The 46,378-nt window shown below is 73.2% G+C and carries 40 protein-coding genes; 17 read left to right on the forward strand and 23 right to left on the reverse strand.

Annotated elements, in window-relative coordinates:
* Nucleotides 1–124: 124 nt before the first annotated feature.
* Nucleotides 125–580, forward strand: a complete 456-nt coding sequence (locus MKK64_RS24755; RefSeq protein ID WP_243933690.1) for an RNA polymerase subunit sigma-70 — start codon at nt 125–127, stop codon at nt 578–580.
* A gap of 60 nt (nt 581–640) precedes the next feature.
* Here MKK64_RS24755 and MKK64_RS24760 read toward each other — a convergent pair whose 3' ends face one another.
* The 12 genes from MKK64_RS24760 to MKK64_RS24815 all read right to left on the reverse strand — a co-directional run bounded on the left by MKK64_RS24760 (nt 641) and on the right by MKK64_RS24815 (nt 18,144).
* Nucleotides 641–1,162, reverse strand: coding sequence for a SixA phosphatase family protein (locus tag MKK64_RS24760; protein ID WP_147843514.1), 522 nt, complete (start codon nt 1,160–1,162; stop codon nt 641–643).
* Nucleotides 1,162–2,142 carry an aldo/keto reductase gene (locus MKK64_RS24765; RefSeq protein ID WP_243938216.1) on the reverse strand — a complete coding sequence of 327 codons (981 nt, stop codon included), beginning with the start codon at nt 2,140–2,142 and terminating at the stop codon, nt 1,162–1,164. The genes MKK64_RS24760 and MKK64_RS24765 overlap by 1 nt, the downstream gene beginning before the upstream one ends.
* A 220-nt stretch (nt 2,143–2,362) precedes the next feature.
* Nucleotides 2,363–3,214: an AAA family ATPase gene (locus MKK64_RS24770; protein WP_147843516.1), complete on the reverse strand. Its 852-nt coding sequence runs from the start codon at nt 3,212–3,214 to the stop codon at nt 2,363–2,365.
* Between the two features lie 207 nt (nt 3,215–3,421).
* Entirely contained in the window at nt 3,422–3,931 is a 510-nt protein-coding gene (locus MKK64_RS24775; protein ID WP_147860068.1) for a ferritin-like domain-containing protein, read from the reverse strand.
* A gap of 259 nt (nt 3,932–4,190) precedes the next feature.
* A complete protein-coding gene (gene chpT, locus MKK64_RS24780) occupies nt 4,191–4,925 on the reverse strand; it encodes a histidine phosphotransferase ChpT (protein WP_147728838.1) in 735 nt (244 codons plus the stop codon).
* 248 nt (nt 4,926–5,173) lie between these two features.
* Nucleotides 5,174–5,734: a type II toxin-antitoxin system VapC family toxin gene (locus MKK64_RS24785; protein WP_243938218.1), complete on the reverse strand. Its 561-nt coding sequence runs from the start codon at nt 5,732–5,734 to the stop codon at nt 5,174–5,176.
* Between the two features lie 3 nt (nt 5,735–5,737).
* Nucleotides 5,738–6,010, reverse strand: coding sequence for a hypothetical protein (locus tag MKK64_RS24790; RefSeq protein ID WP_243933694.1), 273 nt, complete (start codon nt 6,008–6,010; stop codon nt 5,738–5,740).
* A gap of 179 nt (nt 6,011–6,189) precedes the next feature.
* A complete protein-coding gene (gene pbpC / locus MKK64_RS24795; RefSeq protein WP_243938220.1) occupies nt 6,190–8,421 on the reverse strand; it encodes a penicillin-binding protein 1C in 2,232 nt (743 codons plus the stop codon).
* Between the two features lie 2 nt (nt 8,422–8,423).
* Entirely contained in the window at nt 8,424–13,748 is a 5,325-nt protein-coding gene (locus tag MKK64_RS24800; RefSeq protein WP_243938222.1) for an alpha-2-macroglobulin family protein, read from the reverse strand.
* Nucleotides 13,749–13,852: 104 nt separating this feature from the next.
* Nucleotides 13,853–15,412 carry an alpha/beta hydrolase domain-containing protein gene (locus tag MKK64_RS24805; RefSeq protein WP_243938223.1) on the reverse strand — a complete coding sequence of 520 codons (1,560 nt, stop codon included), beginning with the start codon at nt 15,410–15,412 and terminating at the stop codon, nt 13,853–13,855.
* A gap of 125 nt (nt 15,413–15,537) precedes the next feature.
* Nucleotides 15,538–17,484: a YgiQ family radical SAM protein gene (locus MKK64_RS24810; protein WP_409568008.1), complete on the reverse strand. Its 1,947-nt coding sequence runs from the start codon at nt 17,482–17,484 to the stop codon at nt 15,538–15,540.
* A 165-nt stretch (nt 17,485–17,649) separates the two neighbouring features.
* Nucleotides 17,650–18,144, reverse strand: coding sequence for a YcgN family cysteine cluster protein (locus MKK64_RS24815; RefSeq protein WP_147728252.1), 495 nt, complete (start codon nt 18,142–18,144; stop codon nt 17,650–17,652).
* 250 nt (nt 18,145–18,394) lie between these two features.
* On the opposite strand from MKK64_RS24815, the gene MKK64_RS24820 reads away from it, so the two are divergent.
* From MKK64_RS24820 to MKK64_RS24830, 3 genes are read left to right on the forward strand one after another with little or no spacing between them, the layout of a single operon-like run.
* Nucleotides 18,395–20,662: a transglycosylase domain-containing protein gene (locus MKK64_RS24820; RefSeq protein WP_243938228.1), complete on the forward strand. Its 2,268-nt coding sequence runs from the start codon at nt 18,395–18,397 to the stop codon at nt 20,660–20,662.
* Between the two features lie 5 nt (nt 20,663–20,667).
* A complete protein-coding gene (locus tag MKK64_RS24825) occupies nt 20,668–21,402 on the forward strand; it encodes a DUF1214 domain-containing protein (RefSeq protein ID WP_243938230.1) in 735 nt (244 codons plus the stop codon).
* The gene (locus MKK64_RS24830) at nt 21,390–22,079 is read left to right on the forward strand and encodes a hypothetical protein (protein ID WP_243938232.1); all 690 of its coding nucleotides are present in this window, start codon (nt 21,390–21,392) and stop codon (nt 22,077–22,079) included. Before MKK64_RS24825 ends, MKK64_RS24830 begins: the two co-directional genes overlap by 13 nt.
* Before the next feature lie 21 nt (nt 22,080–22,100).
* Here MKK64_RS24830 and MKK64_RS24835 read toward each other — a convergent pair whose 3' ends face one another.
* Nucleotides 22,101–23,885: a chloride channel protein gene (locus tag MKK64_RS24835; RefSeq protein WP_243938233.1), complete on the reverse strand. Its 1,785-nt coding sequence runs from the start codon at nt 23,883–23,885 to the stop codon at nt 22,101–22,103.
* An 82-nt stretch (nt 23,886–23,967) separates the two neighbouring features.
* Here MKK64_RS24835 and MKK64_RS24840 point away from each other — a divergent pair, with 82 nt between their 5' ends.
* The 3 genes from MKK64_RS24840 to MKK64_RS24850 all read left to right on the forward strand — a co-directional run bounded on the left by MKK64_RS24840 (nt 23,968) and on the right by MKK64_RS24850 (nt 25,469).
* Nucleotides 23,968–24,417 (forward strand): MarR family winged helix-turn-helix transcriptional regulator, encoded by a 450-nt coding sequence (locus MKK64_RS24840; protein WP_147729017.1) that lies wholly within the window; start codon nt 23,968–23,970, stop codon nt 24,415–24,417.
* 292 nt (nt 24,418–24,709) lie between these two features.
* Nucleotides 24,710–25,105, forward strand: coding sequence for an alpha/beta hydrolase family protein (locus MKK64_RS24845; RefSeq protein WP_243938235.1), 396 nt, complete (start codon nt 24,710–24,712; stop codon nt 25,103–25,105).
* Nucleotides 25,106–25,226: 121 nt separating this feature from the next.
* Nucleotides 25,227–25,469 (forward strand): hypothetical protein, encoded by a 243-nt coding sequence (locus tag MKK64_RS24850; RefSeq protein ID WP_243938237.1) that lies wholly within the window; start codon nt 25,227–25,229, stop codon nt 25,467–25,469.
* A 29-nt stretch (nt 25,470–25,498) separates the two neighbouring features.
* On the opposite strand, the gene metB is transcribed toward MKK64_RS24850, so the two are convergent.
* From metB to MKK64_RS24865, 3 genes are all read right to left on the reverse strand, one after another.
* Nucleotides 25,499–26,662, reverse strand: a complete 1,164-nt coding sequence (metB, locus tag MKK64_RS24855; protein ID WP_243938239.1) for a cystathionine gamma-synthase — start codon at nt 26,660–26,662, stop codon at nt 25,499–25,501.
* A gap of 114 nt (nt 26,663–26,776) precedes the next feature.
* Nucleotides 26,777–27,607: a hypothetical protein gene (locus tag MKK64_RS24860; protein WP_243938241.1), complete on the reverse strand. Its 831-nt coding sequence runs from the start codon at nt 27,605–27,607 to the stop codon at nt 26,777–26,779.
* Between the two features lie 127 nt (nt 27,608–27,734).
* Nucleotides 27,735–27,926: a hypothetical protein gene (locus MKK64_RS24865; RefSeq protein WP_243933708.1), complete on the reverse strand. Its 192-nt coding sequence runs from the start codon at nt 27,924–27,926 to the stop codon at nt 27,735–27,737.
* A gap of 541 nt (nt 27,927–28,467) precedes the next feature.
* Here MKK64_RS24865 and MKK64_RS24870 point away from each other — a divergent pair.
* Both MKK64_RS24870 and gshB read left to right on the forward strand, forming a co-directional pair.
* Nucleotides 28,468–28,731, forward strand: a complete 264-nt coding sequence (locus MKK64_RS24870; RefSeq protein WP_147729324.1) for a hypothetical protein — start codon at nt 28,468–28,470, stop codon at nt 28,729–28,731.
* A gap of 123 nt (nt 28,732–28,854) precedes the next feature.
* A complete protein-coding gene (gene gshB / locus MKK64_RS24875; RefSeq protein WP_243938243.1) occupies nt 28,855–29,805 on the forward strand; it encodes a glutathione synthase in 951 nt (316 codons plus the stop codon).
* Between the two features lie 125 nt (nt 29,806–29,930).
* Here the strand turns inward: gshB and MKK64_RS24880 are convergent, their stop codons facing one another.
* The 5 genes from MKK64_RS24880 to MKK64_RS24900 form a co-directional block, all read right to left on the reverse strand.
* Nucleotides 29,931–30,335: a BrnA antitoxin family protein gene (locus tag MKK64_RS24880; protein ID WP_243938245.1), complete on the reverse strand. Its 405-nt coding sequence runs from the start codon at nt 30,333–30,335 to the stop codon at nt 29,931–29,933.
* On the reverse strand, nt 30,322–30,597 hold the full coding sequence (locus tag MKK64_RS24885; RefSeq protein WP_147842842.1) for a BrnT family toxin: 276 nt from the start codon (nt 30,595–30,597) through the stop codon (nt 30,322–30,324). The genes MKK64_RS24880 and MKK64_RS24885 overlap by 14 nt, the downstream gene beginning before the upstream one ends.
* Before the next feature lie 96 nt (nt 30,598–30,693).
* Nucleotides 30,694–32,226 carry a cation:proton antiporter gene (locus MKK64_RS24890; protein ID WP_147860059.1) on the reverse strand — a complete coding sequence of 511 codons (1,533 nt, stop codon included), beginning with the start codon at nt 32,224–32,226 and terminating at the stop codon, nt 30,694–30,696.
* 58 nt (nt 32,227–32,284) lie between these two features.
* Entirely contained in the window at nt 32,285–32,527 is a 243-nt protein-coding gene (locus MKK64_RS24895) for a hypothetical protein (protein WP_147728911.1), read from the reverse strand.
* Nucleotides 32,524–33,783: a helix-turn-helix domain-containing protein gene (locus MKK64_RS24900; protein WP_243938247.1), complete on the reverse strand. Its 1,260-nt coding sequence runs from the start codon at nt 33,781–33,783 to the stop codon at nt 32,524–32,526. The genes MKK64_RS24895 and MKK64_RS24900 overlap by 4 nt, the downstream gene beginning before the upstream one ends.
* Nucleotides 33,784–34,060: 277 nt before the next feature.
* Between MKK64_RS24900 and MKK64_RS24905 the strand changes: the two genes are divergently transcribed.
* Together MKK64_RS24905 and MKK64_RS24910 are read left to right on the forward strand one after the other, a co-directional pair.
* Nucleotides 34,061–34,771, forward strand: coding sequence for a Crp/Fnr family transcriptional regulator (locus tag MKK64_RS24905; RefSeq protein WP_243938249.1), 711 nt, complete (start codon nt 34,061–34,063; stop codon nt 34,769–34,771).
* The gene (locus tag MKK64_RS24910; RefSeq protein ID WP_147728908.1) at nt 34,771–35,031 is read left to right on the forward strand and encodes a DUF6894 family protein; all 261 of its coding nucleotides are present in this window, start codon (nt 34,771–34,773) and stop codon (nt 35,029–35,031) included. Before MKK64_RS24905 ends, MKK64_RS24910 begins: the two co-directional genes overlap by 1 nt.
* Nucleotides 35,032–35,072: 41 nt before the next feature.
* Here the strand turns inward: MKK64_RS24910 and MKK64_RS24915 are convergent, their stop codons facing one another.
* Entirely contained in the window at nt 35,073–36,506 is a 1,434-nt protein-coding gene (locus MKK64_RS24915; protein WP_243938260.1) for a carbohydrate porin, read from the reverse strand.
* Nucleotides 36,507–36,969: 463 nt separating this feature from the next.
* Between MKK64_RS24915 and MKK64_RS24920 the strand changes: the two genes are divergently transcribed.
* The gene (locus tag MKK64_RS24920) at nt 36,970–38,568 is read left to right on the forward strand and encodes a gamma-glutamyltransferase family protein (RefSeq protein ID WP_147860061.1); all 1,599 of its coding nucleotides are present in this window, start codon (nt 36,970–36,972) and stop codon (nt 38,566–38,568) included.
* Nucleotides 38,569–38,722: 154 nt separating this feature from the next.
* On the opposite strand, the gene MKK64_RS24925 is transcribed toward MKK64_RS24920, so the two are convergent.
* Complete coding sequence (locus tag MKK64_RS24925; protein ID WP_243938251.1) at nt 38,723–39,211, reverse strand: DUF302 domain-containing protein; 489 nt, start codon at nt 39,209–39,211, stop codon at nt 38,723–38,725.
* Between the two features lie 255 nt (nt 39,212–39,466).
* On the opposite strand from MKK64_RS24925, the gene MKK64_RS24930 reads away from it, so the two are divergent.
* The 5 genes from MKK64_RS24930 to cueR all read left to right on the forward strand — a co-directional run bounded on the left by MKK64_RS24930 (nt 39,467) and on the right by cueR (nt 46,188).
* Entirely contained in the window at nt 39,467–39,886 is a 420-nt protein-coding gene (locus tag MKK64_RS24930) for a hypothetical protein (protein ID WP_243933726.1), read from the forward strand.
* Nucleotides 39,887–40,088: 202 nt separating this feature from the next.
* Nucleotides 40,089–40,832: a dienelactone hydrolase family protein gene (locus MKK64_RS24935; RefSeq protein ID WP_243938253.1), complete on the forward strand. Its 744-nt coding sequence runs from the start codon at nt 40,089–40,091 to the stop codon at nt 40,830–40,832.
* Between the two features lie 560 nt (nt 40,833–41,392).
* Nucleotides 41,393–42,370, forward strand: a complete 978-nt coding sequence (locus MKK64_RS24940; protein WP_147842835.1) for a transporter — start codon at nt 41,393–41,395, stop codon at nt 42,368–42,370.
* An 858-nt stretch (nt 42,371–43,228) separates the two neighbouring features.
* Complete coding sequence (locus tag MKK64_RS24945) at nt 43,229–45,721, forward strand: heavy metal translocating P-type ATPase (RefSeq protein WP_279593360.1); 2,493 nt, start codon at nt 43,229–43,231, stop codon at nt 45,719–45,721.
* On the forward strand, nt 45,721–46,188 hold the full coding sequence (cueR, locus tag MKK64_RS24950; RefSeq protein WP_147844750.1) for a Cu(I)-responsive transcriptional regulator: 468 nt from the start codon (nt 45,721–45,723) through the stop codon (nt 46,186–46,188). Before MKK64_RS24945 ends, cueR begins: the two co-directional genes overlap by 1 nt.
* Nucleotides 46,189–46,378 lie beyond the last annotated feature (190 nt).

Here is a 46,378-nt window from a genome sequence, read left to right on the forward strand (position 1 = left end):
ATGACGGCGCCGGCATCCTGTCATCCCGGGATGCCGCAGTCGCGACGCCTTGCGCAACCGATGCGAAGGCGGCACGTTCTCCCCCTGTTCCGGGCGGTCTCGCCCGCACAAGGATCATTCGCCGATGGCGACGTTGAAGGAATTCGAGGAGTCGCTGCGCGAGCACGGCATGAACATGGCGCTCGCCCTGCTGGAGCGCCTGCGCGAGCGCGACCGTGCGATCCGCACCGTGAAGCCCGCTCGGCGCCTGACCGGCCAGAAGATGACGCCGGAGCTGGCCCACGCCATCCTCGACCTGCACGCCTCCACCGGCATGACGCAGCAGGAGATCGCCTTCAAGGTCGGCGTGAACCAGGGCCGGGTCAACGAGGTGATCAAGCGCGGCAAGTGGCTCGACGGCGATCCGCACGCCCCCGAGGCCGTGGCCCGCGACAAGGCCCTGGCCCGCCTGCGCGGCGAGCCGACGGCGCGCAAGGCCCCCGCGGCGAAGCGCGCCGCGGGAAAGAGCACCCCGGCCAAGGCGAAGACCGTCCCGGCGCCCCGGCGCAACCAGGGGCAATTGGCCTTCGGCGATCTCTGAGGCGCCGGGCGCAGGCATCGGCTTCGTCCGAGAGCCTGCAACCGGCTTCGGGACGATGACTTAATCCGTCAGGTCCGGGCTGAGGTCCTTCGGCCGCACGAACCGCTCCAGGCGGCCGTCGCCGTCGATCGCGCCCCAGCTTTCCGCATCGAATTCGATCACCGCCAGCGCCGCCGTGGGAAAGCCCTGCGCGAGGCGGCTTCGCGCCGCGCGCGGGCCGGCGCCGACCAGCCGGTCGGCCAGCGCCTCCATGCCGGGATTGTGGCCGATCAGGATCAGCGTCTCGGCGGAATCGGGGGCGGCGCGGACCGCCTCGAGCAGCGATGCCGGGGGCGCCTCGTAGATCGTCTCGACGATCTGCGCGGGAACCGCGCCGAGCGAGGCGGCCACCGCCTCCCAGGTTTCCCGCGTGCGCTTTGCGGGCGAGACCAGGGCGAGGTCGGGATGCAGGCCCTCGCTCGCGAGGTAGGCGCCCATCCGCGGCGCGGCCTCGCGCCCGCGGGCGTCGAGGGGCCGGTCGATGTCGGGGACGCCCGCCGGCCGGTCCGACTTGGCGTGGCGCAGGAGCAGCAGGCGGCGCATCAGGCGAACCCGACGATCGGATGCGGGGTGTAGAGCGACTCCAGCGCCGCGATCTCGTCGTCCGTGAGCACGAGGTCGAGGGCCGCGACCGCATCGGTCAGGTGGCCGGGCTTCGCGGCGCCGATGATCGGCGCGGCGACCTCGGGCTTGGCCGCGATCCAGGCCAGGGCCACCTGCGCGCGCGGCACGCCGCGGGCCTCGGCGATCTCGGCGACCTTGGCGATGATCGCCCGGTCGGCGTCGGCCGCCGCGTCGTAGAGGCCCTTGCCGACGGCGTCGCTGTCCTGGCGCGCGCTGGTGGCGTCGGCGTCGCGGGTCAGCCGCCCGCGGGCGAGCGGGCTCCACGGCAGCACGGCGATCCCCTGGTCGCGGCAGAGCGGCAGCATCTCGCGCTCCTCCTCGCGATGCAGCAGGTTGACGTGGTTCTGCATGGTCGCGAACCGGGTCCAGCCGTGGAGATCGGCGGTGTAGAGCGCCTTCGAGAACTGCCACGCATACATCGACGAGGCGCCGAGATACCGCGCCTTGCCGGCCTTCACCACGTCGTGCAGCGCCTCCAGCGTCACCTCGATCGGGGTCCCGTAGTCCCAGCGGTGGATCTGGAACAGGTCGACGTGGTCCATGCCGAGCCGCTTCAGGCTGGCGTCGATCGCCGCGAAGATCGCCTTTCGCGACAGCCCGCCGGCATTGGGCCGGTCCGTCAGCGGGTAGTAGCACTTGGTCGCGACGACGAGGCTGTCGCGGTCGCCGTAATCGCGCAGCGCGCGGCCGACGATCTCCTCGCTGGTGCCGTCGGAATAGTAGTTGGCCGTGTCGAAGAAGTTGATGCCGAGGTCGAGCGCCTGGTGGATCAGCGGGCGGCTCTCGTCCTCCGGCAGCGTCCAGGGATGGGGGCCGCGCTCGGGGATGCCGTAGGTCATGCAGCCGAGGCAGAGGGCGGACACGTCGAGGCCGGTGCGGCCGAGTTTCTTCATCTTCATGCGGCGGCTCTTGGTTCTCTCGATCTGACGGCCGCGTTTTGGCCAAGGTGGCAGGCGGCGTTCCGCTGCCCCCAATTCATCGCCTCATCCTGAGGTGCCCGCGCGAGCGGGCCTCGAAGGAGCCCTCCGGAGGTCGCGCGGTCCCTGGAACCCTCCTTCGAGGCCTCCGCTTCGCTGCCGGCCCCCCAGGATGAGGGGGTGGAGGGGAAGAGCGGAAGGCTCAGCCCCCCCGCCCCTCGCGCCGCATCATGAAGGCCAGCTTCTCGAACAGGCTGACGTCCTGCTCGTTCTTGAGCAGCGCGCCGTGCAGCGGCGGGATCAGCTTGCGGGCGTTGGTCTCGCGCAGGGTCTCGGGGTCGACGTCCTCCGAGACCAGGAGCTTGAGCCAGTCGAGCAGCTCGGAGGTCGAGGGCTTCTTCTTCAGGCCCGGCACCTCGCGGGTCTCGAGGAACACCCGCAGCGCCTCCTCGACGAGGCGATGCTTGATGCCGGGATAGTGCACCTCGACGATTCGCCCCAGCGTCTGCGCGTCCGGGAACTTGATGTAGTGGAAGAAGCACCGGCGCAGGAACGCGTCCGGCAGCTCCTTCTCGTTGTTCGAGGTGATGATCACCACCGGGCGGCGGGCCGCCTTCACCGTCTCGCCGGTCTCGTAGACGAAGAACTCCATGCGATCGAGCTCGGTCAGCAGGTCGTTCGGGAACTCGATGTCGGCCTTGTCGATCTCGTCGATCAGCAGCACCGGGCGCGCGTCGGCCGTGAAGGCCTCCCACAGCTTGCCGCGGCGGATGTAGTGGGAAATCTCCGAGACGCGGGGATCGCCGAGCTGCGAGTCGCGCAGCCGCGAGACGGCGTCGTACTCGTACAGGCCCTGCTGCGCCTTGGTGGTCGACTTGACGTTCCAGGTGAGCAGGTCGGCGCCGAGCCCCTTGGCGATCTCCTCGGCCAGCACCGTCTTGCCGGTGCCGGGCTCGCCCTTCACCAGCAGCGGCCGCTCCAGCACGATGGCGGCGTTGACGGCCGCCGTGAGGTCGGGCGTCGCGACGTAGGACTCGGTTCCGGTGAAGCGCATCGGGCTGTTTCGTCCTGGCGGGCCGGCACGGCCGACCCGTCCGACATAGGGCGCAAAGCCGGTCGCGGGCAACGCCCCAGGGACGCGGCCCGCTCATCCCGAGTCTCGTGGGTCGGGACCCATGAGGTCCGGCGGGCCGCCGCCCCGCCGTCGCGGGGAGCCGGACCGCGACGCGTCGAACGCGTCGCGGTCCGGTCTTCGCCCGGCCTAGCGGTCGGCCTTGGCGCCGGCGGTGGTCAGCTCGATGTAGCGCAGGGTCGTCGGGCGCACGAGCTCGCGCACCTTGGCGGCCATGCCCTCCTCCTCCTTTAGCGATTGCTGGAAGGCCGCGGCATGGCCCTGCTGGCCCGCCGCCTCGCCGATCGCCAGCAGCGAGGTGTAGGCGGCGATCTCGAAGTTCTCGAAGGCGTGGTTGGCGTAGGCGTTCTTCAGGATCTCGTCCTGGGCCGGGGCGTGCCCGAGCGCCATCATGTTGCCGACGAAGCCGAGAAAGCCCTCCTTGAGCGCCGAGGGGCTCTCGGAGAGGCCGTGCAGCGCCTCCTCCAGGCGGGTGCGCTGGCCGTGGGTCTCGTCGATGTGGCGGCGGAGCGCCGCCTCCATCTCGGGATAGTTCTGCAGCCGTTCGACCTGACGCTCCATGATCTGGAGCGCCTGCATCTCCAGGGCATGCGTGTTCTTCAGCGCCGTGACGTAGATGTCGCGCGTGTCGAGGGCCATGTTCGGATCTCCTGATCGGCGGCCGGAGCCCGGCCGCGCCTATGGGAGAGACCCGGCGCCCGCCGGCCAAGTTTCCCGGGAGTCGCGCACGCGCTCAATGTGACGCAGCGCGGCAGATCTCCCGCGTGCGTCTCGCACGTGTGTGGCGCACGCCTTCCCTCCCCCGCACCCAAGCTGGGCTCCCCCCACCTCGGGCACACGGGGTGCGGATCTCGGGCGGGCCCGAGATCCGTCGGGGGGAGGGAAACGGCGGCGCTTCTCAGGCGAGCAGGGTGTCGGACGGCTCGCTGTCGGAGGGGCGGTCGTCCTCGGAGCTTTCCGGGGCGGTCTCGATCACCGGCTCGACCGCGGCGGCGACCGGCTCCGAGCGGATCGTCACGGTGTCGCCCTCGATGGAGAAGCGCACGTTCATGGCGGCGGCGCGGGCGACGAGGCCGGCATAGTAGGGCAGGATGCCGTGGGCATCGACGACGCCGTTCTCGGGCGTGCCGGCGATCAGCGCCTCGACATGGGGCGGGATGCGGGCATGCGAGCCCTTGGCGACCAGCACCAGGGTCGGCGCCTCGCCGTCGCCGGTCACCGTCACGTCGAGCAGGCCGCCGCGCGGGATCGCGCCGGTGGCGATCATCACGAGGTTGAGGAGCAGCTTGACCTTGTTCTTCGGGTAGAGCGCCACCGGCGCGCTCCAGCTGAGCTGGGTCTTCTCGTCGGAGAACATGCCGCGCGAGACCTTCTCCGCGTCGGCGAGGTCGATCGAGGCGCCGGCCGAGCCCGCCGCGCCGAAGGCGATCCGGGCGAATTGCAGGCGGGCGGAGGCGTGGCGCGCGCTCTTGCGGATCAGGTCGAGGGCGAACTCGCGCATCGACTCGTCCTGGTCGTCCTCCAGCACCTCGAGCCCGTTCACGATCGCGCCCACGGGGCTGATCACGTCGTGGCAGACGCGGGAGCACAGCAGCGCGGAGAGGTCGAGGGCGTCGAGGGTCACGGCATTCATGGCACGCTCCGGGCGTTTTCTTCGGACTTGGTCTTCGGACTTGGTCGTCCGGCTTGGCGACGCGGAACTCGGCCGCGGGCTTGGCGACGCGGAACTCGGCCGCGGGGCGGCCCTGCCCGCACGGATAGACGCCACATCCGCCTTTGCAAAGGGTTACGGGGGAGGCGCGACGCGGCAAGCCGATCGCCGGCCGGCCCTCGGACCGGAGCGGCAGGCGCCCGGCTCGGTCCGCCGCCCCGCGCGCGCCCTCAGGTCCGGTAGAACAGCACCCGCCCGTCCGCCCGCATCTGAAGCAGGGCGTCGAACTCGCGCACGTTGCGGGTCAGCACGGCGAACCCGTGCTTCATCGCCTGCACGAACAGCACGCAGTCGTGGAGGGCCTTCATCCGCTCGTCGCGGCCGTAGCCCTGAACCCGCGCGAGGATGCCCGCATACACGGCGGCCTGGGCGAGGATGTCGGCATCCGGCCCGAACAGGCGATGCGCCGGCATGGCATCGATCGCCGCTTCGATCGCCGCGACGGCGCCCTCGGTCCGGGCGTCGCCCGGATCCAGCACGCCGACCGCATGCATCAGCTCCTGGACGGCGACAGTGCGGTGGTTCACCAGCCGGATCGCGAGCAGGTCCGCGACGATCGCGGGCGCCCTGCCCTGCATCTGGTCGATGTAGACGCAGGTATCGAGGAGAAGGGCGTTCCCGGCCGATGCCTCGGTCCCGAGAAACGGAAGACGGTCGTCGGGTCGGCGTCCCAGGGTCCTGACCGGAGCCTGCCTCCGAACCCGCTCGGCGGACCGGAAGTCGAACGCCACGCGCTAGAATCCGAGGTCCAGCCCGGGATCGACCGTGCCTCTCAACGCTCGAAACACGTCGGCGAAATCGTCTTCGATCGCCAGGTTGGCCAGGGCGAACTCCACCAGCTCGGTGTCCGACCGGATGCCGGTGCGGGCTTTCGCGCGCTCGATCAGTTCCGGCGACACGCGCCCGGAAATCCGCCCGCCTTTTTTCGCGATCAGGCCGCTCTCCTGCGCCCGCGCCAGCACGGCCTGAACCTTCGCCTTGGACGAGGCCGCCGCCACGATCGCCATAGGATCGGGCGACACGCGGTGCAATCGGGCGCCCGATCCGCTCGGTCCTCCGCGTGGAGGCTCGTCGCGAAGGCGGTCTGCGCCCGTCCCATGCGCCCGGCTCGGCGAGCGCGCCCGCAGGCCCGGCAAACCTCTGGAGGCGTGCGACGCGCACGACCGGCACCGGGATGCCGGCGCGCCTATTCCAGCCGCACCACGACGCTGTCGCTCGCGCCGGTCGCGTCGAGGACCGAGATGCGGGCGAAGCCGGCGCCGTCGGGGACCCATTCGGACTGTCGGCGGGGGGAATCGGCCACCGGGCGGCCGCCGACCATCCAGGTCAGCGGCGGTACGCCGCCCAGCGCCTTCAGGGCGAGGCGCTCCTGCTGCGCCGCCTCGCCCGGGTGATCCTGAAGCCCGAGATCGATCCGGGCGCCGTCGGGCGGGTAGGCGATCTTCAGGGGCGCGGTATCGGCGGCGGCCAGGGTCTTGGGGGCGTCGCGGCGGATGTGGCGGAGCGGCGGCGGCAGGCAGGCCGACGTGGTGACCAGCGCGTCGCGCGGCTGCGCCACCGGCTCCGGCTCGCCGCCGAAGCGCGCGAACGCGTCGAACAGGATAGGCGCGGCGACCGCGCGCCCGACGAGGCCCGGCACCGCGGCGCCGTCCGGCCGCCCGACCCAGACCGCGATCGTCACCCGCCGGTCGAACCCGGCCGCCCAGGCGTCGCGATAGCCGAACGAGGTGCCGGTCTTGTAGGCGATGCGGCCGGGCAGCGCGTTCTCGGGGGGCGGTGCGCCGCGCAGGATGTCGGCGACGTACCAGGCCGCCACCGGCTCGGCGACGCGGCGCGCGGAGTCGGGCGGCGCCGGCCGGTCGGCGCGGCGGATCAGGTCGGGCATCGCGCCGCCGCGGGCGAGGCCGGCATAGAGCCGGGCGAGGTCGGTCAGCGTGATCCCGAGGCCGCCCAGCGCCACGGGTAGGCCCGGCGCGGCGTCGCGCGGCAGCAGGATCGCGGCGCCGGCGGCCCTGAGGCGGGCGATGAAGCGGGCCGGGCCGACCGCCTCCATCAACGCGACGGCGGGCACGTTGAGCGAGAGCTGCAGGGCGCGGCGGGCGGTGACGGTGCCTTGATACGTGAGGTCGAAGTTCTCGGGCGCGTAGGCGGCCGCGTACCGGGCCGGGCGGTCGTCGAGCAGCGTCTCGGGATGGGCGAGCCCGCTCTCGAAGGCCTGCGCGTAGATGAAGGGCTTGAGCGCCGAGCCCGGCGAGCGCACCGCCAGCGTCATGTCGATGGCGCCGCGGCGCGCGGCGTCGCGGTAGCCGGCGCTGCCGACCTGGGCGAGCACCGCGCCGGTGCGGTTGTCGATCGCCAGGATCGCCGCCGACAGGCCAGGCCCCGCGGCCTGCGCGCGCTCCGTCGCCAGCTGCTCGAGGCTCGCCTGGAGCCGGCCGTCGAGGGTCAGGCGCAGCACGCTCGCCGACGGGTCGGCGGCGACCGCCGCCTCCGCCGCGTGCGCCGCCGCCATCGGGAACGGGCGTCGCAGGTCCGGCACCGGCTCGGCCTTGGCGGCGGCGGCCTCGCTGCGCGTGATCGCGCCGCGGGCGGCGACGATGTCGAGCACCCGGTCCCGCGCCCGGCGGGCGTTGGCGGGAAAGCGGTCCGGCCGGCGGGTCTCGGGCGCCTGCGGCAGGGCGACGAGGAGGGCGGCTTCGGCGAACGAGAGCCGGGCCGGCTCGCGGCCGAAATAGGCGAGCGCCGCCGCCCGCACGCCCTCGACCGGGCCGCCATAGGGCGCGAGCGCGAGGTAGAGGTCGAGCACGCCGGCCTTGCCGAAGCGCCGCTCGAGCGCGACCGCGCGGACCATCTGCCGGAGCTTTGCGGCGAGCGAGCGTTCGGCGCGCGGCTCGACCAGGCGGGCGACCTGCATCGACAGGGTCGAGCCGCCGGAGACGATCCGTCCGTGCGCCAGCCATTGCCACGCGGCGCGCAGCGTCGCCGCCGGGTCGATGCCGGGATGGTCGGCGAAGCGCCGGTCCTCGTAGGCCGTGAGCATCGCGAGATAGCGCGGGTCGACGGACGCCGCCGTCACCGGCAGCCGCCAGCGCCCGTCCGGCGTCGCGAACGGGCGCAGCAGGGTCCCGCGGGCGTCGACCACGATGGTGGAGCGCAGGTCCGCCTGCGCCAGGTCGAGGGGCGGCAGCGCGGCGGCGAAGCGCCAGAGGGCGAGAAGGGGGATGGCGACGAGAATCGCGATGATGATGACAAACCCCCGCCACGTCCCTCCCCCCTCGGCGGGGGAGGGTGGCCCCTGCGTGAGCAGGGGTCGGGAGAGGGGAGCGACCTTTCCGGATACGGCGCTCCCCTGTCCCCCCCTGCCACGCAGGGTCCCCTCCCCCGCAGAGGGGGGAGGGACGCGCGGGCAGCCGCCCATCCCTACTTCGAAGCCCCGATCTCGACCGAGCCGAACGCGGTGCGGCCGAAGCGTTCGGGGCGGTACATGTCCTCGATGGTCGCGCCGGGATGGACGTAGGTGCCGGGCGAGACCGCGCGGACGGTGTAGGCGGCGGTGAAGAAGGCCGACTGCTCGGGCGAGCGGTCGTAGGCGGCCACGAAGCGGTCGTCGCGGAACTCGGTGTGGACCGGCTGCACGTCGGACTTCGCGAAGGCGAGGCCGGTGAGCGCGTCGGCGTCGAGGAGCTTCGGGTTGTCGATCTCGAGGCCCGCAGGCAGGCGGTCGACCAGCAGCAGGCGGCCGGCGCTGGCCTTGGCCTCCGTCACCTTCAGCACCACCACGAGGCGGTCGTTCTGGCGGATGCCGCGGGCGGGGTCGACGACGCTGCCGTCGAGGCGGTGATAGCTCCGCTCGATGGCGTAGCCGCGCGCGTCGGCCGGCTCGGGCGACACGGGATTGCCCGAGACGCCGACCACCACCTGCACCGGCGCCCGGCCGGTGTTGGCGATCGCCACCGGCCGCTCCAGCGCCGCCGCCCGGTAGCTCCGCGCCAGCGGGCCGGCCTGGGGCGCGCCGTCGACGGTGAAGGACAGCGCGTCGGCTTCCTGCGTCAGGCCCTGGGCCGCCAGCACCATCCAGGTGTTCTCCTGCGTGCTGGTGACCCGCCCGGAGGCGCGCTCCTCGACAAGCACCGCGGAGACCGGGGTCAGCGCGGCCTGCGAGAAACCGGTCTCGGCGGCGAGCGCCAGCAGGCCGGCGCCGTCGCGCAGGCGCGAGCCGTAATCGGCGCGGTAGCTCTGCCTGTCGCGCTCGGACCGGAGCGCCGTCAGCGCGGACTCCATCGCCTTGGCGGCGCGGCCGCGGTCGCCGAGGAGCGCCAGGGCCGCCGCGATCTGCGCCCGCCCGAGGGGGGTGGCGAAGTCGGCGAGCTTGGTGTCGGCGAGGTAGCGCAGGTCCCCCATCACCGGGCGGCCGTTCCGGGCCAGCACGTAGGCCGCGTAGGCGAGGTCGGTGCCGCCGTCGCGCACCTCCGTGGCGTTGGCGACCGCGTTGCGCAGGCGGTCGAGGGCTTGGCCGAACGCCACCTGCGGCACGGCGAAGCCGCGCTCGCGGGCCCGCGTCAGGAAGTCGGTGACGTAGGCCGACAGCCAGAGGTCGTTCGACCCCTGCGCCGACCACAGCCCGAAATCGCCGCTCGCATCCTGGCGCGACAGCACCCGCTCGATCGCCTCGCGGATGCGGGCGTCGACGGTGTCGTCGATGGCCAGCCTGTCCTTGGCCGCGAGCGCGTTGACGTAGAGCAGCGGCATCGCCCGGCTCACCACCTGCTCGGAGCAGCCGTAGGGGTAGCGGTCCAGCGCCAGCAGCAGCGCCGGCACGTCGATGCCCGGCAGCGCGCCGGCCGCCACCGAGACGGTGCCGGTGCCGGGCAGGATGTCGGCGAGCAGGTCCCCGGAGAGCTGCAGGCTCGCGCCGGGCGCCAGCGTGCGCATCTCGCGCCGCACCAGCGCGCCGGTGCCGGGCGAGACGGGAAGCGTGAAGCGCTGGCCGACGCCCGCGGCGAGGCCCGGGCCGGAGAGCGTCAGGTCGAGGCTCGCGGTGCCGGGCCCGGCCGCGGTGATCGGCACCACGAGCTGCCCCTTGGCGCCCGCCTCCAGCCGCATCGTCGTGCGCACCGCCTGCGCCCCGACCAGCACCGGCCCCGACAGGTCGAGGTCGAGGGTGTAGTCGCCGCCCTGCCCCTCGACGTTGTCGAGCGCGAGGAAGACGCGGGAGCGGTCGCCGGCATTGAGGAAGCGCGGCAGCGTGCCGGTGACGACCACGGGATCGCGCACGATCACGTCGGCCGAGGCCTGGCCGACGCGGCTGCCGCTCCAGGCGGTGACCATCACCCGCGCGGTGCCGTTGAAGGCCGGCACCGGGAAGGTGACGCTGGCGCTGCCGTCGGGGGCCACCGTCACCACCCCGGAATAGAGCGCGAGCGGCGCCTGGGTCGGCGGCGCGTCGGCCAGCTCCCCGCCGGCGCCGTCGCCGCCGGAGCGGATCGCGCCCAGCGTCCCCTGCATCCCGTCGATCAGGTACCCGTAGAGGTCGCGGATCTCGGGTCCGAGCGCCTTCTGGCCGAGGAAGTAGGCGACCGGGTTCGGCGCCTCGTAGCGGGTGAGGTTGAGGATGCCGACGTCGACCATCGCCACGGTGACGCGGGCCGCCTCGCCGGCCTTGAGCCCCGCGAGCCGGATCGGCAGGGTCAGGTCCTGGCGCGGGCGCGTCTTCTCCGGGGCCTCGACCGAGACCGTCAGCGCCCGCTCGGCCCGGTCGACCGAGAACCACGCCAGCCCCAGCGCCCGGCCCGGCAGGCGCTTGGCGGCCTGGTCGAGCGGCCGGTAGGCGGTAGCGACGAGGTAGGCGCCGGCGCCCCATTCGGCCTTGACCGGGATCGACACCGTGGCGCCGCCCTCCGGCACGTCCACGTCGAGCACCGCCTGCAGCCGGTCGCCGACCACCGTGACGGTGGCGCGGCCCTTGAAGCGCGGGTTCAGCCGCGCCTGCAGGGTGTCGCCGGCGGTGTAGGCCGCCTTGTCGAGGGTGAGGTCGAGGAGGTCGGGCACCTCGGCCGTCTCCGAGCCGCCCCAGCCGACGCTGAAGCTGACGGAGGCCGCAGCCCCCGGCCGGCCCGGCGCGCTGACCTCGAGGCGGTACTTCCCGAAGCCGAGCGCCTGGGCCACCTTGGCCGGCGCGTCGGCCTTCAGGTCGAGGGTGCCGTCGGCGACCCGGCGCACGGACTTCACCGGCTCGAACGACCAGCGGCCGTCGGCGCGGTACCATTGGTAGGTCTGCTCCAGCCGCGACAGCGTCCAGGTCGCGCCGGCCTGCGCCAGGCGCGTGCCGTCGGGCGCGGCCATCACCACGTCGAAGCCGGCGGTGCCGCCGACGGGCAGGTCGTCGCCAAAGCCCTTGCGGATCGCCAGCACCGGGCCCTCGGGCAGGATCGGCAGGGTGAGGCTGCGCGACAGCGCCCGCCCGCCGGGCTCGCCGACCGCGAGCGTGATCTTGGCCTCGACCGGGCGCGGCGCGGCCAGCGCCTGCACCGGCACCGCGACCACGGCCTCGCCCTTGGCGTCGGTGGCGGCGCGCGCCTCGATCTCCTGGGTCGAGGCCTCGATCGCCTCGTCGTCGAGGCCGACCGAGAAGCCGTCCAGGCCCTTGATGCCGCTCGCGGCCGCCGCCTGCACGGTGACGCTGCCCGAGACGTCGAGGCCCGAGCCCGGCGCGCCGTAGAGGTAGCGCGCCGCCACAGCGACCCGGGCGGCCTCGCCCCGGCGCAGGCTCGGCTGCTCGGGCTTCAGCGTCACCTCGAGCCGCTCGGGGACGTAGTCCTCGAGCAGGAACGAGGCCTCGCCGACGGCGGGCGCCTTCGGATCGGTGAAGGCCTGGATCCGCCAGGTGCCGTGCATCGCGCCCGAGAGCAGCGGCAGCGGCAGCGCCCGCCCGCCGAGGCCCTGGTCGGCCACCGAGACGCGGCGGTACTCGACGCCGTCGGGGCGCTTGACCACCAGGGTCAGCGGCAGGCTCGGCACCGCCTTGCCCTGCCCGTCGCGGAGGAGCGCGGTGATCTGCACGGTCTCGCCGGAGCGGTAGACCCCGCGCTCGGGGAAGACGTAGGCCTCGATCGAGCCGGCGTCGGCCCGGCCCTTCACGCCGCGGTCGGTGAGGTCGAAGGCGGCGAGGTCGAGGTCGAGGAAGCCGTAATCGTCGCCGACCTGCGCCACCACCAGGCTCGGGGCGACGCCGCCCTCGCCGTGGGCGAGCCCCGGATCGAAGGCGGCGTGGCCGCTCGCGTCGGTCCGGCGCGCGGCCAGCACCTCGTTGTTGCGGGCGATCAGGCGGATCTCGGCGTTCGCGACCACCGTCGCGCTGGCGAGCGAGCGCGCGAAGACGTGGACGCCGTCGCGGCCCTTGAAGGCGGTGAGCCCGAGATCGGAGACCACGAACCACTGCGTCGCCTTGGCCTCGTAGCCGCCATCCTCGCCCGCCGCGGTCGCGGCGGTGCCCGAGGCCTGCGCCAGCATCACGTAGAGGCCGGGCTCGAGCCGGCCCACCGCCTGGAGCACCGGGAAGGCGGTGACCGATTCCTGGTTGACCTCGGCCTTGGCCGTGTCGAGCGTGCCCTTCCAGACCTGGACGCCCTTCTGCGCGGCGATGGTCCGGGCGGTGGCGCCGTTGAGCTGGCCGAGGAACTCCTCCGACCGCAGCGACGGCAGCAGGCCGCGGTCGCCGATGCGCAGCACCTCGACGTCGACCTTCGGCGCGTTGACCGAGACCAGCGGCACCCCCGCCTGCCCGGTGCGGGGCAGGACGTAGTTGCGGCCGGTGAAGCGCACCTGGGGGGCGCGGTCGCGGACGTAGACCTCGTAGTCGGCCGACTTCAGCAGGCTCTCGCCCACCGCGGAGGGCAGGCCCTGGCGCACGACGAAGGCGTAGGAGCCGCCGTGCTTCAGCCCGTCGACGCAGACCTGGGAGCCTTCGGCCGTGACCGCGGCGTTGGTCGCGCCCGACACCGCGACGAAGGGGGCGAAGTCGGCCTTGGCCGCCAGCGGCTCGGAGAAGGTGAAGCACACCCGCGGGGCGGCGGCGTCGGCGTCGACCTTGTAGTCGAGGATGCGGAAGCCGTGCTCGGCGCGCATCGTCTCGTAGGCCTCGCGCACGGGCGCCACGTCGTTCAGGGCCAGGCTCGCCCCGTAGGCTTCGAGCGCCGGGCGCCACTCCGCCCGGCCGCCCTGGATCTCGGCGAGCAGCGCCAGGGCCTCGGCCGCCTCGGGCGCGCTCCGCGCGCGCTGGTAGGCCTGGTAGGCGGCGGCCGGGGCCCGGCCGCGCAGGCGCGCGCGGCCCTCGTAATCCTTGTTCTCGTCGTCGCCGGCGACCGCGTCGGCCGCCCGCGCGTAGCCGAGCCAGGCCTGGACGTCGGACGGGTCGGCCGCCACCGCGGCGGCGAAGGGCGGCAGCGCCTCGGCGGCCTTCTCGTCGGCGAGCAGCGCCTCGGCGGCGCGGCGGGATTGCCCGGGCCCCTTGAGCGCGCCGGCGGCCTCGCCCTTCAGCGACGTTTCGAGCCGCACGGCCGCGCTCGCCAGCCCCTCGCGCACGAAGGTCCTTGCGATCGCCGGTGCGGGCCGGGCCGCGGGCGCCGGCCTGGGGACGGCACGGGCGGCGGGCGCCGGCGCCTGCGCGAAGGACGGCGTCGTCGACGGCGCCGCGATCAGGAGCCCGGCCAGCAGGCCGATCCGACGCCCGAACCCCGATCCTAGCATGATCGTCCTCGCCCTGTCGCGCCGGTCGGCCCCTCGGGGCCGAGCCGGCGATTCGCGTGGCGCAAATGCCGGGCGGACCGTAGCACCCGCCCCGCCGGCCGCAATCAGCGCGGGGCCGCCGTCGGCCCCGTCCCGCCGAAAATCGGGTCCGCGGCGGCGGCGTCGACGATGACCGCCGCATCCTCCCGCAGCAGGAAGCCCTGGGCCTCGGCCTCCCGGGCCGCCTCGCGCACCCGGTTCACGTAGTCGGCCTGGCTCCGGTAGCGCTCGGCCAGCGACGGCGGCCCGCCCTCGGTCGCCCGTCGCGGGAAGGGCCGGTAGGCGCCGACGAGCGAGCAGGTGAAGGTGGACAGCGGCGCGTTCTGCAGGCCGTGGACGCCGAGCGGCGCCACGATGTCGGGCAGGCGCACGCCGCCGACGGGATTGCCGTCGGCGTCGCGCCGCGGCACCTGGACGACCGCCCCCTGCAGGGTCCTGGGCGCCTGCAGCACGCTCGCGTCGCCGGTGGCCGGCACCAGCGGCATCAGCCGGGTCCCGGGCGGGGCGAGGTTTTGCGCGACCCAGCCGTCGAGGCGCTGGAGCGTGGCCCGGGCCACGGGAGCCCAGTCGAGGCGGCCCGGCGGCAGGCTGCAGGCCTCGGCCCGGACCACGGTGACGTGCGAGGCGCCGGCGACGTCGTACATCCGGACGTTGGCCGGCAGCGCGAGGTCTTCGGTGCCGGTGGCGCCGGTGCGGCCGAGCGAGGCGCGCAGCGACGCGTAATCCGTGGTCGAATTCAGGAGCATCGCCTTCGGCGCCACCTCGCCCCGCGCCTCGGCCGCGGCGACGATCGCGCCGATGGTCAGCGGCCCGTCGTGGACGCCGGGAAACTCCGGATCGGCAAAATTCGGCGCGCCGTCGGCGCTCGATCCCGGCCCGGTGCCCGATCGCAGGATCGGCAGCAGCCCCGCGCCCGAGACGAAGACGTGCATCCCGTCGAAGACGCGCCGGCCGTCGGCGCGGTTGAAGCCGTGCAGCAGGAAGGTCTTCAGGAAGCGCCCGTCCTGCGACTTGCCGGTGGCGAGCGTCCGGCTCACGCTGCCGGCGAGCGGGTTCGGCGTGCCCGCGGCATCGGCCGCCGCGTGGGCGAGGAAGTCGGCCGTATCGCGCACGATGGCGAAGCCGATCCCCTCGACGAAGCGCCGCTGTCCCTCGCCGTCGGTGAAGGACGGCAGGTCGGCGCCCTGGCCGAGCTCCCAGTACACCTCGGCGACCCGGTAGCCGCGATCCTCCAGGAAGCCGGTGCCGGCATCGAGGTTGCCCGACGCCATCGGCAGCGCCCGCGGGCTGTTGTAGAGCGCGTGGGCGTAGGCCTTGCCGCGATTGGGCACGTCGACCAGCAGCGCGCCGTTGCCGGCGGCCGCATCGACCGGCAGGAACAGGATCACCCGCGCCGCGTACTCGACCCTGCCGGCGGCGTTGCGCGTCGCCCTGTCGAGATCGGGAATGCCGGCCTCGCCGGGCGCCAGATCGCCGACGACGCGCCCCTCCCAGCGCGCATAGGCCCCCGCCGCGAACGTGCCGTAGGGCTGCTTGGACGCGATCTCCAGGCGGACGACCCTGGCCTCGGCCGCGCCCGCGCCGAGGGCGAGGAGGAGGGCTGCGGCGTGGAGGATGCGTGGCATGGGAACCCCTCGTTTCGGCAGAGCCTGACGCCGTCGCAGCGTGCCGGCCCGGGGGACGATCCGGGGGCGGATGGAACCGCGCTCGGCGCTCGATCCCGACATGGAACGCCCGATGCGCGCGGCCGTCACTTCCGCAGCGGCACGCCCTTCGTGGTGAAACGCGGCGCGCCCGGATGGCGCCCGGGTCGCGGCTGGCCGCCCGCCTTGCCCAGGCCCGTTCCCGGCGGCTGCGAGAGCGGGACGAGCTGGTCCGGCCGCGGCCCGATGAGATCCGCGCGGCCCATCGCCCGCAGCGCCTCGCGCAGCAGGGGCCAGTTCTCGGGGTCGTGGTAGCGCAGGAACGCCTTGTGCAACCGGCGCTGGCGCATCCCCTTGATCGCGTCGACCGGCTCGCTGCCGCCGCGCCGCACGCCCTGCAACGGATTGATCTCGGTGTGGTACATCGTCGTGGCGGTCGCCATCGGCGAGGGCAGGAACGTCTGCACCTGATCGGCGCGGTAGTCGTTCTTCTTGAGCCAGACGGCGAGGTTCATCATGTCCTGGTCGGTCGTGCCCGGATGGGCCGCGATGAAGTACGGGATCAGGTAGTATTTCTTGCCGGCCTTCTCGGCGGCGGCGTCGAACATCTCCTTGAAGCGGTCGTAGGTGCCGATCCCCGGCTTCATCATCAGGTCGAGGGGGCCGCGCTCGGTGTGCTCGGGGGCGATCTTCAGCCGGCCGCCGACGTGATGGGTCACGAGCTCCTCGACGTATTCGGGGCTCCGGACCGCGAGGTCGTAGCGCACGCCGGAGGCCACCATCACCTTCTTGACGCCCTTGACCTCGCGGACCTTGCGATAGAGCCGGATCAGGTCGTCGTGCGAGGTGTTCAGGTTCGGGCAGATGTCCGGGAAGACGCAGGACGGCAGCCGGCACGCCGCCTCGATCTTCGGGTCCTTGCAGGCCATCCGGTACATGTTCGCCGTCGGCCCGCCGACATCCGAGATCACGCCGGTGAAGCCCGGGGTCTTGTCGCGGATCCGCTCGATCTCGCGCAGGATCGAGCCTTCCGAGCGGTTCTGGATGACGCGGCCCTCGTGCTCGGTGATCGAGCAGAAGGTGCAGCCGCCGAAGCAGCCGCGCATGATCGTCACGGAGAACTTGATCATGTCCCAGGCGGGGATCTTCGCGTCGCCGTAGGCGGGATGCGGGGCGCGGGCGTAGGGCAGGTCGTAGACCGCATCCATCTCCTCGCTGGAGAGCGGGATCGGCGGCGGGTTCAGCCACAGGTCGCGGTCGCCGTGGCGCTGGACGAGGGGGCGGGCGTTGCCGGGGTTGGCCTCCCGGTGCAGCACCCGCGAGGCGCGGGCATAGGCCTCCTTGTCGTCCTTGACCTCGTCGTAGGCGGGGAGCCGGATCACGGTCTCGCCGGGGCGGCGCATCGCGGCCTCGTCGGCCGAATCGAGGTCGTCGGCGGGCAGCTCGGCGTAGTGCGCGGGCACGCGGCGGAACAGGGCGACGCCCCGGACCGAGTCGAGCTCGTGCGCCGCCGCGCCGGCCGCGAGGCGGTTCGCCACCTCGACCACGGCGCGCTCGGCATTGCCGTAGAGCAGCAGGTCGGCCTTCGCATCCGCGAGGATCGAGCGGCGCACCTTGTCGGACCAGTAATCGTAATGGGCGATGCGGCGGAGCGAGGCCTCGATGCCGCCGAGGATGATCGGCACGTCCTTGTACGCCTCGCGGCAGCGCTGCGTGTAGACGATGGTCGAGCGGTCCGGGCGCCGGCCGCCCTCCCCGCCCGCGGTGTAGGCGTCGTCGTGGCGCAGGCGACGGTCCGCCGTGTAGCGGTTCACCATCGAGTCGAGATTGCCGCCGGTGACGCCGAAGAACAGCGCCGGCCGGCCCAGGGCCTTGAACGGCTCCGCCGATTGCCAGTCGGGCTGCGCGATGATGCCGACCCGGAATCCCTGCGCCTCGAGCAGCCGGCCGATGATGGCCATGCCGAAGCTGGGATGGTCGACATAGGCGTCGCCCGTCACCAGGACGATGTCGCAGGATTCCCACCCGAGCGCGTCCATCTCGGCGCGGCTCATGGGCAGGAACGGCGCCGCCGCCTTGGAAGACGGCCGCTTGCAGGCGAGGGGAGCCGGGGATCGACTCGCGGAAGCTTGGAGGAGGTCCATGGGGCCCGTGCATAGACCGCCGGGGCCGCGACCTCAACGAACGGCGCGGCGGGTCATCACGGACCAGCCCGGCCCCTACCCCTCCTCGCCCGGCATCGCCGTCGGCCAGTCGACGATCCGGTCCGGGAGCTCGTCGTCGGAGAACTCCTCCTCGTTGCCGGCCATCCGGCCGCGGATCGAGATGCCGGCGTCGTGGACGCTGTTGCGCGAGCCCGAGATCAGCGGGTGCCAGTCGAACAGCGGCTCGCCGTCGCGGACCAGGCGGTAGGCGCAGGTGGGCGGCAGCCACGGGATCGTGCGCACCGCCTCCGGCGTGAGGCGGACGCAGTCCGGCACGCGGACCTGGCGCTTGGCGTAGTCGCGGCAGCGGCAATGGTGGCCGTCGAGCAGCGTGCAGCCGACGTCGGTGTGGTGGACCTCGCCGGTGTCGTCGTCCTCGAGCTTGAGCAGGCAGCAGCGGCCGCAGCCGTCGCACAGGCTCTCCCACTCGGCCGGCGTCATCGCATCGAGGGATTTCTCCCGCCAGAACGGCAGGGCGGCACCCGCGGGGGCGGGCTTGGGGTTCCCCATCGGGAACACCTCTCGTGTCTCAAGGGCTGAAGCGCTCTCCTGTGCCGCATGGGCGCCGGCCGCGCAACCTCGCCCCGGGGCCGCCCCAATCCCGCATCAAGGTTGACGCGACCTTTCTCGGGCGCCCGCCGGACCCATCGCCGCGAGGGCCGCGTTCCATCTCGCGAAAGGCCCCGCGGCTTGGTAGAGAGGGGCACGGCCCCGTCGTCCGCGGGTCCGTCGAGGCGTCTCTAGGAGCCGGAACCCCGTCGTGCGCCTGCCGAACGTCTCTCGTCTTCTCACCCGCATCAGGCACGCGTCGCTGGCCTTCGACGCGTGGGTCAATGCGGGCCTCTACGACAGCGGCGTCTCCGGCGGCGCGGCCTACGGCCGCTTCCAGGAGCGGATGAAGGTCTTCGCCTTCCGCGGCTGGAAGCGGGTCGCGCTCGACCTGACGAGCGAAGCCACGACGCTCGGCACCGGGGCTGCGATCCTGATGCTGGCGATGGCGCAGCCCGCCTTCAACCTCACCAGCGACAACTGGCTGAAGCAGCAGGACCTCGCGGTCACCTTCCTCGACCGCTACGGCACCGAGGTCGGGCGGCGCGGGATCAAGCACGACGACTCGCTCAAGCTCGACGAATTCCCCGACATCATGATCAAGGCCCTGGTCTCGACCGAGGACCGGCGCTTCTACGAGCACTGGGGCATCGACCCGATCGGCACGATGCGGGCGCTGGTCAACAACTCGCGCGGCGGCGGCAACACCCAGGGCGGCTCGTCGATCACGCAGCAGCTCGCCAAGAACCTGTTCCTCACCAACGAGCGCTCGCTGGAGCGCAAGATCAACGAGGCCTTCCTGGCCCTGTGGCTCGAGAGCCACCTGACCAAGAACGAGATCCTGAAGCTCTACCTCGACCGTGCCTACATGGGCGGCGGCACCTTCGGCGCGGTGGCGGCGGCGGACTACTATTTCGGCAAGCCGCTGAAGGACATCAGCCTGGCCGAGGCCGCGATGCTGGCCGGCCTGTTCAAGGCGCCGAGCAAGTACGCGCCGAGCGTCAACCTTCCGGCGGCCCGCGCGCGCGCCGTCGACGTGCTGCACAACATGGTCGAGGCCGGCTTCGTCACCGAGGGGCAGATCCAGACGGCGCTGCGCAACCCGGCGACGCCGGTGACGCGCACCCGCGACATCACCGCCGACTACTACCTCGACTGGGCCTTCGGCGAGATCAAGGCCATGGCCGACGCGGGCAAGTTCAAGAGCGACCGGGTGCTGACGGTGAAGACGCCGCTCGACCTCGGCATCCAGAAGCGCGCCGACCAGGTGGTGGCCGACATCCTGCGCAAGTCCGGCGAGGCCTACGACGTCGACGAGGCGGCGATGGTGATCCTCGATCCCGACGGCGCCCTGCGCGCGATGGTCGGCGGCGCCGATTACGGCGAGAGCCAGTTCAACCGCGCCACCGACGCGCTGCGCCAGCCCGGCTCGTCGTTCAAGCCCTACGTCTACGCGGCGGCGCTGAGCTCGGGCCTGTTCCGGCCGGACACGGTGGTCGTCGACAGCCCCGTCTGCCTCGGCAACTGGTGCCCGCAGAATTACGGCCGCTCCTATTCCGGGCGCCAGCCGATGTGGCTCGCGGTGGCCAAATCGATCAACACGATCCCGATCAAGGTCTCGATCGCCATCGGCAAGGGCCTCGGGATCAAGGGCGACTTCCCGGCGGCGAAGGCGGGCCGCGCCAAGATCATCGACACGGCCCACCGCATGGGCATCACCACCCCGCTGGTCGATTCCGTCTCGCTGCCGATCGGCTCGGCCGAGGTCACGGTGATCGACCAGGCCGCGGCCTACGCGGTGTTCGCCAACGGCGGGCGCAAGGCGAAGCCCTACGCGGCCTCCGAGGTGAAGAACTCCAGCGGCGAGGTGATCTACCGGCACGACGACGAGAAGCCCGAGCAGGTGCTCTCGACCCAGGTCGTGGCCGACATGAACTACATGCTGAACAAGGTGGTCGAGGAGGGCACCGGCCGCCGCGCGCAGCTCGAGGGCATGAAAGTCGCGGGCAAGTCCGGCACCACGAACGCCTACCGCGACGCGTGGTTCGTCGGCTACACCGGCAACTACGTCGCCGCGGTCTGGTTCGGCAACGACGACCACACCTCGACCAACAAGATGACCGGCGGCTCGCTCCCCGCCTCCGCCTGGCACGACGTGCTCGAGGTCGCCCACCAGGGCATCGAGCTCAAGCCCCTGCCGGGGCTCAAGGCCCCGAACGCCGCCGCCGCCCAGGCCGCCGCCGCCGCCCCGACCGATCCGGCCGCGACCAGCTACGGCAAGCTCTCGCGCCGGAGCTTCGAGGTGATCGGCGGCCTCAACGGCCTGTTCCGCACCGTCGAGCGGGCCCGGCCCGATGCGGGCGAGGCCAAGCCCGCCGCCGGCGAGCCGCGCCCGGGCGCGAGCCTGGCGCCGGCCGCCACGACCCGCGACGTCGCCGAAGGCACCCGCTCCGTCGGCGGCCGCTTCGAGACCCGGTGACGGCCATGGCGTCGGGCATCGATCCGGCCGCGACGGCGGTCGCGCCGCAGGCCGCGGACGCGCGGCGCGAGCCGAGCCCGCGGCAAGGCGCGGACAGGGGCGCGGACAGGGGCACCGGCACGGCCGCCGGCCGCCTGCGGAAGCTCGCCTCCGGCGCCTCGCCGGCCGCGCTCGCCCTCTACGCGCTCGCGCTCGGCGCCGGCCTCGGGCTTGCCAGCGCCGACTGGGCGACGCGGGGCGGCTACCCGTTCGGCGGCGTCACGGTGGGGGCCTGGACCGCGTGGCCGCGGGCCGGCTCGACCGCGGCCGACCCCTATACCCGCGCCGTCAACGCCCGCCGGGGCGAGGTGCCGCTCGCCGTCGGCGAGGGTCTGCTGCTCACCGCCGCGGTCGACGATGCCGGGCGGGCGCTCGATGCGACCTGCACCTACCGCATCGCCGGCGTCACCCCGCCGGCCCGCGCCTGGACGCTGACGGTGGCCGGCCGCGGCGCGCCCGAGCCCGGCCGCCAGCCGGTGCGCGAGGGCTTCACCGCCACCGAGATCCTGCGCGAGGCCGACGGGCGCTTCGCGATCCTCCTCGGCCCCGAGGTCGAGCCCGGCAACTGGCTGCCGAGCCCGCGCGCCAGCGGGCCGATCCGGCTGGCGCTGCGCCTCTACGACACCCCCGTGGCCGCCAGCGCCGGGACGCTCGACCGCGACGCCGTCCCGGCCATCACCCGGACGGGATGCGCCTCGTGAACCTGCGCGTCATCTACGCCACCGCCTGCGGGCTGGCGCTCGCCGGCATCGTCCACGTGGCGACGGTGCTCGCGATTCCCGCCCTGTCGGAGACCGACGCCCTCACCCGCGCCCGCTCCAGCGAGAGCCTGGAGCACCCGCAGCGGGTCTACACGCTGGCGACCCACGGCGAGGCGGCGCCGGCCGAGGCGTGGCTGCCGATCCCCGACCCGTCGGTCGCGGTCGGCGTCTGCGCCTACGACCTGGACGACGGCCCGATGCGGGTCTCGGCCCGCACCGGCGCGATGATGCTGTCGCTGGCGGTGCACGGGCGGAAGGGCGCCTTCTACGCGGTGACCGACCAGGCGGCGGTGCGCGGCGCCCTCGACCTCGTGGTGCTGACCCGGGCGCAGTACGACGCGGCGCTCGCCAGCGACGACGAGAACGAGCCGAGCCGCGACGTGCGCATCGTCGCCCCGAGCGACCAGGGATTCGTCGTGGTCCGCGTCATCGCCGCCCTGCCGAGCCAGCGGCAGGCCGCCAACGACGCGGTGCAGGCGGTCTCCTGCACCACCGACAGCCCGGACGAGCCGGATCCCGACCCGGCGCCGGCCAGCGCGTCGCCGGCGAGCCCGCCGCCCGCAAGTCCCTCGCCGACAAGCCCGCCACCGGCCGGCCGCGCCAAGCCGAACGGCTGACGTGGAGCCGAACGGCCGACGTCACGCCGTCGGCGCCGGCCGCTTCCGCGCGAAGTAGGCCCGGCGCTCGGCCTCCGACCGGTTCACGGCGGCGCGGACCTGCAGCAGGTCCTTGCGCGTGACGAGCCCGAGCAGCGCGCCGGTCTCCGCATCGGTCACCGGCAGGCGGCCCTGGCCGGTCGTCAGCATCAGGTCGACGGCGTGCACCGCGACGTCGCCCGGATGGACGACGGCCAGCGACCCATCCGAGACCCGCTCGCTCAGCCGCTCGCCCGCGCGGTTCCCCTCCGCCCGCCACAGCAGCGCGTCGCCGCGGGTGACGAGGCCGACGGGGCGGTGCGCGCCGTCCACCACCGGGTAGGCGTCGTGGCGCCCCGCCTCCACCGCCGCGACCGCCTCGGCGAGCGTCAGGCCGGCGTCGAGCGTCTCGACCGCGGGCACCATCACCGCGGCGACGCGGGTGAGCTCGTAGGGGTCGATGCCGTATTCGCGGGTGATGTGCTGGCCGCGCCGCGCGATCTTCTCCGTCAGGATCGAGCGCTTGAGCAGCAGCACCGTCACCCCGTAGGCAGCCGCCGACGCCGCCAGCAGCGCCGGCAGCGCGTGGACGTCGCCGGTCAGCTCGACGGCGAACAGCGTGCCGGTGAGCGGCGCCCGCATCGTGCCGCCGAGCATCGCCGCCATGCCGAGCAGGGCCCAGAACCCGGGCTCGCCCGGCAGCACCGACCCGACGAGCCAGCCCATCGCCCCGCCGAGGATCAGCAGCGGCGCGAGCACGCCGCCCGAGGTGCCGGACGAGAGCGCGACGAGCCAGATCGCCGCCTTGACCAGCAGGATCAGCAGGACGGCCCGGACCAGCATGTGCCCGCCGAGCAGGTCGGCGATGACGTCGTAGCCGACGCCGAGGGCGCGCGGCTCGACCAGCCCGCCGAGGCCGACGGCGAGGCCGCCGAGCGCCGGCCACCACATCCAGTGGATCGGCAGGCGCTCGAACGCGTCCTCGATCGCGTAGAGCAGCGTCGTCAGCACGCCCGAGAGCAGCCCCGCGACGACGCCGACGGCGACGCAGGCGGCGAGCCCCCACCACGGCAGCACCGGGTCGGCGGCGAAGGGGAAGAGCGGGCCGGACCCGAACAGCGCCGGCCGCAGCATCGTGGCGGTGACGGCGGCGGCCACCACCGGGATGAAGCTGCGCGGGCGCCACTCGAACAGCAGCAGCTCCACCGCGAGCAGCACCGCGGCGACCGGCGTGCCGAAGATCGCGGTCATGCCGGCGGCGGCGCCGGCGACGAGGAGCGTCTTCCGCTCGGCGGCGCTCAAGTGGAAGAACTGCGCGAACAGCGAGCCGATGGCGCCGCCGGTCATGATGATCGGCCCCTCGGCGCCGAACGGGCCGCCGGTGCCGATCGAGATCGCGGACGAGACCGGCTTCAGCACGGCGACCTTCGGCGACATGCGGCTGCCGCCGATCAGGATCGCCTCGATCGCCTCGGGAATGCCGTGGCCGCGGATCTTCTCGGAGCCGAACCGCGCCATCAGGCCGATGACCAGGCCGCCGAGCGGCGGCACGCAGACCATCCAGAGCGACGGCGTCGCCCGCGCCAGCGAGGTCGCCGTCGCGTCGACCCGGCCGAACCAGACGAGGTTCGTCACGAAGGCGATCAGCGCGAGCAGGGCCCACGCCGCGACCGTGCTGCCGAGGCCGATGATCACGGCCATGGCGCAGAGGCGGACGAGGCGTCGGTCGGTCCGGAAATCGCCGAGAACCCGACGCCCGGCGGGCGCGGCTGGCTGGGTGGCCTGCATGCGGTCGAACCTCCTGTAGGATGCGGTGACGCCCGATATATATCGTATTACGATATATTAAACCCCTGACCGGAGATGCCCGATGGATTCGGATGCGGGGCCCGTCCTCTCGCGGGAGGCCTATGCCGCGATCGCGCGCTTCCGGCTGGAGCTGCGGCGCTTCCTCGCCTTCAGCGAGGCGGCGGCCGGCAAGGTCGGCCTGCCGGCGCAGCAGCATCAGGCGCTGCTGGCGATCGCCGGGCATGACGGGCCGCCCACCGTCGGGTTCGTGGCCGAGCAGCTGCTGATCGCGCCGCAGACCGCGGCGGAGCTGGTCGCGCGCATGGTCGACAAGGGCTTCCTGACCAAGGCCGCTGAGGCCCGGGACCGGCGCCGCATGGCGCTGACGCTGACGCCGAAGGCGATGGCGGTGCTGCAGCAGCTGACGACGGCCCATCTCGCCGAGCTGCAGACGCTGGAGCCGGCGCTGGCCACCGCCCTGGCCACGGCCCTCGACCGCGTGCACGGCCGGCCCGACGCCGGGTGCCCTTGAGGAGCGCCGGGCTTGCGGAACCGGGGCGCTCCGGTCTGAATGCCGGGCGGAGCGGCCGCGGGCCGGCGGCGCGGGAGGACGACCTCGATGATCGAGCTGATCCCGCGGGCGCACCTGTTCGACAACCCGCTGCGGACCGCCTACCGGATCAGCCGCGACGGGACGCGGCTGGCCTGGCTCGCGCCGGTCGAGGGCGTGCTGAACCTCTGGGTCGGGCCGGCCGGCGACCCGGCTTCCGGCGCGCCGGTGACCGCGGACCGCCACCGCGGCATCCGCGACTACGAATGGGCCTATGACGGGCGCCACCTGCTCTACCTGCAGGACACGGACGGCGACGAGAACCACCGACCCGCTGGCCTACGCGGTCGACCGCGCGCGCCGGCGCTGGCACGTCGCCGACCGGATCCGGGTGCCGCTGCTGATCGCGCAGGGCGCGAACGATCCGCGGGTGCGGCAGGCGGAATCCGACCAGATGGTCGCGGCGCTCGTCGCCAAGCGCATCCCGGTCACCTACCTGCTGTTCCCCGACGAGGGCCACGGCTTCGCCCGGCCGGAGAACAGCCTCGCCTTCCACGCCCGGGCCGAAGCCTTCCTCGGCCGCCACCTCGGCGGCCGCGTCGAGCCGATCCACCGGCACGAGGCCGAGGGACGCGCGATGCGGATCCTGCGCGACGATCCGCCGGCCTAAGAACGGTCGCCTGCGCCGCGACGCGATCCCCTCACGAAAGCGTGTGGCGATCCGCGGCCGAATTGTATGGATTTTGTATTCAAACCGGCAACCTTCCGACCGGTACGTTCGTACCGATGGCATGGTCAACGACAACGTGCATTCCCTGCAAGCGATCGCCGACGCCCTCGGGCTACCCGTGGAAGCCTTCGCGGCCGGAGCGCAAGGGGCCGGAGAGCGAGAGGCCGGAGCACAGTCGGCCGGCGAGCTCGGCGAGCTGGCGTCCCTGCTGCAGCTCTGGCTCTCGATCCGCGATCCCCAGGCCCGGCGCCGCGTCCTCAACGCGATGCGCGGCGAAGCGGAACGCCCGGGCAGCGGCGGCTGAGCCGGCGCGGGCGGCCGCCGCGCGGACCTTCAGGCGGGCGGGAGGGCGTCGAGCGCGCGGGACAGGTCGGCCAGGAGGTCGTCCTCCGCCTCGAGCCCGATCGACAGCCGCAGCAGCCCGCCGGTGATGCCGGCGATCGCGCGCGCCTCGGGATCCATCGCCGCATGGGTCATGGTCTCGGCGTGCGAGATCAGGCTCTCGACCCCGCCGAGGGACTCGGCCAGCGTGAACACCCGCAGCACCGCCACGAACCGCCGCACCGCCTCGCGCCCGCCCGCGAGCTCGAAGCTCAGCATGGCGCCGAAGCCGCTCTGCTGCGCCTTGGCGAGGGCGTGGCCCGGATGGGTCTCAAGGCCGGGATAGTACACCGCGGCGACGGTCGGGTGGCCGGCCAGGAACGCCGCGAGACGCCCGGCGGTCTTCTGCTGCTGCTCGATCCGCACGAACAGGGTGCGCACGCCCCGCAGCGTGAGGTAGGCGTCGAACGGCGAGCCGGTGACGCCGATGGTGTTGGCCCAGGCGGCGAGCTCGTCGCCGACCTTGGCGTCGGCCGCGACCACCGCGCCCCCGACCACGTCGGAATGCCCGTTGAGGAACTTGGTGGTCGCGTGCACGACGAGGTCGGCCCCGAGCGCCAGGGGCCGCTGCAGGGCCGGCGACAGGAAGGTGTTGTCGACCACCGAGAGCGCGCCGGCCTCGCGGGCGAGCCCGGTGACGCGGCGGACGTCGACGACGCGCATCAGCGGGTTGCTCGGCGTCTCGATCAGCACGACCTTGGGCCTTCTCGCGAAGGCCGCGGCCAAAGCCGCCGGGTCGTTCTGGTCGACGAAGGCGACCGTGTAGTGCCCGCGCGCGCTGCGCAGGCTGAGCAGGCGGTGCGTGCCGCCGTAGCAATCGTGCGGGGCGATCAGGAGGTCGCCCGGCCGCAGGCTCGACAGCGCCAGGTCGAGGGCCGCCATGCCGCTCGACACCACGACCGCGCGGGCGCCGCCCTCGAGCTTGGCGATGGTGTCGGCGAGCTGGTCGCGCGTCGGGTTGCCCAGCCGCGAGTAGTCGTACGGCCCCGGCTTCTCGAAGGCCGGGAACTTGTAGGTCGTCGAGAGATGGATCGGGGCGATGACGGCGCCGTACGCGGTGTCCTCGGCCACGCCGTTGGTGGCCGCGATCGTGCGCGCTGCTTTCGGTTCGGTCATCGCTTCCCCTCCTCCCGGGAATCGGTCCGCGGTGCGATCCGACGGCCCTGCCGAGGCGTTCTTTATAGAGGACGAAACGATCTTACAACGGAACGTGGCGTCGCGTGCCGCCTTTCAGTCCTTCACGACCAGCGGGCGCACCGGCGGCAACGCCGCGGCCCCATCCTCGCCGGGCACGAGGCCGCAGCGGAAGGCGGCCTCGCGCGGGAGCAGCGGGTCGAGCAGCGCGCGGCGGGCGGCGAGCACGCCGATGCTGCGCTCCGCCCCCACGGCCTCCGGGCCGGGCAGCGCGACGACGAGGTGCTCGACCGCGTAGCGGTAGCGCGCGGTGCGCTCGGCCAGTTCGAGCCGGACCCAGGCGATCAGGCATCGGTTCTCGGCCACCCGCATGGCGGCGTTGCGCACGTCGACATCGTCGAGCGCCCTGGCGAAGGGAAGGCTGCGCAGCCGCAGGGCGTCGGCGTCGATCACCCGCGCGGCGATCGCGACGAAGGGCGGGATCAGCCGGGCGTCGGCGGTCGCGTCCTCGGACAGCCGGCGGTAGCGCGAGACCGGCGAGCGGGCGGGCTCGGCGACGAGGACGTCGTGATAGGCGGCGACGTCCCCCGGGCGCCACGAGGGCGGCAGCACGCGGGCGCGGGTGAGGTTGGCGAGCACGTCGACGAACGCGGCCTCGGGGGCCGCCGGCATCAGGAAGCGCCAGGCGCGCGCGCGCAGCGTCTGCTCCTCGTCGGTCAGCGGGAAGGCGGAGGCCGGCTCCTCGCGCTCGCGGGCGGCCAGCGTCCCGGTGGTCTCGACCAGGCTGTTCCAGGCGCCGGCCTTCGGGCGGCCGAAATCGCCCTCCTGGGCGCAGGCGGCCAGCAGCGCGGTGAGGAGCGCGGCGGTGAGCGCGCAGGTCGCGACCGGGCTCGCGCGGCGCCGGGCGCCGGCGATCGGAATCGGCACGCGCCGGGCCTGACTCGGCCGGGGCTGACTCGGCCGGCCCTGACTTGGCATGGTCCGCCTCGTTCGGGTGTCGATGGGGTGGGACGCGGGGATCGTCGGGCCGGCGGGTCGCCCGCCGGGGGCCGGATCAGGAGGCGAGGCGCTCGTAGCGCACGCCGAGGAACAGCAGGATCTCGCCGCGGCGCTCGCCGGCCTCGGGACGCCGGGGGGGCCGGGGCGCGGCGGGGAACGGCACCACGCGGCCGGCCGGCACGCGCGGCGCGACGTCGTCGACGGCCGGCGGGTCGGAACGGAGGGCGGCGGGTCGGGAGACGGTCATGGGGGGCACCTGTCGGCTGATCCGGGCATCGCGCCCGGGCCCCGGGGCGGGGCGTCGGCAAGGGCGACGGCGTGTCGATGGCCGGCAGATCAGCACGCCATGGTTAACGCATCGTTTCCTCGAGACGCGCTCGCAAGAACGGCGTGCGGAGCCTCGTCGCGCGGCGCGTGCCGGCCCCGGCACGCCGTTGGCCTGCCCCTTGCAGGATCGGATCCGCCCATGGCGGGCGTTTCCTCCCAACGACTGGGCCCTGCTCGCGACCCGGGCGGGGCCTTTCTTCTGCGCCGGGCCGATCCGTGCCGGCGGACGCCGTCGCCCGGGGGATCGCGGCCGATGCTGCGTTGCGGTGGCGGAGCGGCCGAAGCGGAACCGTCGCACGGTCAGGGCGCTTGCCTAGCGACCGTCGGGCCCGATATGCCGTGCCATTCGCGGATGCGCCCCTCGCGGACCCGCCGCCCGGGATTCCATGACCGACAAGCAAGGACCACGCTGGATGCGACTGGACACGTTTCGACACGCCCGTGGCGCAAGGCTGCCCCGGATGCTCCGCCCCGTGGCGCTGGCGGCCCTCCCGCTCGCCCTGCTGGCGCTCGCCGGCAGCCCGGCGCAGGCCCAGCGCGAGGACCAGGGGCTGCAGCTCGGCTGCGCCAACGACTATTTCCGCCTCTGCGCGGGCGTCGACCCGAACAGCCCGGCGGCCGAGGCCTGCATGACGCGCAACCGCAAGCGCCTCTCGCCCGAGTGCCGCAACGCCATCGGCGACTACGACAAGCGCACCGGCGGCAAGTCGATGCCGGAGGATTGAGCGGTCCGGGCGCGTCCGCGACGCGCCCGAAGCGACGATGGGGACGACGAGCGGCCGGCTCGGTCCGGGGGGATGCGGCGATTCCCCAGGGAGCCGGCCGCGTCATGAGTGGAGCCCGACGACATGGCTTTGACCGTTGCGGTCCAGATGGACCCGATCCAGGCGATCCGCATCGCCGGCGACACCACCTTCGCCCTGCTGCTCGAGGCGCAGGCGCGCGGCCACCGGCTGATCTACTACACCCCCGACCGGCTCTCGATGCAGGGCCGCCGCGTCACCGCGCGGGTGCAGGCGCTGACCGTGCAGGACGTGGAGGGCGCGCACGCGACGCTCGGCGAGATCGAGCGGATCGACCTGTCGGAGGCCGACGTGGTGCTGATGCGCCAGGACCCGCCCTTCGACATGGCCTACATCACCGCGACCCACATGCTGGAGAAGATCCACCCGCAGACGCTGGTGGTGAACAACCCGGCCGAAGTCCGCAACGCGCCGGAGAAGCTCTTCGTCCTCGACTTCCCCGACCTGATGCCGCCGACGCTGATCTCCCGCGACAAGGCGGAGATCGAGGACTTTCGCCGCGAGCACGGCACCGTGGCGATGAAGCCGCTGCACGGCCACGGCGGCGCGGCGGTGTTCCGCGTCTCCGAGACCGACCCGAACTTCGGCTCGATGTTCGACCTGTTCTCGGTCACCTTCCGCGAGGCGTGGGTGGTGCAGCGCTTCCTCGAGAAGATCACCGAGGGCGACAAGCGCATCATCCTGGTCGACGGCGAGCCGATGGGCGCGATCAACCGCGTGCCGGCCCTGAACGACATCCGCTCCAACATGGTCCGCGGCGGCGCCGCCCGGCCCTCGGACCTGACCGAGCGGGAGCGCGAGATCTGCGCCACGATCGGCCCGGAGCTGCGCCGCCGCGGCCTGATCCTCGTCGGCATCGACGTGATCGACGGGCACCTCACCGAGATCAACGTCACCTCCCCGACCGGCATCCGCGCGATCAAGCGCCTGGGCGGCCCGGACCTCGCCGTGAGCGTGTGGGACGCGATTGAGGCGCGGGTGGGCGCGCAGGTCTGAAGCCTTTTCGAGCGAGGTGGATGCCGGCTCGCGTGAAGACAGTGCGACATCACAACAAGGGAGAGCATTGTCCGTGACCTGGTGATCACGGACAATGTTCTAGGGCGCGTCCCTCGCCTTTGCGGTCAGGCGGTGCGCTTGATCGCGCGCCGCTCGGCCGAGGGCGCCTGCGTCCCGTCGTGGACGGCGCGATTCCGATCAGAGCGAGGGTCGCGTTGGGTGTGCGTCGCCAGCCCGGCTGCGAGCGCCGCGTTCATTCGCGTCTGCCAGCCCGGCCCGCCCGCCTTGTAGGCGTCCAGCACCTCCGCCGGCACGCGCAGGGAGACCGGGACGCTGCGCCGCTCGACCTTCGGCCGGCCGGCCCTCTTGGTGAAGGCCTCGGCCATCGCGGGCGGCATCCCTTCGACGCCGGGCCTGGCGCGCGCCAGCTCCGCATCGGTCAGGGGCGGCGTGTCGGACACGGCATCCCAATCCGCCTGGGTATAGGCGTCGTTCGGGACGTAGCTCGGGGCAGGATCACGCTTGCTCATAGGACGCTCGCTCCTTCCGGCCGGCACGCCGCACGCTGATCACGTCGATCACCTCGGAGCCGAGCGGCGAAACGATCGCCACGACGACCGTTTCCCCGTGCCACGTCCCGATCAGCTTGAAGCGGGCGCGTCCGGTGCGGCTCGGCTTGGCGGCGATGTTCAGGAAGCGGTCGAAACTGAAGGCCTCCTCGAACGCAGCGAGATCGAAGCCGTGCTTGACGATGTTCGCCTGTCGCTTCGGCTCGTCGAAGGCGAACCTCATGGTTCCGGTCTACACCGAAACCCGACGTCCGCAAGCCTATTTCGGTATATACAGCCCGACGGTGGCGGCACGTGATCCCATCCGTCCTGGCCGATCTCACGTCTCCGATTTCGGCGTCGCGTTCAACTCGGCCCAATCGAACTCCTCCTCCAGCACGAAGTAGGCGTCGTCGCCGATCGCGCCCTCGCGCCGCAGGCGCATGACCGTGTCGCGGGCGGCGCCGATGGCGCGGCGGCGCAGGCCGTCGGTGGGCAGCGATTCCGGGGCGCGGCCCTCGTCGTGGTCCTCGGCCGCCGCGAGCGCGCCGCGAAGCTCCTCGCGCAGGGCCTCGGTGCCGGCGTCGTCCTCGGCCCCCTCGAGGCTGTCGAGCGCCGCGCGGTAGGCTTCGGCCCGGGCGCGGCCCACCTCGCGGCCGACCGGGTCGTCGTCCTCGAGGCCGAGCCGGGCGAGCAGCGGGTTCAGGGTCAGGCCCTGGACCACGAGGGTGCCGAGCACCGTGCCGAAGGCGGCGAACACGATGAGGTCGCGCTGGGGGAAGCCCTGCGGCAGGGCGAGCGCCGTGGCGATGGTGAGGATGCCGCGCATCCCCGCCCACGACACCGCGATCGCGCCGCGGAAGGCGTGGCGGCCGGGCTCGGCGAAGGCGAGGCCGGGCAGGGCGGAGGCCGGCAGCACCCAGGCGATCCGCACCAGCACCACCGTGGCGAAGACCGCGCCGGCGAGCGCGAGCGCGCCGAGCTGGTCGGCGCCGGCGAGGCGCTGGAGGATCGGGCCGATCTGGATGCCGATCAGCACGAAGGCCAGCACGTTGAGCACGAACACGGCGGTGTTCCAGACCGCGTAGGAGATGATGCGGGTGCGCGGCGCGGTGATGCCGGGGGTGCCGCGCGCCACGGTGATCGCGAAGGCGACCAGCGTCAGCACCCCCGACATCTCCAGGCGCTCGGCCGCGATCCAGATGCCGAAGGCGGCCACGAACTGCAGCACGATGGTGCTGGCCGCATCCTGCACCCGCCGCATCCCGGCGACGAAGGCGAACCCCGCGAGCGGCCCGACGACCAGGCTCGCGACCACGCCGACGAGGAAGGTCGGGCCGACCTCGGAGGCGTGGAAGGCGCCGCTCGCGGCGGCCGCGACGCCGAGCCGGTAGATCAGCAGCGAGCCGGCATCGTTGAGCAGGCTCTCGCCGCGCAGGATGGTGGTGAGGCGGTGCGGCAGCGAGACGTGGCGCAGCACCGAGAGCGCGGCCACCGCGTCGGGCGGCGCGACGATCGCGCCGAGCACGATGCAGGCGGCGAGCGGCATGCCCGGCACCAGCAGCTTGGCGACGACGGCGACGGCGATCGTCGTCACCGCCACCGCGCCGAAGGCGAGGCCGGCGATCGGGCGCCAGTTCACCCGCAGGTCGCGCAGCGAGGTGGCGTAGCCGGCATCCATCAGCACGGGGGCGAGGAACAGCGCCAGCGCCAGCTCGGGGTCGAGCTCGAGGTTCGGCACGCCCGGCACGAAGGCCAGCCCGACGCCGCCGAGCGCCAGGAAGGCCGGATACGGCGCCCCGATCCGCCGCGCGAAAGCGGCCAGAAGCACCGCGCCGAACAGGACGCCGACGACCCAATCGAAGATGATCATGGATCGGAGATAGGGCGCTGCGGGCGGCGCGGCGGAGCAAGCTCGGGATTTGCCGAGTTCAGGATTTGCCGAGCCGGTCGCGGATCCAGGCCTGTGCCGCGTCGAGGTCGACGAAGACGGGGGCCCGCGGGTCGTCGAGCGGCCCGAAGCCGGCCTCCAGGAACCAGCGGCCCGCCCCGTCCTCGTGCTGGTCGGACAGGCGCACCAGCACGGCGACGAGGAAGCCGTCGGAGAAGACGAGCCGGCTCTCGTGGTCGTCGCTTCCCGTGGCGACCTGCACGGGCTGCAGGAACAGGCTCATGCAGCGGCCCGCTCGCCGAGATGGAGGTAGTTGGGCTTGAATTCGGCCAGCGCCCTCAGCCGGGGCAGGTCGAGGATCCGCACCCGCTTGCCCCGGAACTCGATGAGCCCGGACCGGCGCAGCTCCTGCAGCGTGCGGTTGAGGTGCACGTTCGACAGGCCGGTGGTGTCGGCGAGATCCAGCTGCGTGAGCGGCAGGTCGTAGCTGTCGTCCTCGGCCAGCCCCACCACCTGCAGCCGGATGCGAAGCTCGCAGAACAGGTGCGCGAGCCGCTCCAGGGCCGAGCGGCAGCCGACGTTCACCAGCCATTCGCGCAGCGTCGCCTCGTCCACCAGCGTGGTCATCCGGAGCGCGCGGGCGATCCGGGGATGGCTCTCCATCACCTCGACCACCGTCCTCGGCGGGATCAGGACCACGCGGCAGGCCGACAGCGTGGTGATCGAGTGGTCCATCGCGTCCAGCAACGCCACGTCGAGGTCGCAGAGGTCGCCCGGGACCAGGTAGGCGGTGATCTGGCGGGTGCCGGTGGCGCGCACCTTGTGGCGGCAGGCGATGCCCTCCAGGATCAGGAACACGCCCTGCGGCGCGTCGCCCTCGCGGGCGAGGTCGGTCTGCGACGGGACGATCCGCGACGGGGCGCTGATCCGCTCCAGCAGCGCCTCGTCGGCCTCCGACAGGGCCGCGAAGCCCTCGAGCTTGCGCACGAGCGGGTTGCGGCCCCTCGCCGCCCGAAGCCGCCGGACCGGTGCGGTCGGCGCATCGCCGGCGGGCGCGCGGCCGACGGGCTCGACGTGGGTCGGGGGCGCATGGACCGCCCCCTCATGCGCCGGCGCCGATCCGGCGGCGGCCAAAGCCGGCTCGTCGAGGGCGGGCTGGTCGATGGCCGGCTCGTCGAGGGTCAGCGCGTCGACCAGGGCCACCACGTCCCAGGGCAGCGCCGGCTTGCGCAGCCAGGGCTCGTCCCGGACGTCGCGGGCGGCGGGGTCGTCGCGCTCGAGGCCGGAATGGACGAGGAAGGGCAGCCGGCACTGGCGCAGCCGCGCGATCAGGGCGTCGGAGGGTCCTTCCTTGAGCACCAGGTCGACGACCGCCACGCTCGGTGCCTCCCGCTCCAGTGACAGCAGCGCCTCGGCCGCCGTCGCGAACGGCCCGAGCACCCGGTAGCCCGCCCCCTCCAGGGCGTCGCTCAGATCCATGGCGACGATCGCGTCGGCTTCGGCGACCAGCACCGCCGGTTGCTGGGCCACGTCTTTCATTCGGATCTCCGGACGCGAAGGCGGCCGCCCCTTCGAGCAGCGCAGAGAGCAAGGTTTCGAATTCTAGACATACGCGAATGCCGCCCGGAAGAGGCACGGGAGCTTCAGTATGATAGCCAACACTTGGGTCTGTCTGCAATCATACAAACATCAAGGCACGAAACTTTTCGATTGACCTCGCCGCGGGCGAGCGCTCATCTGGCCCATCGCCTGCCGGAGAGACGAGGCGCGGGCGCCTGGGAGACAGCGCGTGCTCTTGCCCGATCGGGACCGAGCGATGCCGGCACCGCAGCGATCCAGCGTCCGCAACCGCTTGCTCAGGGCGCTCTCGCCCGCCGACTTCGCGTTGCTCCAGCCGGCCCTGCAGCCGGTCGCGACCGAGCTGCGACAGACCCTGATCGCGCCCGACGAGCCGATCCGGACGCTGTACTTCCCCGAGGACAGCCTCGCCTCGATCGTCAGCGGGGCCGCCGGCAGGGTCGAGATCGGCGTGATCGGGCGGGAGGGCCTGGTCGGGGCCGCGCCGGTGCTGCTCGCCGTCGACCGGTCGCCGTTCCACCACTTCGTCCAGAGCCCGGGCGGGATGCTGTCCATCGCCACCGCGGACCTGCTGGCCGCGGTCGACGAGAGCCCGACCCTGCGCGGGCTGCTGCTGCGCTTCGTCCAGATCCTGATGCTGCAGACGGCGCAGACCGCCTTCGTCAACGCGGCCTACAACATCGACGTGCGCCTCGCCCGCTGGCTGCTGATGTGCCACGACCGGCTGAAGGGCGACGACCTCGTGCTCACCCACGAGTTCCTGTCCCTGATGCTGGGCGCGCAGCGCAGCAGCACGACCCTGGCGGTCCAGGCCCTGGAGGGGCACGGCCTGATCCGCGCGCGGCGCGGCCGCATCACGATCCTGAGCCGCGAAGGGCTGGAGGCGGTCGTGGACGACGGCTACGGCCTGCCCGAGCGCGAGTACGCCCGGTTGATCGGGAGCCTGTGATGCCGCGGTACTTCTTCCATGTCCGGCACCGCGAAGGCCCGGCGGGGCTGGCGATCGACGAGGAGGGCGACGAGCTCGCCGACGTGGAGGCCGCCCGCGCGCGGGCGCTCGCCGTCGCCCGCCGGATGATCGCGCAGGACCGCCTGACGCTGATCCGCGACTGGATGGTGTGCAGCTTCGAGATCGCCGACGAGGCCGGCGAGCGCGTGCTCACGGTGCCGTTCGGCGACACCGTCCCGGACGAGGACGGCCCGGGCTGACCCGCAGGCCTCGCGGCCGCAGGCCGGCGCGCCGCCCGGGCTCAATACTGCACGGTCGCCCGCACCCCGAGCACGGTGGCGTTCTTCAGCCGGCGCCCGTCCGCGTCGGCGACGCCGCCGCTCGGGCGGATGATGTACTGCACGTCCGGCTGCACGGTGAAGCCCGGCACCACCAGCGCCTGGTAGGTCGCCTCCAGCGCGGTCTCGGCCCGCCGCCGCGGGATCGCGGTGCCGGTGAACAGGATGGTGTCGGTGTCGGCCCGGCGGGCGTCGTCGGCGTAGCGGGCATAGGCGATGCCGGCGCCGATCGTGTCGTCGTCGCGCCCCGGGATCAGGCCCTTGTAGGCCAGGCCGGCGTCGACGTAGGCCGAGATCAGGCTGGAGCGCGTCGGCGAGAGCGAGGCGCGCACGAACACCGACAGGCCCTCGTCGTCCTTCTCGGGCTCGATCAGCAGGCTCTGGTCGATCATCGCGTAGAGGCCGGCATTGCCCCGGCGCTGGCGCGGCACGCCGGACGAGGCCGGGTCGGCGAGGGACAGGCCGAGCGTGTCGCGGCGCAGGTCGTCGAAGCGGCCGAAATGCTGCCAGCCGCCGAACGTCACCGTGCCCGGCAGCGCCGTCGAGCCCTTCTCGGTGTTGTAGGAATAGGCCGCCTCGGCCACGATCAGGGCCGGGTCGTTCGTGCGGAAGTTCGTGCCGGTGCGGTTGAGGCGCTGCTCCTCCGCGTCGTCGCCGGGGCGGTTGGCGCCGGCCGGATCGCCGTCGTAGATCCCGGCCTGGAACGACAGGCCGCCGCCGGGCTCGAACTTTGCGCGGATCGCGGGCGCCGCCACCGGATAGGCCGGGCCGCCGGAGGGCAGGTTGGCGCTGGTGATCGCCGGCCAGCCGAAGCTCGAGTTCACGAACAGCGTCGCGGTCTGGCTGACGAAGAACTCGGTGTCGGCGGCCTGCTGGCCGATGCGCAGGCCGAGCTTGCCGTCGAGGAACTGCTGGTCGAACCACAGCACGTAGAGCCGGGTCGCGGGCAGCGCCCCGATCACGCTGACGTCGAGCAGGTTGCCGACGTAGTAGCGCGACAGGCCGGTTCCGTGGATGAAGTAGGCGTTGGCGTGCACGCTCGCGCCCTGCCAGCCGGCGAGCTTGTCGAGGTCGAGGTAGAGCCGCAGGTTCAGCCGGTCCTCGACCACCGCCCCCTGCCGCATCCCGCCGGTCGGGTTGCCGAGCACGTCGGTGATGTAGGTGAGGCTGTACTGGATGCCCCGCTCCTTCAGGACCGGGCGCAGGCCGAACGGATCGCCGAGCGGCCCGAGATAGGGCTCGACCGAGCGGGCATAGCCGCCCGAGGTCTGGCTCGTGGTCTCGGGCTGCGCCACCGAGGTCCGCACGTCGCCGCCGGCGCCTTCGCGGATCACCGGAATGACCGGGGGCGCCGGCGATGCTTGCTGCGCTTGCGCAAGCGTCGGGAGGCCGAGCATCGCGGCGGCGAGGCAAGGGAGCAGGCGGCTGCGCGGAAGGGGGGCTGGACGCGACACGACTGAACCCTGAAGCGTTCGTGGCCCGATCCTAGCCCCACCGAACGGGCCTGTCCCGTGCAGGTTAAGCACACCAGCCGGGTTCCGGGCCGAAGGGATGCTTCGGAGGGCCGGTGAAGCGCGGATTTCCTCGCTCTCACAGATCTGGGGCTTGCCCGAGAACTGCACGTCGTGTGCCCAAACCTGCTCGTCGTGTGTCCAAATCGGAGAGACCCGACTTGGATGCGGGAGAGGGACACGGTGATGGGACAGGTCTTTCCGGACAGGTCGCACCCCGACCTCTCCCGGACGGGAGCGGGGGCCGCGTCGGCGCTTCGCGCGATCCCTTCGTCGAGACCCGCGGCTTTGCGCCCGCGGCACGGTTTTCGTACAGCCGGCCGATCCGTCGCCAGCCGTGAGCGAGACCATGCCCGAGACACCCGTCTTCTCCCACGGCGCCGTCGCCGCCCCGCACCACCGCGCCGCGCAGGCCGGGCAGACCGTGCTGGCGCAGGGCGGCAACGCGATCGAGGCGATGACCGCGATGGCCGCGACGATCGCCGTGGTCTACCCGCACATGAACGGCATCGGCGGCGACGGGTTCTGGCTGGTGCGCGAGAAGGGCGGCCGGGTGCGCGGCATCGAGGCCTGCGGGCCGGCCGGCGCGCTCGCCACCCGGGCGCGCTACCGTGAGCGCGAGCTCGACGCCATCCCGTCCCGCGGCCCCGACGCCTGCGTCACGGTCGCGGGCGCCGTCGGCGGCTGGCGGCTGGCGCTGGAGCTGTCGCGGGCGCTCGGCGGCAGGCTGCCGCTGGAGACGCTGCTCGCCGACGCGATCCGCCACGCCCGCGAGGGCTGCCCGGTCTCGCCCTCGGAGGGGCGCTACGTGCCGAAGGAGCTCGACACCCTCCACGACGCCCCGAACTTTTCCGCGACGTTCCTCAAGGCGGGCAAGCCGTGGCCGGTGGGCGACGTGCGGAGGTTGCCGGCGCTGGCCGCGACCCTGGAGCAGCTCGCCCATGCCGGGCTCGACGACTTCTACCGCGGCGACGTCGGCCGCGAGATCGCCGCCGACCTCGAGCGCCTCGGCGCGCCGGTGACGCGGGCCGACCTCAAGGCCTACCAGCCGCGCGAGCGCGCGCCGCTCTCGATCCGCCGCCGCGACGCGACGCTCTACAACTTCCCGCCGCCGACGCAGGGCCTGGCGGCGCTGCTGATCCTCGGCATCGTCGACCGCCTCGACATCCGCCAGGCGGAGACCACGGCGCATTACCACGGGCTGATCGAGGCGACGAAGCGCGCCTTCGCGATCCGCGACCGGGTGGTGACCGACCACGACCGCCTGACCTCGGACCCGGCGACCTACCTCACGCCCGAAAGCCTCGCCCGCGAGGCGGCGCAGGTGGACATGGCGCGCGCCGCCGCGATCCCGCTGCGGAACCCCGGCGAGGGCGACACCGTGTGGATGGGCGCGATCGATGCCGACGGCCTGGCCGTGTCCTACATCCAGTCGATCTACTGGGAATACGGCTCGGGCTGCGTGCTGCCGAAGACCGGCATCCACTGGCAGAACCGCGGCACGTCGTTCTCGCTCGACGCCGACGCCGTGAACCCGCTGGAGCCGGGACGGCGCCCGTTCCACACCCTGATCCCGGCGCTCGCCTGCTTCGACGACGGCCGGGTGATGGCCTACGGCTCGATGGGCGGCGACGGCCAGCCGCAGTTCCAGGCGCAGATCTTCACCCGCTACGCCGATTACGGCCGCGGCCCCGCCGACGCGGTCGACGCCCCGCGCCTGCTCTACGGCCGCACCTGGGGCGCGGAATCGCTGACGGTGAAGGTCGAGGACCGCTTCGACCCGGCCTGCATCCGCGCCCTCGAGCGCATGGGCCACCGGATCGAGGAGCTCGGCGGCGCCTACATCGACTCGCTCGGCCACGCCGGCATGCTGGTGCGCCACGCCAGGAACGGGCGGATCGAGGCGACGCACGACCCGCGCTCGGACGGCGGCGCGCTGGGGTTGTGAGGGAACGGGCGGCCGGAGGCGCGCCGCGACGCCTTCGCGCCGGACCCGGGCGCGATCGGATGGGTCGGCCCACGGGCCGCGATCGGCCGCTCCCTCGGGGACGGCCGGACGGCCAGGATCCGGCCGCGCCGGCCGCCGTGCCCGTCCGGCGAGATCAGGCGGCCGCCGCGGCGAGGACGCAGCGGAGCTGCTCGTCCAGGTCGCGCGCGACGCCGTCGACCTCGGGGTCGCCGAACTGGCCGAAGGTGGTGGCCGGGCGGTCGTACTCGAACGCGACGCGGCCCTCGGCATCCTCGCGCAGGAGCACCCGGACCGGCGCGTACAGGGCGGCCGAAAGGACGTGCCGGGTCATCCGCGCGGCCGTCAGCGGGTTGCCGATGTCGTACTGGACGGCCTTGCGCACGAGCCCGGCGGTGCGGAGCAGCCCGCCATGGTCGCGGGCGCCGAAGATCGAGAGCGGCGCCTGGCGCTCGAGGAGGTCGCGCGCCGCGTCCACCTGTCCGTCCAGCAGCAGCTCGGCATAGGCGTGGTCGAGGCGCGGCACCGACGCCTCTAGGGCGGACCGCACCGCCTCGAAGGACTTGGGGGAGCGCAGCGTCACGTGCTCGATCGTGACCTGGGTCGCGGATATCGGGTCGTTCATGGGATCGATGCCTCGGGTCGCTCGCCTCGGGTTCTCGGGCTCGATCGCGCGCGCCGGACGCGTGGCCCGCCTCCGCTGCGGCCGACCGACCGCCGTATGGCTGAAGGAGGGCGCGGAGCGGCGTCCGCAAGACGGACAAGATATCTACGCCATCGATACTTGGGATCGATCGCATCTGTTTGATCGATAGAGTGGCCGTTCGCATCTTCGCCTCATCGAACGACGGGCAGCCCCGTCGCAGTTGAGGATCGACGGATGACCCACCGCACCATCACCCTCGCCGCCGCCCTGGCCCTGACCATCGGGACCCTCGCCGCGGCCCCCGCCTCCGAGGCGACCGCCACCGGAAACGCCGTCGCCGTGCCCGCCGTGCTCGGTGCGGGCTATCACGTGCCGGGCGTGGCGCTCGGCGCCGCCGACGTCCGCGCGCAGGGCGGCCTTCTCGTGCCGAACCTGACGCGGTGGCGGCCCGCATCCGTTGCCGAGGCGTCGGCCGAGCGCTTCCAGGCGCCGGCCGCCTTCACCGTCGCCTACCGGACCCGCGGCATCGCCACGAATGCCGCCCAGGTCCTCAAGCAGGGCGGGTTCGCGACTGCCGGCGCCGTGCGCTGGCTGCCCGATGTCCCCGCCTCGGCCGAGGTCGGCGCAAGCACCGTGACGCTCGGGGCCCTGTGAGCGGGGACCGGTCCGCGGAGCGAGCCTCAACCCTGCGAAGCCCTGGCCGATCGCGCGCATCGGCCAGGACTGCAGATCCACCCGATGCGCCGCCGCGCCGCGCGCCTTTCGCTCGACCGGGTCGACGGGTTTGCGGCCGGTCCGCCCGCGGCCGTAGATGGTCCGGCGCGGACATCGCCGATGTCCTGCCGAGGAGGCTTCGATGGCGACCGAGCAGACCACGATCCGGACACGCGACGGCGCCTGCCCGACGCATGTCGTGACGCCTGCCGGTGGCGGGCCGTGGCCGGCGGTGATCCTCTACATGGACGCCGGCGGCATCCGCCCGGCGATGCTCGACATGGCGCGGCGGCTCGCCGATGCCGGCTACGTCGTCCTCGTCCCGGATCTGTTCTACCGCTACGGCCCCTACGGGCCCTTCGTGCCGCGCGACGTCCTGGCGGCCGGCTTCCGCGCCATCCTCGGCCCGCTGATGGCGACGACCGACCCGATCAAGGCCGCGGACGATACCGGTGCCGTCCTGGCCTATCTCGACACGCGCGACGACGTCGCGGGACGCAGGGTCGGTGCGGTCGGCTTCTGCATGGGGGGCGGCATGGCGCTCGCCGCGGCGGGCACCTACCCCGACCGGTTCGCCGCCGCGGCGAGCTTCCACGGCGGCAACCTCGCCACCGATGCGCCGACGAGCCCCCACCGGCTCGCGCCCGCGCTGACGGCGGAGATCCACATCGCCGCGGCCGAGAACGACGACAGCTATCCGCCCGCGATGGCCGCGCGCCTGGAGCACGCCCTGGCGCAGGCCGGCGTGCGCTACACGGCGCGGACCTATCCCGCCGCGCATGGCTGGATGATGCCGGATTTCCCCGTCCACGATCCCGACGCCGCCGAGCAGGGCTGGCACGCGATGCGCGCCCTCTTCGGCCGCACGCTGCACGGCGGCGGATAACGGCGCGCCGCGGATCGCCCGGGGCCCTTCCGAAAAGACCGGCCGCCCTCCCCCGCCCGAGGCGCGGTCCGGCCCCTGCGCCGGGGATCGATGCCCCGCTCTCGGACGCGGGCCGCGAGCCGGGTCCCCCCCGTGTTCGGATCCCTCGGGCGCGCGGGGTCCGCCTATTGCCGCCCTATTCGTGCGGACGTCCCGGACGAACCCCGATCGATCGGCCGTCCGCGATCCTATTCGAGCCGTCGCGGGCCCGCGCGTCGAGGCGATGTGCATCACATCGGGGGCTCAGGCCCGGGCGGTGCTGATGAGGCTCCGGCCGCCGCCCCCGGAAAGTGCAGCCTTTGTGCAACGGCGGCCCAATCTAGGCACTAAGGTGCCTGAAACCGCTATTTTTTTGGGCGACGCTGTAGAATAATTCTCCAGGTTGAGACGGAAGAGGTCGGACCGCAAGACGGCGCTTGGGCCATCGCCGAACAGAACTCGCACCGGACAAGCGAGGTTCGGCACGATGGTCTCGAGGCGACGTGCCCGACATTCGAGATCCCTGGGGTAGGAACGAGAACATGATGAAGACCTGGCTTGCCGCAGGTGCGGTCGCCCTCACCGTCGGCATGAGCACCACCGTTCAGGCCGGTCCGGTCACGCAGCCCGGCGAGCAGGTCGGCCTCGCCTACGGCCCGCTGCCGCAAGGCGTCTACGCGATCAACACCTTCAGCACCGGCCGCGGCGACGCGCGCAACAGCCCGGACGTCGGCGTCAACGTGCCGATCCTGGTCTGGTCGACCGGCTACAAGGTGCTCGGCGCGACCATCATGCCGGTGATCGCGGTCCCGTCGGTGTTCGTGGGCACGAACAACCCGGCCGGCGTCGCCAACCAGGACCAGAGCTACTTCTACAACCCCTTCATCGGCAACATCTTCGCTTGGGATCTCGGCAACAAGATCAGCGCCGCCTACCTCGTCGGCGCCTATGTCGGCGTCGGCGACCGCGGCTCGCTCTGCAACGGCGCTCCCGGCGCCGCCTGCATCGCCGGCGGTGCCACCCCGGTGCTGCCGCAGGTCGCCGGCACCTCGATCCGCAACACCGGCGGCATCTCCTACACCGGCGAAGGCTGGAACCTGACCGCCGCGCTCACCCACATCCTGCAGGTGGACGACGCGCCGCGCTTCGGCGGCCAGGTCGGCGCTGCCCTCGGCCCGATCCCGAATTCCGACGGCCTCTACATCGACCTGACCGCGACCAAGACCTTCGGCAAGTTCGAGATCGGCGCCGTGGCCTACGGCTACACCGACCTGCCGGTGAACCGGAACCGGGCGATCTACGCGAACTACCAGAAGCAGGGCACGTTCGCGGCCGGCGGCCTGATCGGCTACGACTTCGGCATCTTCAAGACGCAGCTCATGGTGACCCGCACCGTCGCCGACCGCGGCGTCGGCCCGTTCGCCGACGAGACCCGCGGCTGGGTCCGCTTCATCGCGCCGCTCTACACCACCGCCGCCGCCGCGGTCGCCGCGCCCACCCCGCTCGTCCGCAAGTACTGATCGCCAAGACCGATCGCCAACGACCGATCGACCGACGATGCCGGCTCCCCGTGAGCCGGCATCGTCATGTCGGGTGGCCGCGATCGTCGCGAACCGCGTCCATCGGCCGATGCGGAGCGATCGCCGCGGACCGGTCGCCCGCGAGGCACGACGAAAAGCCCCGCGCGGCTCGAGCCGGCGGGGCTGAGTGTGAGAATCGAAGCAAAGGGGAAACGGAAGCTTCGCCTTCTCAGGATCGACAGCATATCGATCGCCGACCCGACATCAAGGTCTGATTTCATAAGTCACGGATCCTGGAACGGAATTACAGTTTTGACGATCCGTTCTGTGAGAAATACGAATCGGATATTGACCTCGCGATCCCTCGAAGGATCGGCAGCAGCCCGTCAGCATGCTCCGCTCGGCATCGGCATGGTGCCGGCATGCGCGGCACCGATCCGGCGCTCCCCGGGCCCAGCGCGCGCATCGGCGCCCCCGACCTCTGAAACGGACGGCTCCCGCACGGCCTGAAGCGGCGGCGGTCGACCGGCCCACCGGCCGGCGCCAGGCTGGCGGCCATGCAGGGTCCACAGCGACTCGGATCGCAGGGGCGGTGACGGATCGATCGGGCGCCGCTCCGGGGGCCGGCGCGACCCGGTCCGCGAGCGTGCGGGTCGAGCGTCCGCTGCCGCGGCTGATCGCGCGGCGCCGAACCTGGCTCGCTGCCGCCGTCGGCGCGGGCCCGCGGCTCCGCGACGACCGGAGCCGGCCGCGCCCCTGACCGCCGACGGCTGAAAGCCGATCCCCGCATCCGGCGCCGTTCCAGCCTTCACCATCCGGCCTTGACCTTCCCACCGTTGGAAGCCCCATCTCGGCTCCATGCTGAACGCAGACGCCGACACGCTCACCCCGACCACGACCGACCCGCACGCGCCGGCCGACACCCGCACCGTCGCCCTGCCCGTCTCGGGCATGACCTGCGCGTCCTGCGCGGGCCGCATCGAGACGGCGTTGCGGGCGGTGCCGGGCGTGGCGAGCGCCTCCGTGAACCTCGCCACCGAGCGGGCCAGCGTCACCGTCGCGGCCGGGGTGCCGACCGCGGCCCTCGCGCAGGCGGTGACGGATGCCGGCTACGACGTCGCGGCCGAGACCGTCGATCTCGCGGTCACGGGCATGACCTGCGCGTCCTGCGCCGGGCGGGTGGAGACGGCGTTGCGGGCCGTGCCCGGCGTCTCCGCGGCCGCGGTCAACCTCGCCACCGAGCGGGCGCGGGTGACGGTCGCGGCCGGCACCGTCACCGCCGACGCGCTCGTTGCGGCGATCGAGGCGGCTGGCTACGAGGCGGCCCCGGCGGCACCCGCGGGCGGGGCCGAGGCCGCGGACGTCCAGCGGGACGCCGCCGCGCGCCGCGACGGGCTCCACCTCCTCGTCGCAGGCCTGCTCGCGGCGCCGCTGGTCGCGCCGATGCTGCTGATGCCGTTCGGGATCGCGTGGATGCCGCCCGGCTGGCTGCAGCTGGCGCTCGCCACCCCGATCCAGCTTTGGCTCGGCGCCCGATTCTACCGGGCCGGCTGGCGCGCGCTGCGGGCCGGCGCCGGCAACATGGACCTGCTCGTCGCGCTCGGCACCTCGGCGGCCTACGGCCTCAGTCTGGTCGAGCTGGTCCGGGCCGAGGCGCACGGCCACGCGGCGCCGCACCTGTATTTCGAGGCCTCGGCGGTGGTGATCACCCTGGTGCTGCTCGGCAAGCGCCTGGAAAGCCGCGCCAAGCGGCGCACCACGTCGGCGATCCGCGCGCTGACGGCGTTGCGCCCCGAGCGTGCGCGCCTGCGCCGGCCGGACGGCAGCGAGGCCGAGATCGACGTCGCGGCGCTCCGGGTCGGCGACATGGTCGTGGTCCGCCCCGGCGAGCGGCTGCCCGCCGACGGCACCGTCCGCGCCGGCGCGAGCCAGGTCGACGAGGCGCTGATCACCGGCGAGAGCGTGCCGGTCGCCAAGGCGGTCGGCGACCGGGTCGTCGGCGGCGCGATCAACGGCGACGGCCTGCTCGTGGTCGAGGCCGTCGCGGTCGGCGCGGAGGCGACCCTGGCGCGGATCATCCGCCTGGTCGAGGACGCGCAGGCGGCCAAGGCCCCGATCCAGCGCCTGGTCGACCGGGTCAGCGCGGTGTTCGTGCCGGTGGTGCTCGGGCTGGCGCTTCTCACCTTCCTCGGCTGGTGGCTCGTGGCCGGCGCCGGCGTCGAGGCCGCGCTGATCGACGCGGTGGCGGTGCTCGTGATCGCCTGCCCCTGCGCGCTCGGCCTGGCGACGCCCACGGCGATCATGGCCGGCACCGGCGTCGCGGCGCGCCACGGCATCCTGATCAAGGACGCGGAGGCGCTGGAGGTGGCCCATGCCCTCGACACGGTCGCCTTCGACAAGACCGGCACGCTGACGGAGGGACGCCCGACGGTGACCGAGCTCGAGCCCGCACCGGGCATCGCGCGGGCCGACCTCCTGCGCCGCGCCGCGGCGCTGCAGGCCGGCAGCGAGCATCCCCTCGCCCACGCCGTCGCGGCGCTGGCGGCCGCCGAGGGCGTGTCGCCGCCGGCCGCGTCCGACCTGCGGGCGTTGCCCGGCCGCGGCGTCGCCGCCGTGGTGGAGGGCCGCACGCTGCGCCTCGGCAGCCGCCGGCTGATGGACGAGGACGGCGTCGACCTCACGGCGCTCGCCGCGCGGGCCGAGGCGTTGGCGCGGGACGGCCGCACCGTCTCGTGGCTCGCCGAGGCGGGTCGCGACCCGGACCAGGCGCCGCGGCTCCTCGGCCTGATCGCGTTCGGCGATGCGATGAAGCCCTCGGCGGCCGCGGCCGTGGCCGCGCTCCGTCGGCGCGGCCTGCGCATCGTGATGCTGACCGGCGACAATCGCGGCAGCGCCGCCCGGGCGGCCGAGGCGCTCGGCCTCGACGCGGTCACGGCCGAGCTTCTGCCGGAGGACAAGGCGGCGGCGATCCTGCGCCTGAAGGCCGGCGGGCGTCGGGTCGCCATGGTCGGCGACGGCGTCAACGACGCGCCGGCGCTCGCGGCCGCCGATGTCGGCATCGCCCTGAGCAGCGGGACCGACGTCGCGATGCACGCCGCCGGCGTCACGCTGATGCGCGGCGATCCCGTGCTGGTCGCCGACGCCGTCGACATCGCCCGGCGGACCTACGCCAAGATCCGGCAGAACCTGTTCTGGGCGCTGGCCTACAACGTCGTCGGCATTCCGCTCGCGGCCGCCGGCCTGCTCAGCCCGATGGTCGCCGGCGCCGCGATGGCGTTCTCCAGCGTCAGCGTCGTCGGCAACGCGCTGCTGCTGCGCCGCTGGCGCCCGGCCGCGGAGGCGCGGCGATGATGACCATCGGCGAGGCCGCACGGGCCTCCGGCGTCTCGGCCAAGATGATCCGCTACTACGAGAGCACCGGCCTGATCGACCGGGCGGCGCGATCGGAAGCCGGCTACCGGCACTACACCGAAGCGGAGATCCACACGTTGCGCTTCATCCGCCGGGCGCGCGACCTCGGCTTCACCGTGGAGCAGATCGGCGTGCTGCTGGCGCTGTGGCGCGACCGGGGCCGGGCCAGCGCCGACGTGAAGCGCATCGCGCTCGAGCACGTCGACGCGCTGGAGCGGAAGGCGGCCGAGCTCCACGCGATGAGCCGGACGCTGACCGCGCTCGCCGCACGCTGCCACGGCGACGACCGCCCGGACTGCCCGATCATGGAGGATCTGGCGGAGGCCGGACCTGTTCCGGAAGGCGCACCGGGCGGCCCCGCCCGGTTCGGGCTCGGTCGGTCGGCGCATCGGCGCGATGAGGGATGACGAGGCGGACGCCGCATCGGGAGCCGCTGCCGAAGGCGATACCCGAACGGCAAACAGCCGGCCTGCGTGGTGCGCGGGCCGGCTGTTTGCGGTTTTGTGAGGTGTATGTGGTGTGTTTGGTTGCGGGGACAGGATTTGAACCTGTGACCTTCAGGTTATGAGCCTGACGAGCTACCGGGCTGCTCCACCC

Source organism: Methylobacterium sp. E-025, assembly GCF_022829705.1.
Classification (GTDB): Bacteria; Pseudomonadota; Alphaproteobacteria; order Rhizobiales; family Beijerinckiaceae; genus Methylobacterium.

Bases quoted from the DNA above. Each gene is read 5' to 3' on its own strand.
- MKK64_RS24925 (WP_243938251.1), bottom strand. From the start codon at position 39,211: ATGAACGACCCGATATCCGCGACCCAGGTCACGATCGAGCACGTGACG.
- MKK64_RS24935 (WP_243938253.1), top strand. From the start codon at position 40,089: ATGGCGACCGAGCAGACCACGATCCGGACACGCGACGGCGCCTGCCCG.
- cueR (WP_147844750.1), top strand. From the start codon at position 45,721: ATGACCATCGGCGAGGCCGCACGGGCCTCCGGCGTCTCGGCCAAGATG.
- MKK64_RS24870 (WP_147729324.1), top strand. From the start codon at position 28,468: ATGCTCCGCCCCGTGGCGCTGGCGGCCCTCCCGCTCGCCCTGCTGGCG.
- MKK64_RS24850 (WP_243938237.1), top strand. From the start codon at position 25,227: ATGGTCAACGACAACGTGCATTCCCTGCAAGCGATCGCCGACGCCCTC.
- MKK64_RS24815 (WP_147728252.1), bottom strand. From the start codon at position 18,144: ATGGGGAACCCCAAGCCCGCCCCCGCGGGTGCCGCCCTGCCGTTCTGG.
- MKK64_RS24755 (WP_243933690.1), top strand. From the start codon at position 125: ATGGCGACGTTGAAGGAATTCGAGGAGTCGCTGCGCGAGCACGGCATG.
- MKK64_RS24835 (WP_243938233.1), bottom strand. From the start codon at position 23,885: ATGCAGGCCACCCAGCCAGCCGCGCCCGCCGGGCGTCGGGTTCTCGGC.
- MKK64_RS24810 (WP_409568008.1), bottom strand. From the start codon at position 17,484: ATGAGCCGCGCCGAGATGGACGCGCTCGGGTGGGAATCCTGCGACATC.
- MKK64_RS24895 (WP_147728911.1), bottom strand. From the start codon at position 32,527: ATGAGCCTGTTCCTGCAGCCCGTGCAGGTCGCCACGGGAAGCGACGAC.
- MKK64_RS24830 (WP_243938232.1), top strand. From the start codon at position 21,390: ATGCGCCTCGTGAACCTGCGCGTCATCTACGCCACCGCCTGCGGGCTG.
- MKK64_RS24770 (WP_147843516.1), bottom strand. From the start codon at position 3,214: ATGCGCTTCACCGGAACCGAGTCCTACGTCGCGACGCCCGACCTCACG.
- MKK64_RS24900 (WP_243938247.1), bottom strand. From the start codon at position 33,783: ATGAAAGACGTGGCCCAGCAACCGGCGGTGCTGGTCGCCGAAGCCGAC.
- MKK64_RS24865 (WP_243933708.1), bottom strand. From the start codon at position 27,926: ATGACCGTCTCCCGACCCGCCGCCCTCCGTTCCGACCCGCCGGCCGTC.
- metB (WP_243938239.1), bottom strand. From the start codon at position 26,662: ATGACCGAACCGAAAGCAGCGCGCACGATCGCGGCCACCAACGGCGTG.
- MKK64_RS24800 (WP_243938222.1), bottom strand. From the start codon at position 13,748: ATGCTAGGATCGGGGTTCGGGCGTCGGATCGGCCTGCTGGCCGGGCTC.
- MKK64_RS24885 (WP_147842842.1), bottom strand. From the start codon at position 30,597: ATGAGGTTCGCCTTCGACGAGCCGAAGCGACAGGCGAACATCGTCAAG.
- MKK64_RS24790 (WP_243933694.1), bottom strand. From the start codon at position 6,010: ATGGCGATCGTGGCGGCGGCCTCGTCCAAGGCGAAGGTTCAGGCCGTG.
- MKK64_RS24765 (WP_243938216.1), bottom strand. From the start codon at position 2,142: ATGAAGATGAAGAAACTCGGCCGCACCGGCCTCGACGTGTCCGCCCTC.
- MKK64_RS24920 (WP_147860061.1), top strand. From the start codon at position 36,970: ATGCCCGAGACACCCGTCTTCTCCCACGGCGCCGTCGCCGCCCCGCAC.
- MKK64_RS24945 (WP_279593360.1), top strand. From the start codon at position 43,229: ATGCTGAACGCAGACGCCGACACGCTCACCCCGACCACGACCGACCCG.
- MKK64_RS24910 (WP_147728908.1), top strand. From the start codon at position 34,771: ATGCCGCGGTACTTCTTCCATGTCCGGCACCGCGAAGGCCCGGCGGGG.
- MKK64_RS24930 (WP_243933726.1), top strand. From the start codon at position 39,467: ATGACCCACCGCACCATCACCCTCGCCGCCGCCCTGGCCCTGACCATC.
- MKK64_RS24760 (WP_147843514.1), bottom strand. From the start codon at position 1,162: ATGCGCCGCCTGCTGCTCCTGCGCCACGCCAAGTCGGACCGGCCGGCG.
- MKK64_RS24845 (WP_243938235.1), top strand. From the start codon at position 24,710: ATGACGGGCGCCACCTGCTCTACCTGCAGGACACGGACGGCGACGAGA.
- MKK64_RS24940 (WP_147842835.1), top strand. From the start codon at position 41,393: ATGATGAAGACCTGGCTTGCCGCAGGTGCGGTCGCCCTCACCGTCGGC.
- MKK64_RS24890 (WP_147860059.1), bottom strand. From the start codon at position 32,226: ATGATCATCTTCGATTGGGTCGTCGGCGTCCTGTTCGGCGCGGTGCTT.
- MKK64_RS24840 (WP_147729017.1), top strand. From the start codon at position 23,968: ATGGATTCGGATGCGGGGCCCGTCCTCTCGCGGGAGGCCTATGCCGCG.
- MKK64_RS24805 (WP_243938223.1), bottom strand. From the start codon at position 15,412: ATGCCACGCATCCTCCACGCCGCAGCCCTCCTCCTCGCCCTCGGCGCG.
- MKK64_RS24880 (WP_243938245.1), bottom strand. From the start codon at position 30,335: ATGAGCAAGCGTGATCCTGCCCCGAGCTACGTCCCGAACGACGCCTAT.
- chpT (WP_147728838.1), bottom strand. From the start codon at position 4,925: ATGAATGCCGTGACCCTCGACGCCCTCGACCTCTCCGCGCTGCTGTGC.
- MKK64_RS24915 (WP_243938260.1), bottom strand. From the start codon at position 36,506: ATGCTCGGCCTCCCGACGCTTGCGCAAGCGCAGCAAGCATCGCCGGCG.
- MKK64_RS24775 (WP_147860068.1), bottom strand. From the start codon at position 3,931: ATGGCCCTCGACACGCGCGACATCTACGTCACGGCGCTGAAGAACACG.
- MKK64_RS24825 (WP_243938230.1), top strand. From the start codon at position 20,668: ATGGCGTCGGGCATCGATCCGGCCGCGACGGCGGTCGCGCCGCAGGCC.
- pbpC (WP_243938220.1), bottom strand. From the start codon at position 8,421: ATGGGCGGCTGCCCGCGCGTCCCTCCCCCCTCTGCGGGGGAGGGGACC.
- gshB (WP_243938243.1), top strand. From the start codon at position 28,855: ATGGCTTTGACCGTTGCGGTCCAGATGGACCCGATCCAGGCGATCCGC.
- MKK64_RS24905 (WP_243938249.1), top strand. From the start codon at position 34,061: ATGCCGGCACCGCAGCGATCCAGCGTCCGCAACCGCTTGCTCAGGGCG.